Annotated in this window: 51 protein-coding genes, 4 tRNA genes, 2 pseudogenes and 1 riboswitch (1 of these 58 cut by a window edge); of the genes and pseudogenes, 27 read left to right on the forward strand and 30 right to left on the reverse strand. The window is 56.7% G+C overall.

The features are described 5' to 3' along the window. The first annotated feature begins 226 nt into the window (after positions 1-226). A complete protein-coding gene (locus tag ACMXYJ_RS26310; RefSeq protein WP_415757517.1) occupies positions 227-1,438 on the forward strand; it encodes a phage integrase in 1,212 nt (403 codons plus the stop codon). On the opposite strand, the gene ACMXYJ_RS26315 is transcribed toward ACMXYJ_RS26310, so the two are convergent. Beyond that, positions 1,435-1,971 (reverse strand): hypothetical protein, encoded by a 537-nt coding sequence (locus ACMXYJ_RS26315; RefSeq protein WP_415757518.1) that lies wholly within the window; start codon positions 1,969-1,971, stop codon positions 1,435-1,437. The genes ACMXYJ_RS26310 and ACMXYJ_RS26315 overlap by 4 nt on opposite strands. Positions 1,972-2,086: 115 nt before the next feature. On the opposite strand from ACMXYJ_RS26315, the gene ACMXYJ_RS26320 reads away from it, so the two are divergent. From ACMXYJ_RS26320 to ACMXYJ_RS26350, 7 genes are all read left to right on the forward strand, one after another. Further along, on the forward strand, positions 2,087-2,287 hold the full coding sequence (locus tag ACMXYJ_RS26320; protein ID WP_415757519.1) for a helix-turn-helix domain-containing protein: 201 nt from the start codon (positions 2,087-2,089) through the stop codon (positions 2,285-2,287). A gap of 252 nt (positions 2,288-2,539) precedes the next feature. After that, positions 2,540-2,674 carry a hypothetical protein gene (locus ACMXYJ_RS26325; protein WP_415757520.1) on the forward strand — a complete coding sequence of 45 codons (135 nt, stop codon included), beginning with the start codon at positions 2,540-2,542 and terminating at the stop codon, positions 2,672-2,674. Then, complete coding sequence (locus ACMXYJ_RS26330) at positions 2,671-2,877, forward strand: hypothetical protein (RefSeq protein ID WP_415757521.1); 207 nt, start codon at positions 2,671-2,673, stop codon at positions 2,875-2,877. Before ACMXYJ_RS26325 ends, ACMXYJ_RS26330 begins: the two co-directional genes overlap by 4 nt. A 145-nt stretch (positions 2,878-3,022) precedes the next feature. Continuing rightward, the gene (locus tag ACMXYJ_RS26335; RefSeq protein ID WP_415757522.1) at positions 3,023-3,190 is read left to right on the forward strand and encodes a hypothetical protein; all 168 of its coding nucleotides are present in this window, start codon (positions 3,023-3,025) and stop codon (positions 3,188-3,190) included. Between the two features lie 10 nt (positions 3,191-3,200). Next, positions 3,201-4,214 carry a toprim domain-containing protein gene (locus ACMXYJ_RS26340; RefSeq protein ID WP_415757523.1) on the forward strand — a complete coding sequence of 338 codons (1,014 nt, stop codon included), beginning with the start codon at positions 3,201-3,203 and terminating at the stop codon, positions 4,212-4,214. Then, entirely contained in the window at positions 4,211-5,995 is a 1,785-nt protein-coding gene (locus ACMXYJ_RS26345) for a DUF927 domain-containing protein (protein WP_415757524.1), read from the forward strand. The genes ACMXYJ_RS26340 and ACMXYJ_RS26345 overlap by 4 nt, the downstream gene beginning before the upstream one ends. A 602-nt stretch (positions 5,996-6,597) precedes the next feature. After that, a complete protein-coding gene (locus ACMXYJ_RS26350; protein ID WP_415757525.1) occupies positions 6,598-6,879 on the forward strand; it encodes a hypothetical protein in 282 nt (93 codons plus the stop codon). Positions 6,880-6,954: 75 nt separating this feature from the next. On the opposite strand, the gene ACMXYJ_RS26355 is transcribed toward ACMXYJ_RS26350, so the two are convergent. Continuing rightward, positions 6,955-7,167: a DUF4224 domain-containing protein gene (locus ACMXYJ_RS26355; RefSeq protein ID WP_415757526.1), complete on the reverse strand. Its 213-nt coding sequence runs from the start codon at positions 7,165-7,167 to the stop codon at positions 6,955-6,957. After that, on the reverse strand, positions 7,164-7,418 hold the full coding sequence (locus tag ACMXYJ_RS26360; protein WP_415757527.1) for an ogr/Delta-like zinc finger family protein: 255 nt from the start codon (positions 7,416-7,418) through the stop codon (positions 7,164-7,166). Before ACMXYJ_RS26360 ends, ACMXYJ_RS26355 begins: the two co-directional genes overlap by 4 nt. A gap of 130 nt (positions 7,419-7,548) precedes the next feature. Here ACMXYJ_RS26360 and ACMXYJ_RS26365 point away from each other — a divergent pair. The 3 genes and pseudogenes from ACMXYJ_RS26365 to ACMXYJ_RS26375 all read left to right on the forward strand — a co-directional run. After that, positions 7,549-8,001 (forward strand): annotated as a pseudogene (locus tag ACMXYJ_RS26365) (GPO family capsid scaffolding protein); the annotation flags it as partial. 189 nt (positions 8,002-8,190) lie between these two features. Continuing rightward, positions 8,191-8,916 (forward strand): hypothetical protein, encoded by a 726-nt coding sequence (locus ACMXYJ_RS26370; protein ID WP_415757528.1) that lies wholly within the window; start codon positions 8,191-8,193, stop codon positions 8,914-8,916. Between the two features lie 79 nt (positions 8,917-8,995). Next, positions 8,996-9,178, forward strand: coding sequence for a helix-turn-helix transcriptional regulator (locus ACMXYJ_RS26375; RefSeq protein WP_415760809.1), 183 nt, complete (start codon positions 8,996-8,998; stop codon positions 9,176-9,178). 687 nt (positions 9,179-9,865) lie between these two features. On the opposite strand, the gene mobV is transcribed toward ACMXYJ_RS26375, so the two are convergent. Continuing rightward, positions 9,866-10,879, reverse strand: a complete 1,014-nt coding sequence (gene mobV / locus ACMXYJ_RS26380; RefSeq protein WP_415757529.1) for a MobV family relaxase — start codon at positions 10,877-10,879, stop codon at positions 9,866-9,868. Between the two features lie 496 nt (positions 10,880-11,375). After that, positions 11,376-11,452: transfer RNA gene (locus ACMXYJ_RS26385), tRNA-Arg, on the reverse strand. A gap of 292 nt (positions 11,453-11,744) precedes the next feature. Here ACMXYJ_RS26385 and ACMXYJ_RS26390 point away from each other — a divergent pair. Continuing rightward, positions 11,745-11,978: a hypothetical protein gene (locus ACMXYJ_RS26390; RefSeq protein WP_415757530.1), complete on the forward strand. Its 234-nt coding sequence runs from the start codon at positions 11,745-11,747 to the stop codon at positions 11,976-11,978. Positions 11,979-12,001: 23 nt separating this feature from the next. Further along, on the forward strand, positions 12,002-12,181 hold the full coding sequence (locus ACMXYJ_RS26395; RefSeq protein WP_415757531.1) for a PA3371 family protein: 180 nt from the start codon (positions 12,002-12,004) through the stop codon (positions 12,179-12,181). Here ACMXYJ_RS26395 and phnN read toward each other — a convergent pair. Further along, a complete protein-coding gene (phnN, locus tag ACMXYJ_RS26400) occupies positions 12,156-12,728 on the reverse strand; it encodes a phosphonate metabolism protein/1,5-bisphosphokinase (PRPP-forming) PhnN (protein ID WP_415757532.1) in 573 nt (190 codons plus the stop codon). The genes ACMXYJ_RS26395 and phnN overlap by 26 nt on opposite strands. A 120-nt stretch (positions 12,729-12,848) precedes the next feature. Then, positions 12,849-13,004: a hypothetical protein gene (locus tag ACMXYJ_RS26405; RefSeq protein WP_415757533.1), complete on the reverse strand. Its 156-nt coding sequence runs from the start codon at positions 13,002-13,004 to the stop codon at positions 12,849-12,851. A gap of 110 nt (positions 13,005-13,114) precedes the next feature. Between ACMXYJ_RS26405 and ACMXYJ_RS26410 the strand changes: the two genes are divergently transcribed. Continuing rightward, on the forward strand, positions 13,115-13,441 hold the full coding sequence (locus tag ACMXYJ_RS26410) for an Arc family DNA-binding protein (protein ID WP_095130992.1): 327 nt from the start codon (positions 13,115-13,117) through the stop codon (positions 13,439-13,441). Between the two features lie 100 nt (positions 13,442-13,541). On the opposite strand, the gene mgtE is transcribed toward ACMXYJ_RS26410, so the two are convergent. After that, positions 13,542-14,984, reverse strand: coding sequence for a magnesium transporter (gene mgtE, locus ACMXYJ_RS26415; RefSeq protein WP_415757534.1), 1,443 nt, complete (start codon positions 14,982-14,984; stop codon positions 13,542-13,544). A gap of 319 nt (positions 14,985-15,303) precedes the next feature. Between mgtE and ACMXYJ_RS26420 the strand changes: the two genes are divergently transcribed. Next, complete coding sequence (locus ACMXYJ_RS26420; RefSeq protein WP_415757535.1) at positions 15,304-15,822, forward strand: cell envelope protein SmpA; 519 nt, start codon at positions 15,304-15,306, stop codon at positions 15,820-15,822. 19 nt (positions 15,823-15,841) lie between these two features. Here the strand turns inward: ACMXYJ_RS26420 and ACMXYJ_RS26425 are convergent. The 7 genes from ACMXYJ_RS26425 to ltaE all read right to left on the reverse strand — a co-directional run bounded on the left by ACMXYJ_RS26425 (position 15,842) and on the right by ltaE (position 21,811). Next, positions 15,842-15,918 (reverse strand) — tRNA-Arg (locus ACMXYJ_RS26425). A gap of 71 nt (positions 15,919-15,989) precedes the next feature. Continuing rightward, a tRNA-Arg gene (locus ACMXYJ_RS26430) sits at positions 15,990-16,066 on the reverse strand. A 107-nt stretch (positions 16,067-16,173) separates the two neighbouring features. Continuing rightward, positions 16,174-16,264, reverse strand: a tRNA-Ser gene (locus ACMXYJ_RS26435). Between the two features lie 62 nt (positions 16,265-16,326). Further along, positions 16,327-16,515 (reverse strand): carbon storage regulator CsrA, encoded by a 189-nt coding sequence (csrA, locus tag ACMXYJ_RS26440; RefSeq protein ID WP_002554426.1) that lies wholly within the window; start codon positions 16,513-16,515, stop codon positions 16,327-16,329. A gap of 187 nt (positions 16,516-16,702) precedes the next feature. Beyond that, positions 16,703-17,944, reverse strand: coding sequence for an aspartate kinase (locus ACMXYJ_RS26445; protein WP_046045479.1), 1,242 nt, complete (start codon positions 17,942-17,944; stop codon positions 16,703-16,705). A 91-nt stretch (positions 17,945-18,035) separates the two neighbouring features. Continuing rightward, entirely contained in the window at positions 18,036-20,660 is a 2,625-nt protein-coding gene (gene alaS / locus ACMXYJ_RS26450; protein ID WP_415757536.1) for an alanine--tRNA ligase, read from the reverse strand. A 146-nt stretch (positions 20,661-20,806) separates the two neighbouring features. Beyond that, a complete protein-coding gene (gene ltaE, locus ACMXYJ_RS26455) occupies positions 20,807-21,811 on the reverse strand; it encodes a low-specificity L-threonine aldolase (RefSeq protein WP_415757537.1) in 1,005 nt (334 codons plus the stop codon). A 195-nt stretch (positions 21,812-22,006) separates the two neighbouring features. Continuing rightward, positions 22,007-22,177, forward strand: a riboswitch (FMN riboswitch). Between the two features lie 114 nt (positions 22,178-22,291). Between ltaE and ACMXYJ_RS26460 the strand changes: the two genes are divergently transcribed. Next, complete coding sequence (locus tag ACMXYJ_RS26460; RefSeq protein ID WP_415757538.1) at positions 22,292-22,801, forward strand: 6,7-dimethyl-8-ribityllumazine synthase; 510 nt, start codon at positions 22,292-22,294, stop codon at positions 22,799-22,801. 151 nt (positions 22,802-22,952) lie between these two features. Here the strand turns inward: ACMXYJ_RS26460 and astE are convergent, their stop codons facing one another. The 7 genes from astE to ACMXYJ_RS26495 form a co-directional block, all read right to left on the reverse strand. Then, positions 22,953-23,963 carry a succinylglutamate desuccinylase gene (gene astE, locus ACMXYJ_RS26465; protein ID WP_415757539.1) on the reverse strand — a complete coding sequence of 337 codons (1,011 nt, stop codon included), beginning with the start codon at positions 23,961-23,963 and terminating at the stop codon, positions 22,953-22,955. 12 nt (positions 23,964-23,975) lie between these two features. Then, complete coding sequence (locus ACMXYJ_RS26470; protein WP_033056735.1) at positions 23,976-24,263, reverse strand: hypothetical protein; 288 nt, start codon at positions 24,261-24,263, stop codon at positions 23,976-23,978. Between the two features lie 20 nt (positions 24,264-24,283). Then, complete coding sequence (astB, locus tag ACMXYJ_RS26475; protein WP_415757540.1) at positions 24,284-25,630, reverse strand: N-succinylarginine dihydrolase; 1,347 nt, start codon at positions 25,628-25,630, stop codon at positions 24,284-24,286. A gap of 166 nt (positions 25,631-25,796) precedes the next feature. Then, positions 25,797-27,266: a succinylglutamate-semialdehyde dehydrogenase gene (gene astD / locus ACMXYJ_RS26480; protein ID WP_415760810.1), complete on the reverse strand. Its 1,470-nt coding sequence runs from the start codon at positions 27,264-27,266 to the stop codon at positions 25,797-25,799. After that, positions 27,263-28,288 carry an arginine N-succinyltransferase gene (gene astA / locus ACMXYJ_RS26485; RefSeq protein WP_008154313.1) on the reverse strand — a complete coding sequence of 342 codons (1,026 nt, stop codon included), beginning with the start codon at positions 28,286-28,288 and terminating at the stop codon, positions 27,263-27,265. The genes astD and astA overlap by 4 nt, the downstream gene beginning before the upstream one ends. Positions 28,289-28,383: 95 nt before the next feature. After that, positions 28,384-29,403: an arginine/ornithine succinyltransferase subunit alpha gene (gene aruF / locus ACMXYJ_RS26490; protein WP_056741423.1), complete on the reverse strand. Its 1,020-nt coding sequence runs from the start codon at positions 29,401-29,403 to the stop codon at positions 28,384-28,386. Positions 29,404-29,627: 224 nt separating this feature from the next. Beyond that, positions 29,628-30,848, reverse strand: coding sequence for an aspartate aminotransferase family protein (locus tag ACMXYJ_RS26495; protein WP_415757541.1), 1,221 nt, complete (start codon positions 30,846-30,848; stop codon positions 29,628-29,630). A gap of 287 nt (positions 30,849-31,135) precedes the next feature. Between ACMXYJ_RS26495 and ACMXYJ_RS26500 the strand changes: the two genes are divergently transcribed. Continuing rightward, positions 31,136-35,800 (forward strand): dermonecrotic toxin domain-containing protein, encoded by a 4,665-nt coding sequence (locus tag ACMXYJ_RS26500; protein ID WP_415757542.1) that lies wholly within the window; start codon positions 31,136-31,138, stop codon positions 35,798-35,800. Here ACMXYJ_RS26500 and argR read toward each other — a convergent pair whose 3' ends face one another. The 7 genes from argR to acs all read right to left on the reverse strand — a co-directional run bounded on the left by argR (position 35,801) and on the right by acs (position 43,704). After that, a complete protein-coding gene (argR, locus tag ACMXYJ_RS26505) occupies positions 35,801-36,781 on the reverse strand; it encodes a transcriptional regulator ArgR (RefSeq protein ID WP_033056741.1) in 981 nt (326 codons plus the stop codon). Positions 36,782-36,894: 113 nt separating this feature from the next. Beyond that, complete coding sequence (locus ACMXYJ_RS26510; RefSeq protein ID WP_223525871.1) at positions 36,895-37,659, reverse strand: ABC transporter ATP-binding protein; 765 nt, start codon at positions 37,657-37,659, stop codon at positions 36,895-36,897. Between the two features lie 27 nt (positions 37,660-37,686). After that, on the reverse strand, positions 37,687-38,799 hold the full coding sequence (locus tag ACMXYJ_RS26515) for a M14 family metallopeptidase (RefSeq protein ID WP_415757543.1): 1,113 nt from the start codon (positions 38,797-38,799) through the stop codon (positions 37,687-37,689). A 1-nt stretch (position 38,800) separates the two neighbouring features. Beyond that, positions 38,801-39,499, reverse strand: a complete 699-nt coding sequence (locus tag ACMXYJ_RS26520; protein WP_415757544.1) for an ABC transporter permease — start codon at positions 39,497-39,499, stop codon at positions 38,801-38,803. Continuing rightward, a complete protein-coding gene (locus ACMXYJ_RS26525; RefSeq protein ID WP_008154330.1) occupies positions 39,496-40,185 on the reverse strand; it encodes an ABC transporter permease in 690 nt (229 codons plus the stop codon). Before ACMXYJ_RS26525 ends, ACMXYJ_RS26520 begins: the two co-directional genes overlap by 4 nt. A 91-nt stretch (positions 40,186-40,276) precedes the next feature. Beyond that, positions 40,277-41,050, reverse strand: coding sequence for an ABC transporter substrate-binding protein (locus ACMXYJ_RS26530; protein WP_008154331.1), 774 nt, complete (start codon positions 41,048-41,050; stop codon positions 40,277-40,279). Between the two features lie 698 nt (positions 41,051-41,748). Further along, on the reverse strand, positions 41,749-43,704 hold the full coding sequence (acs, locus tag ACMXYJ_RS26535; protein ID WP_056741430.1) for an acetate--CoA ligase: 1,956 nt from the start codon (positions 43,702-43,704) through the stop codon (positions 41,749-41,751). A gap of 447 nt (positions 43,705-44,151) precedes the next feature. Here acs and ACMXYJ_RS26540 point away from each other — a divergent pair, with 447 nt between their 5' ends. The 8 genes from ACMXYJ_RS26540 (at position 44,152) to ACMXYJ_RS26575 (ending at position 53,550) form a co-directional block, all read left to right on the forward strand. After that, positions 44,152-44,415: a DUF2790 domain-containing protein gene (locus tag ACMXYJ_RS26540; protein WP_059404905.1), complete on the forward strand. Its 264-nt coding sequence runs from the start codon at positions 44,152-44,154 to the stop codon at positions 44,413-44,415. Between the two features lie 187 nt (positions 44,416-44,602). Continuing rightward, the gene (locus tag ACMXYJ_RS26545) at positions 44,603-44,878 is read left to right on the forward strand and encodes a hypothetical protein (RefSeq protein ID WP_415757545.1); all 276 of its coding nucleotides are present in this window, start codon (positions 44,603-44,605) and stop codon (positions 44,876-44,878) included. A gap of 517 nt (positions 44,879-45,395) precedes the next feature. Beyond that, a complete protein-coding gene (locus ACMXYJ_RS26550; RefSeq protein ID WP_008034875.1) occupies positions 45,396-46,646 on the forward strand; it encodes a ribonucleotide-diphosphate reductase subunit beta in 1,251 nt (416 codons plus the stop codon). A gap of 1,144 nt (positions 46,647-47,790) precedes the next feature. Continuing rightward, entirely contained in the window at positions 47,791-49,290 is a 1,500-nt protein-coding gene (gene istA / locus ACMXYJ_RS26555; protein WP_415756578.1) for an IS21 family transposase, read from the forward strand. Continuing rightward, a complete protein-coding gene (gene istB / locus ACMXYJ_RS26560) occupies positions 49,283-50,086 on the forward strand; it encodes an IS21-like element helper ATPase IstB (protein ID WP_415756579.1) in 804 nt (267 codons plus the stop codon). Before istA ends, istB begins: the two co-directional genes overlap by 8 nt. Continuing rightward, entirely contained in the window at positions 50,073-51,743 is a 1,671-nt protein-coding gene (locus ACMXYJ_RS26565; protein ID WP_415757546.1) for a hypothetical protein, read from the forward strand. The genes istB and ACMXYJ_RS26565 overlap by 14 nt, the downstream gene beginning before the upstream one ends. 611 nt (positions 51,744-52,354) lie before the next feature. Beyond that, positions 52,355-52,888 carry a BRO-N domain-containing protein gene (locus ACMXYJ_RS26570; RefSeq protein WP_415757547.1) on the forward strand — a complete coding sequence of 178 codons (534 nt, stop codon included), beginning with the start codon at positions 52,355-52,357 and terminating at the stop codon, positions 52,886-52,888. A gap of 110 nt (positions 52,889-52,998) precedes the next feature. Further along, a complete protein-coding gene (locus ACMXYJ_RS26575; protein ID WP_415757548.1) occupies positions 52,999-53,550 on the forward strand; it encodes an HNH endonuclease in 552 nt (183 codons plus the stop codon). Here the strand turns inward: ACMXYJ_RS26575 and ACMXYJ_RS26580 are convergent. Then, positions 53,547-54,766, reverse strand: a protein-coding gene (locus ACMXYJ_RS26580) for an IS3 family transposase (RefSeq protein WP_415757549.1) whose coding sequence is annotated in 2 segments (ribosomal slippage) — positions 53,547-54,421 and positions 54,421-54,766 — 1,221 coding nt in all. Because the reading frame shifts where the segments join, the coding sequence is not laid out codon by codon here. The two genes, ACMXYJ_RS26575 and ACMXYJ_RS26580, sit on opposite strands and share 4 nt — an antisense overlap. Positions 54,767-54,837: 71 nt before the next feature. Here ACMXYJ_RS26580 and ACMXYJ_RS26585 point away from each other — a divergent pair. Together ACMXYJ_RS26585 and ACMXYJ_RS26590 are read left to right on the forward strand one after the other, a co-directional pair. Next, positions 54,838-55,044 (forward strand): annotated as a pseudogene (locus tag ACMXYJ_RS26585) (HNH endonuclease); the annotation flags it as partial. A 190-nt stretch (positions 55,045-55,234) separates the two neighbouring features. Further along, on the forward strand, positions 55,235-56,146 hold the 5' portion of the coding sequence (locus ACMXYJ_RS26590) for a hypothetical protein (protein ID WP_415757550.1). Its footprint extends 75 nt past the window's final position; only the first 912 of its 987 coding nucleotides appear in the window; it begins with the start codon at positions 55,235-55,237; the stop codon falls past the right edge of the window.

Here is a 56,146-nt window from a genome sequence, read left to right on the forward strand (position 1 = left end):
ACCCATGAGGTTTTATCGGAGGGGTCATGAACTTCTAGAGGCCTTGAAATAAATGGTGTCCCAGGGCAGGTTCGAACTGCCAACCTTCCCCTTAGGAGGGCCATATTACGCCTAGCAAGACCGGGGCTAACCCTATGTACAATGGGCGTCATAGTCCGGTTGCGTCCGAAAAGACTGAGCCATATAGTGAGTTTTGCTGCCACAGCGCTGTCACGGATCGAAAACCTTGAAAACCAAAATAACTCAGCGACTAATCAACAGCCTCGTGACCGAGCAGAAGGCATACCGGGTTCACGACACGACCCAACCGGGCCTGTTCATACGCGTCCTACCCAGCGGCCATAAATCCTTCATGGTGACCTGGGGACGCAACAAGAACGCCACGCTCGGTCGCGTTGGTGTGCTGACGCTCGACCAAGCCAGAACTGAGGCAGCGCAGTACCTTGCGGATGCTCACGCCCATGGCGAACCCCTGGCCGTCACCCAAGGCCGCAAGGGCGCAGCCCTACCCTCGTTGAGAGAGTTTGTGGATCAGCACTACATGCCATGGTTCAAGGCCCACCATCGAGGACATAAAAAGACCCAACACACTCTGGACAACAACTTTACCAACATCATGGCGCAACGCATTGATGCGATTACCAATCGGGATCTCGAGCAGATTCGTACAGCCTGGCTGCAAGCAGGCAACGCTGCCTCCACCGTCAATCGGAAGATGGGAAGCATCAGCGGGGTATTCAGTCGAGCGGTAGAGTGGGAGTTCATCAGTGAGCACCCGTTGGCGAAGTTGAAAGCTCTCAAGGTCGATTCAAAGGGTCAAGTCCGCTATCTGACTTCCGATGAATCTAAGCGCCTAAGAGAAGCCCTCGACGCGCGACAGGATGAAGCCCGGGCCGAGCGGGAAAGAGCGAACAAGTGGCGAGCAGATCGTAAAAAGGAGCAGATGCTGGACTTCCAGTGCCTAACGTTTACCGACCATCTAAAGCCGATGGTAATAGTCTCGCTCAACACGGGAGTAAGGCGTGGCGAGCTTTTTGATCTCAAGTGGCCATCGGTCAACTTTACTACTAAGACGATAACGATCATTGGCGACACGACCAAAACAATCGAAACGCGGCATATACCTATGAACCAAGAGTCGCTGGCTACGCTAAAAGCATGGAAGGAACAGTCGAGCGAGGTAGGGTATGTTTTCCCAGGGCAAGGCGGCGAGCGCATGGACGACGTTAAAAGCGCTTGGCTAAGGTTGTTGGAACGCGCCCAGATCATCGGCTTTCGATGGCATGACATGCGTCATGACTTCGCTTCGCGCCTCGTGATGGCTGGCGTCCCCCTCAACACAGTGCGCGACCTACTGGGGCATTCAGACATCAAGATGACGCTTCGCTATGCGCACTTGGCACCAGGTACAAAAGCCGCAGCGGTTGAGCTCATCTAGTCACCATAGCCTTTCATTTTTTTGTAATAGTCATAGGGGAGATCGACTAGGTCATTGACTCTCATGAATGCCGCGAAGTCCTCTATGTAACGCCATTCCTTTCTGACCAACGCCAGATTCACGAACTGCTTTTCGATCTCCCCACCCCATATGGCGGTGTAGCCGTTCAGGTCGCCGAAGAGATCGTATTCACCCTTGAAGTAATCCGAGCCAATCACTACCTGCGCCTGGCGAGCCAATGTTTCGCCACAAAATTCGGGGCCGATTGTGCCCGCTCTCAGCTTGAAAAGTACCTCATCCTCATCCCATACCGCGTCAAAAACCTCCATAAAATTTATCTGGGAATTTGAGGGCATTAACCCTCCCCAGAATGGATTTTTTTCTACAAAAATCCCGTTCAGTCCCTCCTCTACAAAATCCTCCAAGACCTTGACGATCTTTTCATCCAGCTTGCTGGCGGCGATGTCCAAGGCTGCCTTGAGCCTCGGCTCGATCCGCGCTGAAATCACAACCTTTTTAGACCTGTTTACCATCCGCCCCCCAAAAAACTTACAAACAAAACAGCTTGCATAAAATGTTACTTACAAATAATCTGCTTACGTCCTAACCAGTATCGTACAGTCCCAACGGACACTCAAGGAGAAACAAATGACCCAAGCTGAAAGCGTCAACTCGCTGTCCGTAAGCGTCGAGGAAGCAGCACGCCTTACGAGCCATTCGAGGTCAGGTATTTACGAAGTGATTGCTTCGGGTGACCTCAAAGCATTCAAGCTTGGACGGCGACGCTTGATTCTTATGACCGAGCTGAAGGCATGGATTGAGCGGGTAGCGAAGGATGGCGCCAGGTGATCGCGGCAGCGCCAAAGGGAGCAAAACAAGAAGGGATTCAAATATCACAGCGGCCTGACGAAAACAGGCCTGAAAGAAAAAGTGCCGAGTCAGTGTTTCGACCACTGACCCGACCCACCGCACAGAACTCTTAGGAAAAACCATGCGACCACTGAATTCTACTCTTCTGCTGAAGAACGATGCCAGCACTACCCCCCATGCACCTAAACATTCGCCGGCTTCTGACCTCGCGACAGTTGAAGGAGCATCAGCATGAAAATCACCATCTGCCTGTTTGATCGTGCCGGCCAATCACTTGGACAGCTAACACTGGCATCGAACACTTTCGTGGTCGATCTCGAAGCTCTTCGCAGCATCGGTGCCTGGCGCGTGGGGATCAACAAATGAACCGTCCCTACAGCATGTCGGAGGCAGACTTTTACAAGCTAGAGGCCGTGCGCGATTCAATCGCACTGGTGCAAATACTGGCAGGGGAAGTACAGCGACCAACCACATATACCCCCCAGATGATTGCCGCCTTCCTGGTGCTGATCGAGGAGCACATTTCTGTGGTGATTAAGTCAGTGAGTGGCACATTTTCGACGCGCTGAACGATTCAGTGCAGCTCGGGGTGAAAAGGATTCGCTCAAAAAGCTGAATACTTCAGCCGCCAGGGAAGCAGACAAACATAAGTCCTTTACCCGGGATGCCAGGCAACAAAGTCCTGCGCCCTTCTCCTTTTAAGGAAAGTTAGTGATGAACACTTTTCTAAAGCGCCTTGATGCGTTGACGGGATCGGCTTGTCTGAAAAAAGCCATTCATACCCTGCACCAGGACAAACAAAACACTCATGACGGGTACGTGGAGCCCGTTCACACCTACTACCAAGTCGGTGACCAGCAAAGCGTCCAGGCAGGCGACTAGGAAGAAAATCATGATGAAGCCTAGCCCTGTTGATCTGATCCGACACGCAGCGCAGCACGCCCTGAGCGCAGCGGAAACGCTACTGCCTGAATGGTTTCCCAGTGGGTCGCGAAAAGGCCGCGAGTGGGTGGCTGCCAACATTGCTCGTGGGGATCGGCAAGCCGGTTCCTTCGGCGTTTCGCTCGACTCTGGTCGTTGGAACGACTTTGCCGACAGTGGTGCCCATGGCGGCGATCTGGTGTCGCTGCTGGCCTACCTGCGCGGATGTGGGCAGTTGGACGCAGCAAAGGAAATTGACGAACGCCTGCGCCTGGGCCTGTTCAATCTCACGGCTGCCGATGCTCAGCAGCTCCAGGAACGCCGCCGACAGGCCGAACGCGAGCGCGCATCGTGGCGTCTGCGTGAGCAGCAGCTCCAGGAGGAGAAAAACCTTGCGGCTGTCCGCCAGGCGTCGCAGCTCTGGAAGATGGCGAAACCCGCCGATCCACTGCACACCTACCTGGTCGCCAAAGGTGTGCAGCCGTATTTATTGCGCCAGTTGGGCCAGGGCCGTCTGTTGGTTCCGCTCTGCGATGACGGGCGCCTGGTCAATCTGCAAATCATCATGCCGGACGGCGGAAAACGCTTTTTAAAGGGTGGCCGTGTCCAGGGCTGCTACGCGCCACTGGGCAAGTTTTCCGAAGGTTGCCGCCTGTATGTCTGCGAAGGCTGGGCCACTGGCGCAACCCTGCACAAAGACACCGGGAGTCCGGTGGTTTGCGCAATGAACGCGGGCAACCTCAAGCCGGTGGCCGTGGCAATGCGTGAGCGCTACGGCGCAACGCTGGATCTGGTGATCGCCGGTGATGACGACCGCAAGACCATTGGAAACCCGGGAAAACGCGCTGCCAACCAAGCAGCTCGCGCAACCGATGCCCGTGTGGTTTTCCCCGAATGGCCCGCTGATGCCCCGTCCGATCTATCCGACTTCAACGACCTGTGCCTCTGGCTTACAGGTCAATCCAAAGAGAGCCGCAAGGTATGAGCACTCACGAAAAAACGTCCACCCTGAGCCTGGTTGGCGATCCAGTCATACCGGCACCTGAAAAGCTGGAGCGGCCACGTTATGCCGTCTACGAGCACCCTCGCACAATCGAGGGCAGGACATACAAGCCAGGCACCTGGTATCACGGCTTGAAGCAAAGCGGGCCGGATGAAAAGGCCATTCCCGTAGATCACTGGATCTGCACGCCGTTAAACGTCGAAGCCGAAACGGTTAACACGGAGGACGGCACGATTGGGCGGCTGCTCTCATTCAGTCACCGGGGAAAGCGTATCGAGTGGGTCATGCCCATGGAGGCGCTGGCCGGTAAGGGTGACGAGGTCATGAAGGTTCTGTTGGGCCGGGGCCTGGTCATCGAGCACCATCAACGACGCCAGATCATTCCTTACCTGGCTAGCCACCAATCGCCCGTTTTGGTGATTGCGACCACCACCAAGCCTGGCTGGCATGAGTCGGGGGCGTTTGTGCTGCCCTCTCGCGTCATTGGCGGCGATAACGTGCGTTTCCAGGACTCTGGCAAGGCAGCGAACATATTCACCTGCAAGGGCTCTATCAGCGGCTGGCAGGCCGAGATTGCAGCGCGTTGCCTGGGCAATCCCGTTTTGATCCTGTCGGTCTGCTGCGCCTTAGCAGGGCCTCTGCTCGCCAAGGTGGGGGTGAATGGGGGTGGTGTGCACCTGGTAGGGGATTCGTCGAGTGGCAAATCGCTGGCACAGCTCTTGGCTGCGTCTGTGTGGGGCAATCCAGGCAGTTTCGCGGCGTCATGGGACGTATCGAAAGGCGGTGTCGAAATTGAGGCCGCTTCGCGCAACGACACCATATTGATCCTGGATGAAATCAAACGAGCCGACCCCAAGCGTGTTCAGGAAATGGCCTACGCGATTGCCAACGGCATGGGTAAAGGCACCATGACCCGTGAACGCGAAGGGCGCGCCAAATTAACCTGGCGCGTGCTCGCTCTCTCCAGCGGCGAGCGGTCATTGTCAGACCATGCCGCTATCGGGGGCAGCAACGCACACGCTGGTGCCGAGCTACGCATGGTGGATGTGAATGCAGGAACTCGCACACACCGTGCCTTTGATGATGTGCACGGTCTGACCGGGCAAGAGTTCCACCGGACGCTTAACGATGCTGTCTCTCAGAACTACGGCCATGTAGGCCCAGCATTTGTGGAGTCTCTGATTCAACAACCCGAGGATTGGCACAGCGCCTTCCGACAGGAGCGGCAGGCCTTTGGTACAGAAAGCTCACAGGCTGGCCGGGTTGCGGATCGCTTTGCAATTATGGCGCTGGCAGGAGAACTGGCTATCCGTCGCAAGCTGGTCAACTGGCCGGAAGGTACAGCCACCAAAGCCTGTCGCCTCTTATTCAATGAATGGCTCTCAACAATGGGAGACGGCAACGCAGAGGATCGCCAAATCCTGCGTGGCATCGCTAACTTCATTGACTTGCACGGCGACAGTCGCTTTTCCGAGTTCCGTCACTCAGGCACCACGACTGTACATAACCGTGCCGGTTACTACGAAGTCGATGGTGGGTCTCGCCTCTACCTGTTCAACAATCCGGGACTGACAGAGGCTGCTATCGGTTTCAATCTGCAGAGGATTGTTCGTGCACTCCAGGGCGCGGACGCGCTTGCCAAGGTGGACACTGAGGCAGGCCAGAAACGCAGTAAAAAAAGCTTCACCATGCCGGGTGGAGGTAAGTCGCGTTTTTATGTGATCGATCCCGTAAAACTCGATCAGGAAGGCGCAGGACAATGAGCCGTCTGCACGCCAGACGGTCGCTCTCAGTTGTCGTAGTGAACCGCTTCCCTTTGTCGTAGTGAACCACTTCCCTTGAAACCTTAGAGCGAAGGCGCGCGCAGTTGCCAAGCTGCTTATGGACTAGCAACTGCCGGGAACGGTATTTTTTACAGGGAATGCAGGGAATGAGGGAATGAGCCAGTAAATACGGGGCTTACAGCATTCCCTTAATAGACTAGAGAATAGGGAATAGGGAATACAACTCTGTTTAATAAGGGCTTTCCCCTCTCAAAAATTCCCTTGAAAAAAAGGCAGGGAACGGAACTATGCTCTGAAAGCCCCGGTTTAGAGCGGTTATCCCTCAATTCCCGGAATCCCTGCACTTTTCGAAATCAGACACGGTAAAGGGGGGGGCGCGTGGTTTTTGTTGACGGAATGTCGGGAAGTTGATCTAGAAAAAAAATAGTGATGCAGACGGCGGACATTCAGGCACGACCAAGCCGGTGAACTCATCGCCACTTGGCGAGCGGTTCTGCCGTCGTCAGCGTCGAAAAATTGCTATCACTTTTCGCGCTCGATCTGCGTACCAGGTCAAAAATTGCTAGCAAGGAAAAAACGTAATGAAAGAACAGAAAAAAGTGCTCACCATCCGAGACCCATCGCCCTTTTTGATCCTGCAAGCCAAGGCCATTACAGGAAAGGCCACTGGCAGCCAAGCATTCATTGCAGGTATCGAATTGATGATCCGGCAATCCGAGCAAATCGCCGATATGAGAGACGACAACCGCAAGCTTCGGGAGCAGCTTCACATCGCGCAGGGCCTGCTCCGGCAGATCACACCGATGTGCGTTCAGGTCGCCGAGCTGGCGGGGCAGAAAGACTGGCTGTTCGACGACCAATAGGCTCGTTGGCAGGCCCTGTATGAAAGACCCCACCAGCTTTCCTTCGGCGTCTTTAGTTTTGCCCTCATGCACACGTCACAGGATGTCAGGCGGATACTTTTCATCTCTGGCTGGATTTATACCGCCAGCCTGATTAATTAGTTCAAGAGTCGTCCAAGGGCCAGTACGCCCACGAAATAGGCGCACACCCTGATCTATTAATGTCCGTTCAACATCCGAACGCCTTTGATATCCCGTGATGCACTGAAGATCTTCAAAGGTCAAAACCCCTGGTACAACTCTGCTCATGTCAACAGACCCAGCTGCTCAAATATTTGAAGTCTTTCATGACTAGGTAGCTCTTGAAGGCGCTCAAGCAAAGAATCATTAACTTCCTTAGCAGAAGAATTAACGCTGTGAGAAAACTGAAAACTCATCACAAAAGAATGCCCACACCTAGGATTCAAACATAAACAGTAAAGTTTCTTTAACTCTAAAGACACCTCCTCGACCTGAGAAATCAATGCTTTCCCCTCGCACTCACGACAAATAACTCTCATTAATCTCACTCAACTTTGTTAAATCGACAATTGTATTGTGTTAAAATCAACATGTAAACACGGCATGTTGCGCAACTTCATGTCGAACGCATTTAAAGAAAGTTATCACTACTACTCATGGAGGCGCTTAATGCCCCGATCACTTGTTTCTTCTTGGAAGCGTGTCGCCATCAGTGGCCCGACTGCCGACGGCCGAGAAATCAAACCTCAGGAACTACGCGACTGCGCAGAAACCTACAAATCATCGACGTACACCGCTGTGATTTGGGTTGAACATCAGCGCTGTAATGGTGCCCACGGGACTGTCTTCGCGGCGCGCCTGATTGACGACGACCCCTCATTTGGGAAAGGCCAAGTGGCCTTGGAAGTACAGATGAAACCAAATTCCCGACTACTCAAGTTAAACAGTGACGGGGAGAAGTTATTTTCCAGCGTGGAGATTACGCCTAACTTTGCGGGCTCGGGGAAGGCCTATATGACCGGCCTGGCCGTCACTGATGAACCTGCCAGTCTTGGCACTCAGGAACTTTACTTTTCCAAACAAGCCAACAAGACCACCTACCGCACTGCGTCCGCGCCACTGCAATCAGCGCCAATCAATAAGGCACTGGCAGTCAGCCTGGAGCGTATTAAGCGGGATATGAGATTGCACACTTATGCAATTAAAGAGCGTCGAGAGCTAGCCAGCAAATCCAAGTCGGGCCGACGAGTGCTTTAGCGTGCCCCCACCTTGGCGCACGCAACATTGATTAAATTACTAAGGAATATCGACATGAAACTCACCACTATTGATCGCGAAAGCCTTGCACCAGAACTACTGGAGCGCGTGGCTTGTTTCGACGCAAATAAGGATGTTTACGTTAGCTTGCAAAAGCAGCTAACGGAAGTTACCCAAGAAAGCCAGCGGCTCAAGCAGAAAGCCTCTGAGCTTGAAGGGCAAGCCAATCGCACCGATGCGGCTTGGAATGCCTTGGCCAAATCAGCCACCATCGACCAAGACAAAATCAATGAAGAAATTGAACGCAGCGCCCAACTCAGGAAAGAGGCTCAAGCGTTACGTGTCACCGCCGAAGCGAGAGCCGGCATTGAAAACAACTTGATTGTTCGAGTGGCTGAGGCTCGTCTGAAGCTGGTAAGTGATCCTAGTGTGATTAATAAGGCGCACTGGCAAGCTCAGCTTGAAAAAATGTTTGCCCAGGAAGGCATGCGAGAAAGCCTGATGGAGATGTTCGCTTTGTCCCGCGCCTTGTTCCTCGGAAGCCTTAAAGAGCACGATGGTTTATTGCGTGGCTGTAATAGCATGAGAGAGCGACAAGCAAAGACGAACGAACTCACCTGGAGGGCTTTCGGTAAAGACCTTGAGAAACTGTTTGGCGATGATGGGGAACATGCACAGGCACCATCATTGGTAACCATGCCGCCCGCAGTATTGAAAGAAGTGTTAGTGAACACTCCTGGTGAGTTGCGAAAACTTCAGGTCGTACACGCCGCGTCCTGAGATTCAACAGTCAGTCAGTTTAGGAGTCTCGCATAGGCTCAGATCGTAGGAGCCCAACGTGAGTAAGCTGGATCGTTTCATGCGGGAAAGGGAAGTGCTCGATGTCACCTCCTTTTCTCGAACCACCCTCTGGCGAGTTATCAAAAGCGGGCAGTTTCCCAGACCTGTCCGAATCTCACCAGGGCGTGTCGGATGGCGTGAGTCAGCAATCATTGCCTGGCAGGAAAGTCCTGCTGAGTGGTGCCAAGTCAAGGCCGTGTAAGCGGCCTCAATTCCCACCTTCGCTTTGCCGCCCCACCCGTAAGGCCTGTTGGTTTCGGCGACGCTCAAAAAAGCTGTTTTCAGCCCCGCCCCGAATGGGCGAAAGCTGTGTTTTCGATTGCACCACCGCAAGCGCTCGCACGAAGAGAAATGCAATCGACACCCCCCGAAAGCAGGGCTGAAAGCCTTGCTCCATATGGCCGGCACGCTTTCCATTCGCTTCCGCCTCTTCACGAATACAACCAAAAAAACAAGCCATTCACTTTGAGAAAACTCCGCCGCCCCCCTATTGCCGTTGGGTTTGGTGTCTTGAAACGTAGTCAGGAACGACACGCTGCCTGTGCAAGGTTTTTGCATTTCTTTGCAAAACTTTGCACAAAATGAAAAGGCCAATCGCCTGCCAAGGCCCGCAGCCAGTCTAGGCTGGCGCCCCGATTGCATTACCTTGAGATTTGCACAAAAAAATCACACAGAGCGCGTCGGCGGGAGGGGGATAAGTGCTTTTTCAAGAAGATTTATTTTCGCTGCCGTTTTTTTTCGCTATTGGCCTATGTGACTAGATTTACTCGTCTCACGCTGCCTGGCGCTGTTGAGCTGTCTCAGTGGAGCAACGCTAGCCAGGCTGCAAACGACCGAACCCGCCCAGTGGGGGGTTGTCGTTTTCAGCGTTAGAGATTAGGCGATGCGCTCAGCCAAGCGTGAACTCCTGATCGTGGCGAGCTTCTCGCGCCAGGGCTTTGTCATTGGCCAGACTGCTCTCAAGCATTTTTAGACGATGCTCCAGGGCGAACTTTTCAGCGGCGAGCACCACCGCTTTCTGCTCCGCCTCACTGGCGTGGCTCACCAGGTCGTCAATGCTCCTGGAGCGCCGATCCAGATCCACCTCTCTGCTGCGCAGCTGGTGCTCCCGCCGTTCTATTTCTCGCTGCCGATCTTCCACCAGTGACGCTGCTTTTTTCACAGCACGCGCACGTGAGAGCACTGCCTGTTTTGAACGTGCGTGACGAGCTGCGCCCTGGGCATTGGCGCTGGCCACGGCTTCGGCTCGTTGCCAGGCTTCAGTCTTCACGCCGACAACCGCGGCTGCATAGTCGCGAGGCTTCAGCGCCGGCGCTTCGCCTACTGCTGCCATGGTCGAATAGAACGCCGACACCGCTTCATGTTTCGCCTTCGAACCCTCCACGCCGCGCTCCAACCCACGCTGCGCACCAACCTTGGCATGGAAGCTGGTTTGCATCGCTCTGAGCTTCTCAGGCCCTCCGAGGAAGTCACGGCACGACAGCCTCCTGTCTGCTGTCATAGGCACAACGTAAACGACCATATGCGGCGTTGATTCATCCAGGTGGATGGTCGCACTGAGGACATTCGCTGCACCGTGGCGCGCCTTCAGCCACTTCAACGCATCGGCAAAGTAACCGTCCCCCATATCATCCAGACGTCCGCCGTGACGCTTGAAAGCTTCAGGGGACGCGGTGACCAGGTACTCAATCGCGAGCACCGCATCCTTGCGCCTTTTCGTCGGCAACGTGCGCACCAGGGCAGCGAGTATCTGCTCCGATCCTTTGGCCCCCACCGTTCGGTTTCGCCCTGTGAGTGCGGGATCTGCATTCGGGGTGGGCTGCATCCTGAACGTGTGCTGTGCCGACCTCGACACCGCTCCCATGGTCTTGAGTTTCTTCGCCCTGATGATTGCGTAAGCCATAGCGCTTCTCCGTCGCTTTTAACTGCCTTATCAGTCAGTTAAGCGCTTGGAGCATCACCCAATGCAACCCCCAGTTTGAACAAACTGAAGGCGGCAATGTGTAACCCACTACACATCACTTCGTGATGGTGGGCCCTGCTTCGCATGGAGTGAAGCAACAACAACGCCGGACTCAGTCCCAGCTCAGCATTTGAAAGCGAGCGCGTCGCTACGTGAATTCTGAGAAACCAACAGGGTTATTCCCCGATGGTTTTCACTGTTAGATGCCTCCGCCACAGGCTGCATCAGATATCAGCATGAGCATGAGCATTTCGGAGCACCCAATCTTGAACACATCACAATACTCAGGAAACGGGTTTGGCCATGGCCTGAGGTCAGGAACAAAAAAGCCCCACCGAGCATCTCCCGGTGGGGCTTTCTTTGGCCTGCTGCTGCCACCCTGCTGTCACGAAGAAATTCAGCTGTCAGGAGAATGGCTTGAGAGGCCCGGATTATATGGTGTCCCAGGGCAGGTTCGAACTGCCAACCTTCCCCTTAGGAGGGGGATGCTCTATCCAATTGAGCTACTGAGACACAGATCGACCACGAAGAAACGCGATGCAATGGACGGCGTGCATGTTAACGGGCAGGCCTGCTTTTGTCATGTCGTCCGTTGGGCTTTTTAAGTGTAGGCAGACGCCTCGCAGGAGCGTGGCTTTGTTTACCGTGCAAATTGCATCACCGCAAAAGGCCATCATTGCAAAATGCAATGCAGGCATCTCGATGAAATATCTTAATTCATTGTTTTTAAAGGATTTAATTCCCGTTAGACTCTTGGCATGCGGGCTGCTTGAGCTGTTCTCGGAGAACAACGGAGGCAAGCCTCATGAACAGCGCCCTTTTACTCTCGATCGCAATCGCTTTGGCGATTCTGCTGGGCTTCCATTTTGTCCCAGAGAGCGGTGTAGATCCGGTTGCTCAACGAATGCCTCATTACCTTCAGGTACAAAGAGCGCCTCAACTGGCGGTAATGAGCGACCAGCGCAGCTTTGTCAGCCAAGAGGTGAGCCAGGAGGGCATTTTACTGCCGGCTCAGTCTTCAGAACGCTTGGTATTTTGAATCACCCCCATCAGGAGCACCGCATGTCCAAATCAGCCGCAGGGTTTTTCATCCTGGCCTTACTGAGCGGCATTCTTCATCTGTTAGTGGTCCAGGATACGGTCCTTACCCTGCCTTTGATCGCCAGCGGCGTGTTCGGGGCGCTGTTTGTGCTGGCGCTGATTGCGGGGCGCAAGATCAAGTTCGACCCGGTACTGCGTTAATCCTCAACAGATCCATTAAATTGGCAACTGTGGCGGACAGCTCCCCTGAATTGTCGAGTCGATGGATCCGCGCGTCTCCGCTTGAACTCTCCGCCGTGAATAACCCGTTGCGGTACAGCCTCGCTTCAATCTCCGCATAACTCTCGCGACCACGGCGCAGCAGACGCTCTCGCAGGACTTCATCCTTGACCGTCAAAAGAACCGGCAACAGCGTTGGATACTGGTGCAGCGCCTGAGCCAGATGGCCACGAGAACCGTTGACCAAGACATGCCGACCGTCATTGAGCCATTGATCTATGTCGACCGGAATACCGTAATCCAGGCCATTGGCGCTCCAGTACAGCGCGAAATCGCCCTCGACTCTGTGTTGCTCGAACTCTTCCCGGGAAACGCCAATCGCATCCTCGCCCACTGATTCAGCCGAACGCGTAATGACCCGACGCACCACTTCACAATTGAGCGCCTGCAACGGCTCGCGCGCGGCTTCGATGAGGCTGTCCTTGCCGGACCCAGAAGGCCCCATCAAGTAAATCAACCTGCCATCCATCCTGAAATCACCTCCCACCGCACGTCCTCCCCTAGTAAATCGGCCAATTGCCACTATCCTGTACAAGTAAGGAACACTGATCGAATCTGCACAGCATGCGCCTTCAGGCGTCCTAGGACATCACCTGCCGGGCAAGAGGATGCGGTCAGTAATACGGACCTGAGCAAACTTTTCAAACCAGTCCGCATTTCTGATAATTGGTGCTGGCATAACGCCTTTATCCAGTTCAATATTTGTCACAGAATTGACGCCAATGAACTGGCTACTTTGAGGCATGATGCGAGTCTCTATCAATTCAGGTTGAACATTTGGCCAGACCGCTTGTCCTATCAGACATCCTGCGGCCAATCCCGAGAACCGCTCCCCTGAACTAACCGGTTAAATATATGCGCCCATTGAAACAGGCAATTTATTCCAGCCGTACGGCTGACAAGTTCGTCGTACGTCTGCCAGACGGAATGCGTGAACGCATTGCCGAGGTGGCTCGCAATCATCATCGCAGCATGAACTCCGAAATCATCGCACGCCTTGAGCAGAGCCTTATTCAGGAAGGCGCGCTGGGCGAAGAATTGAGCATGCGCCTGGACAGCCCGGAGCTGTCATTGCACGAACGCGAACTGCTGCAACGCTTCCGCCAACTCTCCCACCGTCAGCAGAATGCTCTAGTTTCGCTGATTGCGCATGATGCCGAAATTGCCGCAGACGCTTCCTGATTTCATCGTAAAGTTCAAGCCAGCTTAATCGCTGGCTTTTTTTTACCTGAAATTCGGGCAAAAAAAACCCGCCGATTGGCGGGTTTTTTACGTTTGTAAGTCAGAGCAGGAAGATCGTCGCCAGCCCGAGAAAGATGAAGAATCCGCCGCTGTCTGTCATGGCGGTAATCATCACGCTGGCGCCCATTGCAGGATCGCGCCCAAGCCGCGCCAGGGTCATGGGAATCAACACCCCCGCCAATGCCGCCAGCAACAGGTTGAGCGTCATGGCAGCGGTCATCACCACACCCAGAGACCAACTGCCATATAGCAGATAGGCGACAATGCCGATCACACCGCCCCACACCAGGCCATTGATCAGCCCGACCGCCAATTCCTTGCGCATCAGGCGCGAAGTATTGCCGGTACTGACCTGATCCAGCGCCATGGCCCGAACGATCATGGTGATCGTCTGGTTACCCGAGTTACCGCCGATACCCGCCACGATCGGCATCAGTGCCGCCAATGCCACCAATTTCTCGATGGAGCCTTCGAAAAGACCGATCACTCGGGATGCGATGAACGCGGTGATCAGGTTAACTGCCAGCCAGGCCCAACGGTTACGCAGGGATTTCCAGACTGACGCAAAAATATCTTCCTCTTCACGCAGACCCGCCATGTTGAGAACTTCGTTTTCGCTCTCTTCACGGATCAGGTCGACCATTTCATCGATGGTCAGACGGCCGATCAGCTTGCCGTTTTTGTCGACTACAGGCGCCGAGATCAAGTCGTAACGTTCGAACGCTTGAGCTGCGTCATAGGCGTCTTCATCCGGATGAAAACTCACCGGATCGCTGGCCATGACTTCAGAAACCTGTTTTTCCGGGTCGTTGACCAGCAAACGCTTGATTGGCAGCACGCCCTTGAGCACGCCGTCGTAATCAACCACAAACAGTTTGTCCGTGTGGCTAGGCAGCTCCTTGAGGCGCCGCAGGTAACGCAAAACCACTTCGAGACTGACATCCTCACGGATCGTCACCATCTCGAAGTCCATCAGTGCACCGACCTGCTCCTCGTCGTAGGACAACGCAGAGCGCACGCGCTCACGCTGCTGACCATCGAGGGTTTCCATCAGCTCGTGGACGACATCTCGCGGCAGCTCGGAGGCCAGGTCAGCAAGCTCGTCGGCGTCCATGTCCTTGGCCGCAGCCAGGAGCTCGTGATCGTCCATGTCGGCGATCAGCGTTTCACGAACCGAATCGGATACTTCGAGCAGAATGTCGCCGTCGCGATCGGCCTTGACCAATTGCCAGAGCGTCAGACGATCGCCCAGCGGCAAGGCTTCAAGGATGTAGGCGACGTCGGCGGAGTGCAGATCATCGAGCTTGCGTTGCAACTCGACGAGGTTTTGCCGGTGAACCAGGTTCTCGACCCGGTCGTGATGCGGACCTTCCTGGCGGTGAGTCAGGTCTTCGACCACTCGCTGGCGCTGCAGCAGCTCAACAACTTGAGCGAGGCGGTCCTGCAAGCTTTCCTGCGTTTTCTTTACTTCAACTTCAGACATAGGCGAACTCCACTCCCAGCAGCGGGGCACGCCGGAAGGATCAATCAGTCAATTCATGATTGGAAAAACGGGGTACTGAGTAACTACTGGGTAAGTCCATGGAGGTATTCCACAAGCCCCGGCGGGGCTGACGGGCGCAATGATACACCGCCCGACGGTTTAAAACGTTAAAAAATCGTGGCTGAAACAAGCGCTTGCAAGACAAACCTGAGCGCTGCGTGATCCATCAAACTGCGACGACTCATCCTGAAAAGAAAACACACCACAGCCGAAAAATGTAACGACTACCCTTGAGTTGGACCGTCACGGAGGACGTTTAATGCCATCCAATGCATTTTGTTTTTTGTTGATCACCCTGCTCTGCCCGTCGCCCTGGGCGCTTGCCACGACCGTTCACCGCTGCGAGGCGGCCGACGGACGCGTTACCTTCACTACGCTGAGCTGTAAGGCCGGAGACAGCCTTTCGCTACAGGATGTCCGCACCTTCACACCGGGCAGCGTGACCGCTCTCATGCCGGAAGCCGGAAATCGCGAAACATCAGGTATGAAAGTCAAAAGGAGAGATCCGACCGTCGTCGGCAAGACCGAGGACAAATGTGGAAATCTCATCAGCGCTAAAGAACGCCGCGAAGCGATCATCAATCAGCGGGTTGTTGCCGGCATGAGTCAGCAGGATGTCGATAGCGCCCTTGGCAAGCCAGACAAGATCAGTATTCGCAATTCGGCCACGAGCTACCGTTACGACACCCAGCGAGGTCGTAGCGCACACGTCGAGTTCGATGAGAAAGGATGCACCAAAGGAAAAGCCAAATCCCAGACGGCAAAAAGCCCGCGTTAAACGCGGGCTTTTTGGTGTTTGGTGCACTCGACAGGATTCGAACCTGTGACCGCTCGGTTCGTAGCCGAGTACTCTATCCAGCTGAGCTACGAGTGCATTTGTGTTTTTAAACCAGACCACAACTGGCTGAAGCAAAGTCGCTCGCATTACTGCAAACAACTCTTAAATGGTGCACTCGACAGGATTCGAACCTGTGACCGCTCGGTTCGTAGCCGAGTACTCTATCCAGCTGAGCTACGAGTGCATTTGTTGCCGCGCATTATAGGCCGTCTAATCTCTATGTCAAACACTTTTTCTAGTAATTTCAACAACTTACCGAAAAAGCCAGATTACAACGTACTACGCAAATAATGGCGGAGAACGGGGGATTCGAACCCCCGACACCCTTTTGAGGTGTACTCCCTTAGCAGGGGAGCGCCTTCGGCCACTCGGCCAGCTCTCCGCAACACGGGGCGTATATTAACCAGCTTCTTCCCCGTTTGCAAACATAAAAAACGATAAAAATTAATGGCTTGGTTCTTCGTCCTTCTCTTTCTTTATACGCAGGTAAATTTCCTCACGGTGGACCGCAACCTCTTTCGGGGCGTTGACACCGATACGCACTTGATTTCCTTTGACGCCGAGCACGGTCACGGTGATTTCGCCATCACCAATAATCAGGCTTTCTGCGCACCGACGAGTCAGAATCAGCATACCTTTCTCCTCACGCATTTCATTTCAGGGACAACAGTCTGCAAAAAAAAGGCACTCGACCTACAACCGGAGCGATCGCAGCCCTACATGCCTGAGTATTGACTAGCGCGAGCAAAAGAACAGCTTCGGGTCGCACCATTCAAAAAAACAAAAGGGCGCGGTCAGACCGCGCCCTTCGGTTAACGCATCACTCGCCCTGACGGACCGGTGCGTCCAGTTCGAAAGCCGTGTGCAGAGCGCGCACAGCCAGTTCCAGGTACTTCTCTTCGATCACTACGGAGACTTTGATCTCCGAGGTCGAGATCATCTGGATGTTGATGCTTTCTTTCGCCAACGATTCGAACATGCGGCTGGCCACGCCTGCGTGGGAGCGCATGCCGACACCGACGATCGACACCTTGGCAATCTTGATGTCGCCAACGACTTCACGGGCACCGATCTCGCGAGCGGTGTTTTCCAGCACGGTTTGCGCTGCCTGGAAGTCATTGCGATGCACGGTGAAGGTGAAGTCGGTGGTGTTATCGTGCGCAACGTTCTGCACGATCATGTCGACTTCGATGTTCGCGGCGCTGATCGGGCCGAGAATCTTGAATGCAACGCCCGGGGTGTCTGGCACGCCACGGATGGTCAGCTTGGCTTCATCGCGATTGAAAGCGATGCCGGAAATGATCGGCTGTTCCATGGTTTCCTCTTCATCAATAGTAATGAGGGTGCCCGGACCCTCCTTGAAGCTGTGCAGTACGCGCAGCGGAACGTTGTACTTGCCGGCGAATTCCACCGCACGGATCTGCAACACCTTGGAACCGAGGCTGGCCATTTCCAGCATCTCTTCGAAGGTAATCTTGTCCAGGCGCTGAGCCACGGACACCACACGCGGGTCGGTGGTGTAGACGCCGTCGACATCGGTGTAGATCTGGCACTCGTCAGCCTTCAAGGCTGCCGCCAGCGCCACGCCGGTGGTGTCGGAACCGCCACGACCGAGGGTGGTGATGTTGCCGTGCTCGTCGACGCCCTGGAAGCCGGCGACAACCACCACACGACCAGCCTTCAGATCGCCACGAATCTTCTGGTCATCAATCTGCAAGATACGCGCTTTATTGTGCGCACTGTCCGTCAGAATCCGCACCTGGTTGCCGGTGTAGGACACCGCTGGCACGCCACGCTTGATCAGCGCCATGGCCAACAGCGCAATCGTCACCTGCTCACCGGTGGAGACGATCACGTCCAGCTCACGAGGAACCGGTTGGCCGTCGCCACTGATTTTCTTGGCCAGATCGATCAGACGGTTGGTTTCGCCGCTCATTGCAGACAGCACAACCACCAGGTCATCGCCGGCTTCGCGGAATTTCTTAACCTTGTCGGCGACCTGCTCGATTCTCTCGACAGTGCCGACCGAGGTGCCTCCAAATTTCTGTACGATCAAAGCCATTTCAAAGCCGCCTCTGCCCATGAAGGGCGCCCAAATAATCACTCAAACAGCGTTCGGGCCCGCCACTAGACTGCGGGCCGGACACACTGCCTTATAAACCCTGCTCTACAAATGGAACAGTCAGGGCCAATGCCGCATCCAGTGCGCCAGCGTCAGTACCACCGCCTTGCGCCATGTCTGGACGACCACCGCCCTTCCCGCCCACTGCCGCAGCGGCTTGCTTCATCAAATCACCGGCTTTGAGTTGGCCAGTCAGGTCTTTGGTTACGCCTGCAACCAGAACGACCTTTTCCTCATGGACACTGCCGAGCAGGATCACTGCGCGGCCGAGTTTGTTTTTCAGTTGATCGACCAGCGCCAGCAGCGCCTTGCCGTCCTGACCGTCCAGACGCACGGCCAGCACTTTCACGCCTTTGACATCCAGGGCAGAAGCCGACAGATCGTCGCCCGCCGCGCTGGCAGCCTTGGCCTGCAACTGCTCGAGTTGCTTCTCCAGCAGACGGTTGCGCTCCAGCACAGCCGACAGCTTGTCGATCAGGTTGTCGCGGCTACCCTTGACCAGGTTGGCCGCTTCCTTGAGTTGTTCTTCTGCAGCGTTCAAGTATGCCAGCGCCGCGGCGCCGGTGACCGCTTCGATACGACGCACACCGGAAGCCACACCGCCTTCGCTGATAATCTTCAGCAGGCCAATGTCGCCGGTACGGTTAGCGTGGATACCGCCGCACAGCTCGACGGAGAAACTACCACCCATGCTCAGTACGCGCACATTGTCGCCGTACTTCTCGCCGAACAGCGCCATGGCGCCCTTCTGCTTGGCGGTTTCGATATCGGTTTCTTCGGTTTCAACTTCGGAGTTCTTGCGAATCTCGGCGTTGACGATGTCTTCGAGCGCCTTCAACTGCTCAGGTTTGATGGCTTCGAAGTGGCTGAAGTCAAAGCGCAGGCGCTGACTGTCGACCAACGAGCCTTTCTGCTGAACGTGGTCGCCCAGCACCTGGCGCAATGCCGCGTGCAGCAAGTGAGTCGCCGAGTGGTTCAGCGAAGTCGCGTGACGCACTTCGGCATCAACATGAGTTTCTACCGGCGCGCCGATGGTCAGGCTGCCCGACGCCAGCACGCCGTGATGCAAGAAGGCGCCACCGGTTTTGGTGGTATCGCGTACGTCAAAGCGTGCGTTGCCGACCTGAAGGAAACCGCAGTCGCCAATCTGACCGCCGGATTCAGCGTAGAACGGCGTCTGGTTCAGTACGACCACACCCTCTTCGCCTTCGCTGAGTACGTCGACCGACTGGCCATCTTTATAGAGACCAACGATTTTCGCCGAACCTTTGGTCGCTTCATAACCGGTGAATTCGGTAGCCACATCAACCTTGACCAGGCTGTTGTAGTCCATGCCGAAGGAGCTGGCGGAACGGGCACGGACGCGCTGGGCTTCCATTTCGCGCTCGAAGCCTTCTTCGTCGATGGTCAGGCTGCGTTCGCGAGCGATGTCGCCGGTCAGGTCCATCGGGAAACCGTAGGTGTCGTAGAGTTTGAACACTACGTCGCCCGGCACTACGTCGCCTTTGAGCTCGGCCAGATCCTGTTCCAGGATTTTCAGGCCCTGCTCCAGGGTCTTGGCGAACTGCTCTTCTTCAGCCTTCAGTACGCGCTCGATGTGCGCTTGCTGGGATTTCAGCTCAGGGAAGGCTTCGCCCATCTCGGCGACCAGTGCCGCAACGATCTGGTAGAAGAAGCTGCCCTTGGCGCCCAGCTTGTTGCCGTGACGGCAAGCGCGACGAATGATCCGGCGCAGCACGTAGCCGCGACCTTCGTTGGACGGCAGCACGCCGTCAGCAATCAGGAAACCGCACGAACGAATGTGGTCGGCAACGACTTTCAGCGAAGCCTGAGCGTCGTTGGTGCAGCCGATGGCCTTGGCCGATGCAATCAGCAGGCTCTGGAACAGGTCGATTTCATAGTTCGAGTGAACGTGCTGCAGCACGGCACTGATCCGCTCCAGGCCCATGCCGGTATCGACCGACGGCGCTGGCAGCGGGTGCAACACGCCATCGGCGGTGCGGTTGAACTGCATGAACACGTTGTTCCAGATTTCAATGTAACGGTCGCCGTCTTCTTCCGGTGAGCCCGGTGGGCCGCCCCAGATGTCGGCGCCGTGATCGTAGAAAATCTCGGTGCAAGGACCGCACGGGCCGGTATCGCCCATGGTCCAGAAGTTGTCGGACGCGTACGGCGCGCCTTTATTGTCGCCGATACGAACCATGCGCTCGGCCGGAACGCCGATTTCCTTGGTCCAGATGTCGTACGCCTCGTCATCGCTGGCGTAGACGGTAACCCAGAGCTTTTCTTTCGGCAGGTTCAGCCACTTGTCGGACGTCAGGAAGTTCCAGGCGTAGGTGATCGCGTCGCGCTTGAAGTAATCACCGAAGCTGAAGTTACCCAGCATTTCGAAGAATGTGTGGTGACGGGCGGTATAACCGACGTTTTCCAGGTCGTTGTGCTTGCCGCCGGCGCGCACGCATTTCTGGCTGCTGACTGCGCGGGTGTACGCGCGCTTTTCCTGGCCCAGGAAACAGTCCTTGAACTGGTTCATCCCCGCGTTAGTGAACAGCAGGGTTGGGTCGTTGCCCGGAATCAAAGAGCTGGAGGCTACACGGGTGTGGCCTTGCTCTTCGAAGAAGCGAAGGAAGGCTTCACGGATTTCTGCGCTTTTCATTATGTTCTTCCACGGAGGCTGCGGCCAAAGGCCTGTGCGAAACGTCAACAGACGAAGCGACGGCAAAGGGCCGCATTATATCGGCCCTGCGCGCGGGGTACAGCGTGTTTATACGATAGAAACGGTCAATTGGACCGCTAACGCTATCAGTTGCGCGAAAACTCGACGAATGTCGCGACGACCTGCTCGATTTGAGCGCGGCTGACGTCCATGTGCGTGACCATGCGCAGACGTCCGGCAGCGCTGAGCTTGATCCCGCGTTCGGCGGCAAACGCCTTGATGGCCTCGGCCTTGTCGCCCATCTGCACGTAAACCATGTTGGTCTGCACCGGCTCGACCTCATAACCCGCGGCTCGCAAGCCTTCGGCCAGCAACTGGGCATTGGCGTGGTCGTCAGCCAGACGCTGAACATTGTTATCCAGCGCGTACAAACCTGCTGCCGCCAGAATCCCGGCCTGGCGCATGCCGCCGCCGACCATCTTACGCAGGCGTCGCGCCTTAGCGATCAATTCGACCGAGCCGCACAGCACCGAACCGATCGGCGCGCCCAGGCCTTTGGACAGGCAGACCGAGACGGAATCAAAGTGTTGAGTGATTTCCCGGGCATCGACACCCAATTTGACCGCCGCGTTGTACAGCCGCGCGCCGTCCAGGTGCAGCTGCAACCCATGTTCACGGGTAAAGCTTCGAGCCCGCTCCAGATACTCCAGCGGCAAAACTTTGCCCTGCATGGTGTTTTCCAGCGCCAGCAAACGGGTACGGGCGAAGTGGAAGTCATCCGGTTTGATCGCCGCCGCGACGTGCGCCAGGTCCAGCGAGCCGTCGGCCTGCACTTCCAGCGGTTGCGGCTGGATCGAACCGAGCACCGCCGCGCCGCCACCTTCGTACTTATAGGTGTGAGCCTGCTGGCCGACGATGTATTCATCACCGCGTTCGCAGTGGGCCATCAAGCCCAGCAGATTGCTCATGGTGCCCGTCGGGACAAACAGCGCCGCAGCAAAACCCAACCGATTCGCAAGCTCGGCTTCCAGTCGATTGACCGTTGGATCTTCGCCGTAAACGTCGTCTCCGGTGGCCGCGCTGGCCATCGCGTCGAGCATCCCGGCGGACGGTTGGGTGACGGTGTCGCTGCGAAGATCGATAACGCTCATGAATCTGGCCTCGGTAAGCAGGGGAAATCCCTTTCAGTCAGGAGTTACTGCGGTCATGCCGACGAATAATCAACCCTTGGGCAGGAAAAGGCTTCCTGAACCGACGAAAAAGTCGATAGCAATCATCAAATAGCAGCAATGCACAGGTGAGAAATATGTGTTAAAAACGCTTCGCCGCCAAACAATCTGGCGGCAAAACGTTCTCAGGGCGGGGTGCAACTCCCCACCGGCGGTAATTGCGCGCAATGCGCATAGCCCGCGAGCGCTTGGCGACAGGCACGGCAATGGCTGTGATGGCGGCAAGGTCAGCAGACCCGGTGTGATCCCGGGGCCGACGGTCATAGTCCGGATGAAGAGAGAACGGGATTGGCGCCGCCTAGGCTCTGTACCAAAGCGCCGTCCGTAGGCATTTGTGCCCGCGTACCCTTAAATCCCATTCGATTCATATGCCCTGTTTTTTACATAAACAGGAGTCAGAACATGCAACCCACCGCAATCGATAGCAAAAGCAAAAACCATCAGGGCGAGCGCGTTGCGTTCATCCAGGCCTGCTGGCACAAGGAAATCGTCGATCAGAGCCGTAAGGGCTTTGTGGCCGAAATGATTGCTCAGGGTTATCAGGAATCGGAGATCGATTTCTTCGAAGTCGGCGGCGCCTTTGAAATTCCGCTGCACGCCAAGCTGCTGGCCAAATCCGGTCGTTATGCCGGCATTGTCGCGGCGGGCCTGGTGGTCGACGGCGGGATCTACCGCCACGAATTCGTCGCCCAGTCGGTGATCAGCGGCTTGATGCAGGTCCAACTGGAAACCGAAGTGCCGGTGTTCTCGGTGGTTTTGACCCCGCATCACTTCCATGCTGGCGAAGAACACCAGAAATTCTTCTTCGAGCACTTTGTGCATAAAGGCCAGGAAGCGGCGAAGACGTGCGCGGATACGCTGCACAAGCTGCGTGCGTTGCGTCGTAGCGAGCCTCGCGCGGTAGCTGTCTAAAACACCTCTGGCCTGAGTGAAGTCTCTGGCGTCACTCAAATCAATGTGGGAGCGGGCTTGCTCGCGAAAGCGGTTTAACATTCAACGCATTTGTTGACTGTCAGTCCGCTTTCGCGAGCAAGCCCGCTCCCACATTTGTTATGCGTTGCTCTCAGGCGAGGTTTTCGTCGGTAGTCGGCACAATCAGGATGCCGGCGCGCAGGCCGTTCTTGACCTTGGGGTTCGGGAAGATGATCCGGGCCCCCTCCTCCTCAATGATCCACCGGGTCTGGGCGATGTCTTCGGCCAGCAGGTAACCCACCGCCAACTCCGAAAAGTTCTCGATGTCTGCTGGCAGGTTCAAGCGGAAGCTATCACTGTGCTTGATAATTTCTCGCGCCACGCTAAACAGCTGCAAACCGTCCAGCGCTTCTTCAGTCTGAACTGGTTCGTTGCCTTCGATTATCTGTTTGAGGCGGGTTTCCAACAGATCGACGTTGACCCCATCGTTCTGCCCGAATGGCCGCGCCTTACCCAGCTCGAGGGTAAAGGACTCCGCACCGAGCTTGTCGTAGGTATAGGAGCTGAAAACGATGGACGGCTTGTTTTGCAGCAGCACCGCTTCCATGCCGGCAGCGCGCAGGCGCGCCAGTTCCAGGCGTGAATGCTGACGGCCTTCTTTCCAGGGATACAGCGCGAACTGCTCGATTTTTGAACCGCGAATGGCCGTGTGCAGGTCGTAGTGCAGACGGTTACGATCCGGCAGGCTGAAGAAACTCGCCGCCAGCCGCTCCAGTTCACACGCGCGCAGGGCTTCGGAGCCGCTGCTTTGTTCGTGACGGCCGTTGAACAGCCGATTGACGTCCTGCTCGATGAAACGCTCGCCTTTGCGAATCGCTTCCGGATTGCCGAACAAGAACAGAATACGTGTACGCGGCTTCAAGTCGCCGCGGGCGATGTCGTGCAACAGGCGATCGAGCAACTCGATCGGGGCTGTTTCGTTGCCGTGGATGCCGGCCGATAGCAGCAGGTCCAGGCCATTGTCGCGAACTTCAGGTGGCCGGACTTCCAGCGCACCTTCGCTCAACCAGCGCATGCGCACGCCTTCGACAGTCAGTTGAGTCTTCTCCGCCGGTTCGCGGCCGGCGAGGGTCAGTTCAAGCAGTTTGCCGAGGGCGAGCATAGAGCGGTTTCCTTAGTGGTCGTGTGCGCAATCCGGGCCGTGCACGTGGTCTTCGTCACCGACTTCAGCCGGCTCCATTTCCAGTTGCAGACTTACCAGATTAGTCGCCAATGGGCGCAGCAGCAGGTTTGCGTATTCAGCGTCACCTTCTTCGACGTCCACGCCGATCAGCAATTGGCCGCGGCCGTCCTGCTGGATCCACAGCTCTTTGCCTTGCCACATGACCGCAACGCGGGTGCAGGAAGTTTCCAGTTGCGTGCCGTCGGTGTCTTCAAGGATCAGCTGCAGGGTATCGCTCATGTTTTTTACGCTCTCGACGTTCAATTGATCTGGAATGGATAAACCGCGCCCAGTTTAAGGATTTGCGTCAGTTCATCCAGTGCCGTCCGGCACTCAAGCAGCAATTGCGGGTCCGCGAGATCGTTTTCGGTCATGCGGTCGCGGTAGTGCTTGTCGACCCATTCGGTCAGGGTGCCGTACAACGGTGCCGTCATGATAACCCCTGGGTTGACGGCCGCCAGTTCGGTTTCGTTGAGCGCGACGCGCAGTCGCAGGCAAGCCGGGCCACCGCCGTTCTGCATGCTCTGCTTCAAATCGAACACTTTCACTTCGCGGATCAGGCCGCCGGTGCTGGTCAACCCTTGCAGGTACTGCCAGACACGCTCGTTGCCACGGCATTCTTCCGGCACGATCAACAGCATCGAGCCGTCAGGACGTGAAAGCAGTTGGCTATTGAACAGGTAGGAACGAACGGCGTCTTCCACGGTGACCGCGGAACGCGGTACGCAGATCGACTGAAATTTCCCACCGACTTTGGCGAGTTTGCTCTGCAATTCGGCCAGCATCTGTTCGGTGTCGAGGAACGCGTCCTCGTGATAGAACAGCACCTCGCCATTACCCACCGCGATCACATCGTTGTGGAACACGCCCTGATCGATCACCGAAGGGTTCTGCTGAGCGTAGACCACGCCGTCATCGCTCAAGCCGTGCAAGCGGGCAACCGCCTGGGAGGCTTCGAGGGTCTGGCGGGCCGGGTATTTCTGCGGTGCAGGGTAACGGGTGTCGAACGCGCTGCGACCGAACACGAAGAACTCGACGCCGGCTTCGCCATATTCACGGCAGAAACGGGTGTGGTTGGCTGCGCCTTCGTCTCCGAACTGCGCCACGGCTGGCAATGCAGCGTGGTGAGCGAAGTGTTTCTGGTCAGCGAACATTGCCCCCAGCACGCGACTGGTGGTCGGGTGTTCAATGCTGCGGTGATATTTGCAGTTCAGGTTGGCCGCGGTGAAATGCACACGGCCATCCGCAGTGTCGGCACTCGGGCTGACAGTGGCGGCGTTGGCTACCCACATGCTCGACGCCGAGCAACTGGCGACCAGCAACGGCATCGCATCTTTGGCCGCTTGCTCGATCACCTGAGCGTCGGTGCCGCCGAAACCCAAACGACGCAGGGCTGCCACGTCCGGGCGTTCCTGGGGTGCCAGCACGCCCTGTTGAAAGCCCATTTCCATCAGCGATTTCATTTTCGCCAGGCCTTGCAGCGCGGCTTCCTTCGGGTTCGAAGACTGCTGGCTGTTGCTCTGGGACGCGACGTTGCCGTAGGACAAACCGCCGTAGTTATGGGTCGGCCCCACTAGACCGTCAAAATTGACTTCATAGGATTTCATCAGCGAGGCTCCACGAGAATCTGTTGTTATAGGCATCAGTAACTAACTGTTCAGTGCGACCGAGTCGCGGCCATCGCGAGCAAGCTCGCTCCCACAGTGATTGCGTCGTACACAAAATGTGTGAACACCACCGAACCTGTGGGAGCCAGCCTGCTGGCGATGGGCATCACGCCATTTTCACGCCAGGCGTGAGAGTCGCCGGCAAGGTCAGGCTCGGCGTTTCCAGCGAAGCAACCGGGTACGCGCAGTAATCTGCCGCGTAGTAGGCGCTGGCGCGGTGGTTGCCCGAAGCGCCGACACCGCCGAATGGCGCGCTGCTCGCAGCACCGGTCAGCTGTTTGTTCCAGTTGACGATGCCCGCACGGCTTTCCAGCCAGAACTGCTGATAACGTGCTTCGGAATCCGAAAGCAGACCGGCCGCCAGGCCATAGTCGGTGTCGTTGGCTTCAGCGATCGCCGCCTCAAAATCAGCGTAGCGGATCACTTGCAGCAGCGGGCCGAACAGCTCTTCGTCAGGGCGATCAGCCACTGCCGTGACGTCCAGAATACCTGGGGTCAACAAGGCGGCTTGAGCTTGAGGTTGAGTCATTTCCAGCAGCGCGACTGCGCCGTTACCCAGCAGATGTTCCTGCGCATCCATCAGTGCTTTCGCAGCGCCGAGGGAAATCACCGAGCCCATGAACGGTGCCGGTTGCTGATCAAACGCGCCGACTTCAATCGTACGGCTGACCGCCACCAGACGCGCCAGCAGTGTGTCGCCCCAGGCGCCCTGCGGCACCAGCAAGCGGCGCGCACAGGTGCAACGCTGACCGGCGGAAATGAACGCCGACTGGATGATGGTGTAAACGGCAGCATCGAGGTCTGCGACCTGATCAACGACCAGCGGGTTGTTACCCCCCATTTCCAGCGCGAGGATCTTGTCCGGACGACCGGCAAACTGTTGGTGCAGGTGATTGCCGGTGCGGCTGGAGCCGGTGAAGAACAAGCCATCGATGCCCGGGTTCGCCGCCAGGGCGATACCGGTTTCGCGAGCGCCTTGCAGCAGGTTCAACACGCCTGCCGGCAGACCGGCTTCGATCCAGCACTTGACCGTCAGTTCGGCGACTTTGGGCGTCAGCTCGCTGGGTTTGAACAGCACGCTATTACCGGCCAGCAGCGCCGGCACGATGTGACCGTTCGGCAGGTGACCCGGGAAGTTGTAAGGCCCGAACACAGCAACCACACCGTGTGGCTTGTGGCGCAACACGGCGGTGGCGTCGCCCAACGGGCCGCTCTTCTCGCCGGTACGTTCGCGGTAGCTCTGCACCGAGATCGCAATCTTGTTGACCATGCTGGTGACTTCGGTCGCCGCTTCCCACAAAGGTTTGCCGGTTTCCTCGCCGATAGTGCGAGCCAGTTCGTCAGCATTGTTCTTCAGCGCGGCGGCAAAGGCCTCCAGCACGGTGATGCGTTCTTCCAGGGTACGTCGGGCCCAGCTCGGGAATGCCTGGCGCGCAGCTTGCACGGCCGATTCAACCTGAGCCGTGGTAGCGCCTTCGCCGGCCCACAGCACTTGTTGGGTGACCGGGTTCAGCGACTGAAAGGCGTCACCCTGGCCAGCCAGCCATTCACCTGCGATGTATAGCGAATTCATTATTTCGACTCCCTGGCAGCGGACAACGGAACGGCGCGCACTTGATCGCCGGCGTTGAGTTGAAGACGTTTGGCGGTCAGCGGATCGACCACCAGCGTACCGGCGGCGAAACGTGCAGGAGCAGCAGTGATCCGGCAGTCTTCGCGCTTGCGGTTATGAATCAGGAACGGAGTGGCGTCGTCACCCGGTGTGCCGATGGCCAGCACCAGCGCCTGGCTGTCGCGCACTGCGCGGATCTTGCCGGTTTCGCACTCAACGGCAGGACCGGCGTCGAAGATGTCGACGTAGCCTTGATAGCTGAAACCTTCGCTTTTGAGCATGGCCAACGCCGGCTCGGTGTCCGGATGAACCTGGCCGATCACGTTGCGCGCATCTTCCGACAGGAAGCAGGTGTACAACGGGAATTTCGGCATCAGTTCGGCGATGAACGCCTTGTTGCCCACACCGGTCAGGTAGTCAGCCTGGCTGAATTCCATCTTGAAGAAGTGACGCCCCAGGCTTTCCCAGAACGGCGAACGCCCGGCTTCGTCGGACATGCCGCGCATCTCGGCGATGATCTTGTTGCCGAACAGTTGCGGGAACTCGGCGATGAACAGCATCCGCGCCTTGGCCAGCATGCGACCGTTGAGGCCAGTGCGGTAGTCGGCGTGCAGGAACAGCGAGCACAGCTCGGAGTTACCGGTCAGGTCGTTGGCCAGGAACAGCGTCGGGATTTCGCGGTAGATGTTCAACTCTTGCGAAGCGCTGACGGTCAAGCCAACCCGGAAGTTGTACCAAGGCTCACGCAGACCGACAGCACCGGCGATGGCGGAAATACCCACCACGCGGCCGTCATCGTCTTCGAGCACGAACAGGTAGTCCGCATCGCCCCGCCCGGCTTCGCCGCGAAAGGTCTTCTCGGCCCAGCCGACCCGATGGGCCAGACGTTCTTCGTTGGCCGGCAAGGTGGTCAGGCCCGTGCCGGTGCTGCGGGCCAGGTCGATCAGAGCGGGTAAATCGCTGCTGCGTACGGGACGAACGATCATGCTATCTCCTCAAACGGGCCGCTTGCGCCACCCGTGAAACTCGCTGCTTTTTAGGCATTCTTTCCAAGCATTCTTTCCAGGCGTAGCGGCGGGTGTTAAACCGCCACCAGGCGCACGCTGGCACCTTCACCGACGCCCAAAGCTTCGGCCGCTTCAAGATCCAGGGTCACGGGTTTGCCCGGCGCGTAATCGAGCTCAAGCAAAACGGCGCGGTAATCCTGCAACTGGGCGTTGGCCACCAGGTACTGACGACCGGCGCCTTTGACCGGCTCGCCGATTTTCACCGGGACTACTCGGCTCTGGGCGATCGAACGGATCCCCGAGACGCGGGCGTGCAGGGTCGGCCCGCCGTCGAAAATGTCGATGTAATGATCGGTTTCGAAGCCTTCGCGCATCAGGATGTCGAAGGTGATCTGCGCCCGTGGGTGCACCTGGCCCATCGCCTCTTGAGCGGAGTCCGGCAGCAGCGGCACATAGATCGGGTAATGCGGCATCAGCTCGGCCAGGAACGTCCGGCTCTTCAGACCGCACAGACGCTCGGCAGCGGCGTAGTTGAGGTCGAAGAAATTACGGCCGATGGCATCCCAGAACGGCGAATCACCATTTTCGTCGCTGTAACCGACGATCTCGGTCACCACGGAATCGGCGAAACGCTCCGGATGGCTCGCCACGAACAACAAGCGACCACGGGAGTTGAGTTCCGACCAGGCCGACCCCACCAGCTCCGGCAGCACGTAGAAACTGGTCAGCAAACTGTTGCCGGTCAGGTCGTGGCACTGGGAGAGCACGTGGATCTTGTTGTGAATCTTCAGCTCGCGGGAGGCGTGCACAAAGGTTTCATTACGGAAGCTGTAGAACGGCTCGGAATAACCGGCCGACGCAACGATGGCTGAGCAGCCCACCAGTTTGCCGGTGGCGGTGTCTTCGAGGACGAAGAAATAGCTCTCTTCACCGTTGAAGCTGACTTCGGCGGAGAACGAGGCTTCGCTTGCCGCGATCTTGTCGCTCAGGCGTTCAACGTCATCCGGCAAGGAAGTGACACCAATCGGGCTGTCCGCAGCCAGACGCTGTACCTCGCCCAGATCAGCCATTTGCGCGGGGCGCATCACCAGCATGGTGTCACTCCTTTCTCGAAAAACTCTTTGAGGAAAAATAACCGGGCCAGTCCTGAAACCACTCGGAATAATGTGGGAGCGGGCTTGCTCGCGAAAGCGGTGTATCAGTCGACATTGCTGCTGTCTGACCCACCGCTTTCGCGAGCAAGCCCGCTCCCACATTGAATCTGGTCCGGCATAAAAATTTGCATCGACGCCTGATTGTTCAGGCGTCGAAGGGCCTATCAGGCTTGAGTCAGTTTCGCCGCGGCGCGTTCGAAACGGTCCAGACCGGCATCGATATCGGCGTCTTCAACCACCAGGCTTGGCGCGAAACGAACCACGTCGGGGCCGGCTTGCAGAATCATCAGGCCTTCTTTTTCAGCGGCGTTGAAGATGTCCTTGGCCTTGCCTTTCCAGGCATCGCTCAGCACGCAACCGATCAACAGGCCCATACCACGGACCTTAGTGAACAGGCCGTACTTCTCACCGATCTGTTCCAGGCGAGCCTTGAACTTGTCGTGCTTGGCGTTAACGCCGGCCAGCACTTCAGGGGTATTCACCACGTCGATCACGGCTTCAGCGACAGCGCACGCCAGCGGGTTGCCGCCATACGTGGTGCCGTGAGTGCCGACGACCAGGTGTTTGGCCAGGTCTTCGGTGGTCAGCATCGCGGCGATCGGGAAACCACCGCCCAGGCTCTTGGCGCTGGTCAGGATGTCCGGGGTCACGCCGTAATGCTGGTAGGCGAACAGCTTGCCGCTACGGCCCATGCCGGTTTGCACTTCGTCGAAAATCAGCAGCGCGTTGTGTGCGGTGCACAGTTCACGGGCGCCTTGCAGGTACTCGAGTTCGGCGGGGATGACACCGCTCTCGCCCTGGATCGGTTCCAGAACCACAGCGCACGTCTTGTCGGAAATGGCGGCTTTGAGCGCGGCCAGATCGTTGAACGGCACGTGTGTGATACCGGTGATCTTCGGACCGAAGCCATCGGAATACTTCGACTGGCCACCGACGTTCACGGTGAACAGGGTACGACCGTGGAAGCTGTTGAGCGCAGCGATGATTTCGTACTTCTCGCTGCCGAAACGATCGAAACCGACGCGACGGGCCAGCTTGAAAGCGGCCTCGTTAGCTTCGGCGCCGGAGTTGCAGAAGAACGCACGCTCGGCAAAAGTAGCGTCGATCAGCTTATGGGCCAGGCGCAAGGCCGGCTCATTGGTAAACACGTTGGACACGTGCCACAGCTTGTTCGCCTGCTCGGTCAATGCAGCGACCAGCGCCGGGTGCGCATGGCCCAATACGTTAACGGCAATCCCGCCGGCGAAGTCGATCAGCTCGCGGCCAGACTGGTCCCAGACGCGGGAGCCGGCGCCACGAACAGGAATGAAAGCGGCAGGCGCGTAGTTGGGAACCATTACCTGGTCGAAATCGGCGCGTTGTACCGCAGCGTGCTCAACGGACATCGGAGTCTCCTGATGAGGAACACTCGCCTGAAACTGGCGAGCGATGGGGGGATTGTAAGGACAGTTTTCAGCCCGGCCTTGCCGCCAAGCGACAACTTCTTATAGCGCAAACCCCGGTTTCAGCCGGGTTTACGGCAATGCGACATATAGCGTCGCAAAGGCGCAGTTTAAACTGCCGGCACAGGTTATAGGCAGGGTTGACGAGCGGTGCGGTAAATATGTACCGCACGCCCTCCTTCATCGTTTGTTTTGCTTGGGTTCAATCCAAACGCTAAGGGACTGGCGCAATGATTCAACATGACCCCGAGCTTATCGCTCAACCGGACGCGCATTTTCATCACGCGTTCAACAACCTGCCCGACTGGGCATTAAAAGCATCGCCCGCTACGCGCAACGCGCTGAAAAGCGCCCGACTGGAACTGCCGGAGTGGCACGCCACAGCGACCCGCCAGCAACATATGTCATTGAAATCCTCCAGCGTGGATCACTGGACCCAGCGCAATCGGCTGGAGGCGATGCTCGGCAAACTGAAAAACGCCCAGGACTTTGCCGAACCGCTCTTGAGTGACGCGCTGAAAACCCGGTTCGGCCTGGACCTGGACGTCAGAACGACCTTCCTGCGTCTGTACATTCCTCAGACCATCCCCTGGTTCCCGATCAAGTCAGGTGCCGCCCGCGCCTGGACGGTGTCGCTGCTCGACGCCGCCCTGCACAACTTTCAGCAATCGGAAACGGAGGCGGACGCTTATGAATCCGCCTCGACATTCATCACCCAACCTTCGGCCTCCGGTCAGTTCAATACGTTGCCGGCGATCAAACGCAAACTCTCTGTTCAGGACTTCACCCGATTGTGCCGGGAACTGGATATCGGCGGTCAGTACGAGGCTTATCTCAACGACAATCTGGGGCTGACCAATCCGGTGGCGGGCACTGTGCTGAAGTCGCAGGTCATCCCGACGCACAAGGCAGCGCTTCGGTCCGCACTGGAACTGGCCCACGCCCGAGGGGATCTGCCTGCCGATGCGTATCTTTCGATTCTCGGCATGACCGTGAGCAACGCCGCCCCGCGCCTGGACGACCAGCCGTTGTATTGTCACGACCTGACGATCATGTCCTCCTTGCTGACCGGCATCGTCATTTTCGCGCCAAGGCTTAAACGTGCACGCGAGGCCAAACGGATCATCGCGTACATCCCCGATGATCCGGAGCACCCGCTAAAACAGTATCCCGACACGCTGACGTTCATGATGGAGCTGACCCGCAAACTGCGCTCGGCCGCTTACCAGGCATTCTTCAGCCGATTCGTCGATCACAGTGAAAGAGGCTACTTTTTCGCCAACCTCAACCACCGCCTCAGCAACGTGACCTGGCATCAACACGCACGCGGCGACTCGCTGCCCAGTTGGCGAGAAACACCCATCGACAAGCCCAACCTGCGGTTTGCGGTGAGCCCGCCCCACACCGATCTCTGGTCGCACCTCTATCAGCAGCAACTGAACAAGATCCTCAACGACGCGCGCACCCTCGCCGTCTCCACCGCCAGCGCCGACCGTGCCGCGCGATGGGCGCTGTGGGACGCGCTGAGCAAAATAGCCACGACGATTATTGAAGTGGCATCGTTCGTGGCCATACCCTTTGTGCCGTTTCTGGGTGAGATGATGCTGGCCTACATGGCCTATCAGGTACTCGATGAAACCTTCGAAGGCATCATCAACTGGGCGCAAGGACTGAAAGAAGAAGCATTCGGCCACTTGATGGCGTTGGTTGATACGGTGGTTCAAGTCGGCGCCTTCGCGGTAGGTGGCGCCCTTGTTGCCGGGGCGTTCAGCCGCCTGCTGTCGGGCGAAGCGGTGGCGCTGTTATCGCCACTCAAAGCTGTCGAAACGGGCGCAGGTAAAACCCGATACTGGAAGCAGGACCTCACGCCTTACGAGCAACCCATCGACTTGCCGACGCAAGCCAACCCCGATCAGCTCGGCTTGTATCAGCATCAAGGAAAAACGCTGCTACGCCTCGAGGACAAGCTCTACGCGGTGAAACCCGATCGCGAAACCGGTCGGTTTCAGATTCAGCATCCAGACCGGACCGATGCCTATCAGCCTCCGTTGCGCCACAACCAACATGGCGCGTGGCAGACATCACTTGATCAACCCCTGACATGGGACCGGGACACCGTGCTGCGCCGTCTCGGCCCCAGCGTGGAGTCATTCAGCAGCGCCGAGCGCGAGCAAATCCTGCAGATCAGCGGCTTCCACGACAATGTGTTGCGCGAGATGCATGTCGAGAAACAACGCCCGCCCTCACTGCTTACCGACACGATCAAACGATTCAAGATCGATCGCGACATTCAGTCATTAATCGAACAGGGCAGCAGCGATCACCCCGAACACTTTGACGCCCTGCACCATCGCAAATTGCTGTTTGAAACCCGTTACCGGGCGCTTGAAAAAACCAGCGACCCGCAGGTTCAGCGACTGCTTGGCGATGTACCGGGATTACCGACTGACATCGCGCAAGAACTGGTGAGCAACGCGACCGGCACGGAGCTGACGCAGTTGCACAACGGCCAAGTACCGCCACGCCTCAAAGAAGCGGCAGTCAAAGCCTTGGAAGCCGTGCGTGTCGCCAGAGCGTATGAAGGGTTTTATCTGGCCGACATGGAAACAGCGGACACCCACCGACTGGCATTGCATAGCCTCGAAACGCTGCCCGGTTGGCCCACCGACCTGCGCATCGAGGTCAGGGAATTTTCCCCTGACGGCACCTTGCGCGACGGCATCGGCCAGCCCGACGCGCCGATCATCAGGACGCTGGTGCAGGCTGAGGATGCTACTTATCAGGTGCATGGAATCAGCGAACAGCCCGGCGACTTTTATCAAGCCATTCTGCGAGCACTGCCGGATGCACAGCGCAAGGCGTTGAACCTCTCCTCCGAAGATGGCCCGGCCTTCAAGCAGCGTATTGCCGAGCACGCGGTGACTCAACCGCAATTGCGCACGCTGTTCACAAAGCACCCGTTGCGTAAACCCTTCTACGACCCGAGGCTGATGCGCCTTCCTGGCGGCACGGCGGGTTACCCCCGCATTGGACGCCCGACACCGACACTCAACGAGCGGGTTCTGGAAGTGTATCCAAGCCTGAATCCGGAGGAACTGCAGGCTTTCGTCGCCGATTTACAGCGTCACCCCAGTGGTGCGCGTATCGAACTTACTCGCCTGAGCAACGAACTTGAACAGCTGCATCTGGACTTGGACAACTGGATAAGAAACACCCCTGACGTCCACCCCGAAAGCCGACTTCCGCTGAGCGAACTGGAACGCCAGGGGGAACAGCACAATCGCCGGTTACTGGCTCAGGAAATCCAGCGCAGTTGGCGCCGACAATCGGACCGCGACCTCGAGGCACCAGGCGACAGTCACCGTTATGTACTGCAGTTCCCGGAGCCGATCCTGGGTGACCTGCCGGGGCTGACGGCCAATTTCAGTCACGTCTCACACCTGGCCCTGAAAGGCCGTCATGCGGAGCAAGGCATCCACGGTTTCTTGCGAGGTTTCAATGGGCTACGTCGCCTCGATTTGCGCCGTTTCTCCCTCAGCACCCTGCCCGACACGATTCCACAAATGACAGACCTCGATGAGCTCGTGCTCAGCGACTGCGGCATCCGGTTCGACGCCGCTACCTGGTCAAAGCTGTCTTCATCAAAAAAACTGGTGATGCTGGACCTGTTCCGCAATTCATTTGATGTGATACCCAACATCGAATCCCTGCCTGAGCTGGTGCACCTGGACCTGAGTGGTACAGGCCTGACCGAAGTGCCCGGCAGCGCCATGAAACACAGAAAGCTCGACACCCTCATGCTGATGAATAACCAGATCACCGAGCTGCCGACGGGTTTGCTCGACAGTGTGGTTTACGAGAACCGCGGTATACATCTCTCGAACAATCCACTCACTAACCAGGCTCGTGAGTTCATCAAGCAGCAGTACTTTGAAACCTCTTACGATTTAGGTGTCTTGGCCCCCGAGGCGGATATCGCACGGGTCAGCGCGCTCTACCCGACCCTGGAAATCGAGCAGGCCAGCGACTTCGTCTACGAATTGCCCGGCACACTGGTCAATGGCCGAGTCGAGCTGACTAACCTGGAAGCGGAGTTCACTCAACTGAGCAATGATCTGTCTGCCTGGACAGCCAACCTGCCAGCCCAACATCCACTGACTGGCGAACCCTTCAATGCGCAACAGCAGTTCATCGAGCATGCCAATCGCGATGAATTCAAAGAAGCACTGGAGCAATGCTGGCGGCATGAAAGCGAACTGGACGATTTCAATGTCGCCCTTGAGCCCTCCTTCGAGCTCAACATCCGCCCCGTTATCAGCGGTGATCTGCCAACCCTCAGCGCTGACTTCAGTCATGTCTCGGCGCTGGTGCTGCAAAGCGTCGAGGGCGTGACGCGTGTCGGGCGCTTTCTGGAGTCATTCCCCAACCTGAAACGCCTGAAGTTGCGCGATTGCAATCTGGGCAACATTCCCGATGCGGTATTCAAGATGGGCCAATTGAAATCACTGTCATTGCCCGGCTGCCGAATCACTTTGTCAGCAGAATCGGTAAACGCCTTGGCGGCGATGGAGCAGGTCGACTATCTGGATCTGAATTTCAACTCACTGGGGCAAACGCCCGACCTGAGTCAAATGAACGGGCTCGCCACCGTCCTGCTCCATGACACCGGGATCACCGAAATCCCCCGGGGCCTGTTCCAGCTGGAAGCATTGGACTGGGCAGACCTGAGCGCAAACGCCATCAGCGAAATACCCGACGAACTGCTGGAATCGCAGGTGGAAACTGCAGAAAACATCAGCTTGAGGGGCAATCGGTTTTCCGAGGAAAGCCTGGCGCGCATCACCCTTTACTTCCAGCGTACCGGTAACAATCTGGGCATGGACCTGCTCGTGTAGTCAGCCCCGTTCGGAGGGCACCGACGACAGTTCGAACGGGCTGCTGCTGCGCCGCTGGTTGCGATCTTCCCGCGGCGTGGCACCGAAGAAGTTGCGGTAGGCGCTGGAGAAATGCGGCCCCGAGGAGAAGCCACACGACAGGCCGATCTGGATGATCGACTTGCTGGTTTGCATCAACATCTGCCGGGCCTTGTTCAGGCGCAGTTCCAGGTAATACTGGCTCGGCACACGGTTGAGGTATTGCTTGAAGATCCGCTCCAGCTGCCGACGGGACACGCACACATGCTGGGCGATTTCGTCGGTGGTCAGCGGCTCTTCGATGTTGGCTTCCATCAGCAACACGGCTTGCGTGAGCTTCGGATGGCTGGAACCGAGACGGTTCTGCAGCGGAATGCGTTGGCGCTCACCGCCCTCGCGGATGCGCTCGACCACCAGTTCTTCGGATACCGCACCGGCCAGTTCGGCGCCATGGTCACGGGCCAGCACGGCCAGCAACAAGTCGAGCACCGACAGGCCGCCGCACGCGGTCAGGCGATCGCGATCCCAGTCGAACAGATGGCTGGTAGCAATGACTTTCGGGAAACGTTCGGTGAAATCGTCCTGCCAGCGCCAATGCACGGCAGCGCGGTAACCGTCGAGCAAACCCAGTTGTGCCAACGGGTAAACACCGGCAGACAAACCACCGATCACGCAGCCAGCACGCACCAGTTGTTTCAGCGAACTACTGAGCGCCGGCGCGAGCGTGGTCGGCGGCTCATCGGCGAGCAGGAACAGTTTCTGGAAGTTTTCGAGCTTGCCGGCCCATGGCTCACCCGGCAATTGCCAGGCACCTTCGGTCGGCGGTTCGGCCTGCAAAAACGACAGTTCGTAGACAACGTCCGGATGCACACGCTGGGCAACACGTAAGGCCTCCTCAGCCAGCGCAAGCGTCAGTGCTTTAGTGCTGGGCCAAATCAGGAAACCAATTCGATGGGCAGTCATGGCGGGCAATCCGAAACGAAAACACTGTTAGAAGCCGAAAGCGGCTGCAACCAAATTAGACCATCTGGCGCGCGGTGCGCAGCATGACCTAATTTGGTGCGTAACGGGAGCGATTACTTAAGGCTACCCGAGAGGAATTGTTGCAGACGTTCGGACTGTGGATTGACCAGCACCTCACGCGGGTTGCCGCTTTCTTCGACGACACCTTTATGCAGGAACACCAGCTGGTTCGACACTTCACGGGCGAAGCCCATTTCGTGCGTCACCACCACCATGGTCCGGCCTTCCAGCGCCAGGGCCTGCATGACTTTCAGCACGTCGCCAACCAGTTCCGGGTCAAGCGCCGACGTCGGTTCGTCGAACAGCATCACCTCAGGCTCCATCGCCAGCGCACGGGCGATCGCCACACGCTGCTGCTCGCCGCCGGACATGTGGCCCGGGTACGCATCCTTACGATGGGCTACGCCGACCTTGTTCAGGTAGTGCTCAGCCTTCTCGCGGGCTTCGGCCTTGGACATGCCGAGCACGTGGACCGGCGCTTCCATGATGTTTTCCAGCGCGGTCATGTGCGACCACAGGTTGAAATGCTGGAACACCATCGACAGGCGCGAACGCATGCGTTGCAGCTGTTTCGGGTCGGCCGCCTTCAGCGCGCCTTCCTTGTTGGCGACCAGTTTCAGCTCTTCGTTGTTGAGCAGAATCTTGCCCGCGTGCGGCTGCTCCAGCAGGTTGATGCAACGCAGGAAGGTACTTTTGCCGGAGCCACTGGAGCCGATGATGCTGATCACATCGCCAGCCGCCGCTTTCAGGGACACGCCCTTGAGCACTTCGTGACTGCCATAGCGTTTATGCAGGTCTTGGACTTCAAGTTTGTACATGCGGTCGGTTCTCACAAAAACAGTCAGTCAGTCGTTGAGCAAGCGCCCGTGACGCAGCGCTTCGCGCCCCGCCACCTTGGCCAGCCAGAAACCGGGTTGGGCATAACGCAGCCGTTCAATGGCAAACAGCACCCCGGACGTACCAGCACACACCGTGCTGACCCGATCCGATAACGGATCGATCACTTCGAAAATCTCATCGCCGGCTTCAATCCATTCGCCGGGTTTACGCAAGAAACTGATCACGCCAGGGTGTGGCGCAAACAGTAATTCGGTGCCTTCGAACGGCATACCTTCGCAAGCGTCCTGCGCAGGTTTTGGCCATTCGCCGCTGATCAAGCCTTGTTCGGCGAGGAACGCCAGAATGCCTTCGGCGTAAGCGCAGGCTTCAGCGCGACCGGTATCGGCCTGACCACCTAATTCAATGGTAGTCGCCAGGCAGGCCAGGGGAATCTGCGCATCAGGAAACAGACGCGACAGACGCAACCACGGCAGCGAACAGGCTTCGTCGAAGGAGCTGCCACCGGAATCTTCCGCCAGCAAACCCACCTTCACGTCCAGGTGCGCGGCGAGCGAACGCCATTGCGGCCAGTGTTGCGGCAAGGCGTACATGTGCAGCGCCGCTTCGGCATCGCAATGCAGATCCAGCACCACGTCAGCGGTGCAGGCATGACTGAGCAAAATGCGCTGCATGCCTTGCAACTGACTGGCGGCTGGCGGCAATGCGGCAAGCACATCGCTCATGGTCTGACGGATCAGCTGAATATTGGCGTGCGGATCATCACCCAGGCGCCCTTCCAGCTCGGCGGCCACTGGCGCGCTCAGCTCGACAAAATCCCGGTTGAAGTTCTTGCCGCTGCCCGCCTCGAAACGCCCTTGATGATTGCCTTGCAGCAGTTGACCGAGGCCCAGTGGATTGGCCACCGGCACCAGTTCGATCACACCGTTGAGCAAGCCTTGGGCTTCGAGTTCGGTCAGGCGCTTTTTCAGCTCCCAGGCCGTGCGCATGCCCGGCAGTTCATCGGCGTGCAGGCTGGCCTGGATGTAGGCCTTGCGCTCGCCGCTACCGAAGCGGAACACCGAAATCTGGCGTTCGCTGCCCAAGTGGCTCCACGGCAATGAATGATCGATGCGTTCCATATCAGTGCTTCCGCGGGGCCATATAGCCCAGCCAGCGGCGCTCGGCCAGTTTGAACATCTTTACCAGAATGAAAGTCAGGCACAGGTAGAACACGCCGGCGGTGATGTAGGCTTCGAACGGCAGGTAAAACTGCGCGTTGACCGTGCGTGCGGCACCGGTGATGTCGATCAGGGTCACGATGGACGCCAGACTGGTGGTCTGCAGCATCATGATCACTTCGTTGCTGTACTGCGGCAGCGCCCGGCGCAGGGCCGACGGCAGCAGGATGCGCTTGTACATTTTGTAGCGCGACATGCCCATTGCCTTGGCCGCCTCGATCTCGCCGTTCGGCGTGGCCCGCAGGCTGCCGGCGATGATTTCGGCGGTGTAGGCGCTGGTGTTGATCGCGAAGGCCAGGCACGCACAGAACGTCGCGCTGGACAGCCACGGCCAGAGGAAGCTTTCACGTACCGCTTCGAACTGCGCCAGACCGTAGTAGATCAAGAACAGCTGCACCAGCATCGGTGTGCCGCGAATCACGTAGGTGAAGAGCCAGGCCGACATGTTGACGGCTGCGTTCTTCGAGACGCGCATCAGCCCCAGCGGCAAGGCCGCCAACAGACCGAAAAACAGCGACAGCGCGAGCAATTTGAGGGTGGTCACCAGGCCGCCGAAGTACAGCGGCAGGGCCTCCCAAATGACGTTGTAGTCGAAGATCATAGATCAGCCGCCCTTACGCCTACCGAGTAGCGCTTCTCAAGGTGACGCAATGCCAGCAACGAGACGCTGGTGATCACCAGGTACATCGCCGCCACTGCGAGGAAGAAGGTGAAAGGCTCGCGGGTGGCATCTGCCGCCTGCTTGGCCTTGAACATCATGTCTTGCAGACCCACCACCGAAATCAGCGCGGTGGCCTTGGTCAGGACCAGCCAGTTGTTGGTGAAACCCGGAATTGCCAGACGAATCATCTGCGGCACCAACACCCGGAAGAACACCTGAAAACTGCTCATGCCATACGCCATGCCGGCTTCTGCCTGACCTTTCGGGATCGCCATGAAGGCACCACGGAAGGTTTCCGACAGGTATGCACCGAAGATGAAGCCCAGGGTGCCGATACCGGCGGCCAACGGGTTCAGGTCGATGTAATCGTCAAAACCGAGCATCGGCGCGACGCGGTTGAGCAGGTCCTGACCACCGTAGAAAATCAGCAGGATCAGCACCAGGTCGGGAATCCCGCGGATCACCGTGGAGTACAGGTCGCCCAGCCAGGCCAGCCAGCGAATCGGGGACAGACGCAGCGCAACGCCGATCAGACCCAGAACAATGGCCAAGACCATGGACGACAAGGCGAGCTGAAGCGTCAGCCATGCGCCATCGAGGATGACAGCCCCGTAGCCTTTCAACATGATTCAGGTCCTCGAAAAGGGGGATGAAAAAATGGCGCAAACCTCAGAGATCCTGCTGCTTGCGCCATTTCGGACTTGTCGCCGGGACGTGTTACTTGCCGTAGATATCGAAGGCGAAGTACTTGTCCTGGATCTGCTTGTACTTGCCGTTCTCGCGAATGGCGGTGATCGCGGTGTTGATCTTGTCTTTCAGCGCGTCACCCTTGCGAACTGCGATACCTACGCCGTCGCCGAAGTATTTGACGTCGGTGAAGGCCGGGCCAACGAAGGCGAAACCTTTGCCGGCGTCGGTTTTCAGGAAACCGTCATCCAGCAGCGTAGCGTCTGCCACGGTGCCGTCGAGGCGGCCAGCGGCCACGTCGAGGTAAATTTCGTTTTGCGAGCCGTATGGCTTGATCTCGGCACCCAGCGGGGCCAGCACTTCACGGGCGAAACGCTCGTGGATCGAACCACGTTGCACGCCGATGTTCTTGCCCTTGAGCTCAGCCAGGCTGTCGCTGACTGGAGTGCCGGCCTTCATGACCAGGCGAGCCGGGGTGTTGTAGTACTTGTTGGTGAAGTCCACGGACTTCTTGCGGTCTTCAGTGATCGACATGGACGACAGGATCGCGTCGATCTTGCGCACTTTGAGTGCCGGGATCAGACCGTCGAACTCTTGCTCGACCCAAACGCACTTGACCTTCATCTCTTCGCACAGAGCGTTGCCGATGTCGTAGTCGAAACCAACGATGCTGCCGTCCGGCGCTTTGGAAGCGAACGGAGGGTAAGCCGCTTCGATACCAATTTTCAGAGGCTTTTCATCAGCGAAAGTCGGCAGGGACAGCACGGACAGTGCCAGGGCGCCAAGCAGCACGAGTTTCTTCATCTTGGGACTCCATCGGTAAAGGGCTAAAACGGCAGAGTGAGCGACAGCCCAATATGCGAATGAGTGGAACCGCAAAGCGGTGCTGCGTCGTAGGAGTCGCGCGCTTTTTTCAACGCGAGCCACAACGAGCGAGTGATCGGCATTCTAACGACAGGCCCGAAGCCGATATTTCTTCAATGCGACAACTAATTACAGAAGCACCGAGAAAGCCGCTTGAGCGCGTTGACAGCCCTGCAAATTCATGCAAGAGCAAAAGACAGTAAACCGATCTATGCTGCAAATTGCGGGCCTATTATTGGCAAACCCTTCTAATCCGGCAAGCATAGCGTTGTGTCTTATTTTTTATGGGGACTGGAACGGCCCGATGACGGGGCTTTGCGTTTCCCAATGCCCCGTATCCGTGCGCGCGGTTACACATTCAGTTACTTGAAGGCTTGCAGGTAACAGTGGGAAATCACCTACAGACGAAGCCGATAATTATTGGCCGTTGTTGATGTGGTGTCTGACAGGACGCCTTCGCGAGCAAGCCCGCTCCCACAGTTGATCTCCAGTGAGCATAAGATTTGTGCCAGGCGCAGATCCCCTGTGGGAGCGAGCTTGCTCGCGAAGAGGCCCGCACTGCCAACACAAAAACACCAGACAATAAAAAGCCCCGCCAGACGCAATGCCGGGCGGGGCTTTGGTGACTCAAGAACCGCTTACGCGACGTTCATGATCTTGTGTTCATCAATCAAATGCTGCACCACACCCGGATCCGCCAGAGTGGAGATATCCCCCAACCCATCGTATTCGGCCGTAGCAATCTTGCGCAGGATACGGCGCATGATTTTACCCGAACGGGTTTTCGGCAGGCCCGGCGCCCACTGGATGACATCCGGCGAAGCAATCGGGCCGATCTCTTTACGGACCCAGTTTTTCAGCTCCAGACGCAGCTGCTCGCTCGGCTCTTCGCCACCGATCAACGTGACATAGACATAGATGCCCTGCCCTTTGATGTCGTGCGGCACACCGACCACGGCCGCTTCGGCGACTTTCGGGTGGGCGACCATCGCGCTTTCAATCTCGGCGGTCCCCATGCGGTGGCCGGACACGTTGAGTACGTCATCCACACGACCGGTGATCCAGTAGTAACCGTCTTCGTCACGACGCGCACCGTCACCGGTGAAGTACATGCCGCGGAACGTCTTGAAGTAGGTATCGACGAAGCGGTCATGGTCGCCATACAGCGTGCGTGCCTGGCCTGGCCACGAATCGAGAATCACCAGGTTGCCCTCGGCAACGCCCTCGATGATGTTGCCCAGGTTGTCCACCAACGCCGGCACCACACCGAAGAACGGACGTGCCGCAGAACCCGGCTTGAGCGCATGCGCACCCGGCAGCGGGCTCATCATGTTGCCGCCCGTTTCGGTCTGCCACCAGGTGTCGACGATCGGGCAGCGGGATTGGCCGACGTTCTTGTAGTACCAATCCCACGCTTCCGGGTTGATCGGCTCACCGACCGACCCCAACAGACGCAGGCTGCTGCCATCAGCGCCTTCAACGGCGGCCTTGCCCGACGCCATCATCGCGCGGATGGCGGTCGGGGCGGTGTAGAGGATGTTGACCTTGTGCTTGTCGACGATCTTCGCCACCCGGGTGATGTCCGGATAGTTCGGCACGCCTTCGAACAGCAGCGTGGTCGCGCCATTGGCCAGCGGGCCATAAACGATGTAACTGTGGCCGGTGACCCAGCCGACGTCGGCGGTGCACCAGTAGACTTCACCCGGACGGTAGTCGAACACGCGCTCGTGGGTCATCGCCGCGTACAACAGATAACCGGCGGTGGTGTGCTGCACACCCTTCGGCTTACCGGTCGAACCGGAGGTATAAAGGATGAACAGTGCTTCTTCAGCGCCCATCTCTTTCGGCGCGCAGACACTGCCCGCCACTTTCATCAGGTCTTCGTACCAGATGTCGCGATGCTGGTTCCACTTGATGTTGCCACCGGTGCGCTTGCACACGATGACTTTCTGGATGCTGCTGGTTTCCGGGTTGGTCAGCGCATCGTCGACGTTGGTCTTGAGCGGGATCTTCTTGCCGGCACGAACGCCTTCATCAGCCGTGATCACCACTTTGGATTTGCAGTCGATGATCCGGCCCGCCAAGGCTTCCGGCGAGAAACCACCGAACACCACCGAGTGAATCGCGCCGATCCGGGTACACGCCAGCATGGCGACCACGGCTTCGGGGATCATCGGCATATAGATAGTCACCACGTCGCCGCGGTGCACATCCTGGCCACGCAGGGCGTTGGCGAACTTGCAGACTTGTTCGTGCAGCTCGCGATAGGTGATGTTGCGGCTTTCGGCAGGGTCATCCCCTTCCCAAATAATCGCGACTTGATCGCCGCGCTCGGCCAGATGACGGTCGAGGCAGTTGTAGGAAACGTTCAGGGTGCCGTCGGCGAACCACTTGATGTCGACATGGTGATCGTCGAAGGAAGTCTGTTTCACGGTGGTGAAAGGCTTGATCCAGTCGAGGCGCTTGGCTTGCTCGCGCCAGAAGCCGTCCGGGTTAACGACGGACTGCTGATACATGGCCTTGTAGGTCGCCTCGTCAGTCAGCGTGTTAGCCAGAACCTCGGGACGAACGGGATACAGAGAAGCCGCACTCATCTTTGTTACCTCGGTGGAATAGTTGTTTTTGTATGACCCAGTTGTAGCCGGGCCGGGCCTATAGAACCATTCGACGATGGTAGTAACAAGCCCCTACAAAATGTGGCTATACCCCGTCGAGGCGCTCAAGGCCGGCTATTTAGGGCCCCCGTAGGAGCTGCCGAAGGCTGCGATCTTTTGATCTTGGCGGTCCTCGAAGATCAAAAGATCGCAGCCTCCGGCGGCTCCTACAGGGATTGTTACGAAATTCGCCAAAGGTGTTTATCAAAAGCACGGCTATATGAATGTAAACCCCACGCCTAAAATCAGCCTCGCCAACCAGGCAACGTGATTAACCAAGTTGCAGCCCCCACGAAGGCAGTTAATCCAAAACCTAGTACTTAAGTTCTACACGCAACCCCAAAAAGGTTGCGTGACCCCATTCGACCTCTAAAAGGTAAATCTGAAATGAAAGCTTTATTAGTTCTGGCCCTCAGCAGCCTGTGCGCAACCGCCATGGCAGACGAGGCCCCGACTGATGTCGCGCAGCAGCAACCCGCCGTTGAGGAATACACTTACTCTACTCACCTGGACATCGCCAAAGTTATCTCCATGAGCGAAATCCCGAACGTTTGCGAAGTTGTTCCGGCGAAAATGGAATACGACGACTCCAAAGGCCAACGCCACATTCTGCGTTACAGCGTTATGGGTAACGGCTGCTCTAACGGCTAATCACCCGCTCTCACCCTCCCAAGGTTCGACCCACCCGCCCGCTACTTAAGGCAGATGAAGCGCCGAACCTTATATCTATTTATTCGATTAGTTTAAGCATTTATTTGCGCTTTTTAATCAAATTAGTTGGCGTAGTATCAATTCCACACCCAAGGCACAAAACGCCAACGAACCTGGAGCCACTACCATGAAAACCAAACTGATCCTCGCCCTGACCCTCTCTGTCCTGGCCGCTAACACCTTCGCCGCTGACGGCTACGACCGTTCCGGCTCGGCTACTTACACCACTCAATCGGCTGTCGCTTCTGACGGTTACAACCATACCGGTTCGGCGTCTTTCGCCTCCGATGGCTCCGACCACACGGGCGCTGCCAAACTCGCTTCTGACGGTTTTGATCACACAGGTGCTGCCAAAGTCGCTGCCGATGGCGCAGATCACGTGGGCGCCGCTCGCCTCAGCTGATCATCAAGCGTGACTTTACAGCCCGGCTTCGGCCGGGCTTAGTTGTGTCTGGGGGCATCGAAAAGTGACTCAAAACACAACATGTAGTGAAAAACGCAGTTTTCTGGCTATTTTTTGAACAAAAAAATTGCCCACCAAAATTTATGAAAAAAAATCTGCACCCGCGACATCCAGCCAAAGCCCTGTAAACCCTCGCTCCAACCGAAAAACCCTCCTTCTCGACCGCTCCATGCGCGGATTCGCCCCACCACGGCCGCAAAAATTTCCCTATAATGCCGCCTTAACGGGCCTGCAATATTCCCTTACAGGGATAACAGCCAGTCTGAAGCCCACGCCGAAGTCTTCACCGATTTCTGCGCCCCTCAGAGGCTCTCGGAACCCCGTACAAAATTATGTTTATTTGCCTGCGTGTACCGCTGCAAAAAACGCTATCCAACGCGGCCAGTACGGTCGTGTGAAAAACCAACCAATCAGTTTTCACACGGGCATCTGGCCCTCACGCAGGAGACGACACGTCATGCTGAGCTGGGACGAATTCGACAAAGAAGACAGCGGCGAAACCGTTGTAAAAGGCGCCAACGCCGGGCACGCAACTGAAGCCAACATGGACCGCCTCGACACCGCTGGTGGCGTTGCTGCGCAAGAAGCCCGCGCTGTAACCGCGTCCGACTCCGCCGCAATCGCCCGTGCAAAAGCTGCCCTGGACAACCTCGACATCGCCGAAGGCCTCGCCGAACTCGAAGGCGCCTCCGCCCGTGTGGCGGTCGACGAAAAGCGCATGATCAACTGCCGCGCCGACCTCAACCAGCTCGTCCCGTTCAAGTACGACTGGGCCTGGCAGAAGTACCTGGACGGTTGCGCAAACCACTGGATGCCGCAAGAAGTCAACATGACCGCCGACATCGCCCTCTGGAAAGACCCGGAAGGCCTGACCGACGACGAGCGCCGCATCGTCATGCGCAACCTCGGCTTCTTCTCCACCGCCGACTCCCTGGTTGCCAACAACCTGGTCCTGGCCGTGTACCGCCTGATCACCAACCCGGAATGCCGCCAGTACATCCTGCGCCAGGCGTTCGAAGAGGCGATCCACACCCACGCCTACCAGTACTGCATCGAATCGTTGGCCATGGATGAAGGCGAGATCTTCAACATGTACCACGAGATCCCATCGGTCGCGAAAAAAGCCACCTGGGGCCTCAAATACACCCGTTCGATCTCCGATCCAAAGTTCGAAACCGGCACCGTCGAAACCGACAAAGAGCTGCTGCGCAACCTGATCGCCTACTACTGCGTTCTGGAAGGCATCTTCTTCTACTGCGGCTTCACCCAGATCCTCTCCATGGGCCGCCGCAACAAAATGACCGGCGTCGCCGAGCAGTTCCAATACATCCTGCGCGACGAATCCATGCACCTGAACTTCGGCATCGACGTGATCAACCAGATCAAAATCGAAAACCCGCACTTGTGGGATGCCGAAATGAAGGAAGAAGCTTCGCAGATGATTCTGCAAGGCACTCAGCTGGAAATCGAATACGCGCGTGACACCATGCCTCGCGGCGTGTTGGGCATGAACGCGGCGATGATGGAGGACTACCTGAAGTTCATCGCTAACCGTCGTTTGAGCCAGATTGGTTTGAAAGAAGAGTATCCAGGGACGACTAACCCGTTCCCTTGGATGAGCGAGATTATGGACTTGAAGAAAGAGAAGAACTTCTTTGAGACTCGGGTTATTGAGTATCAGACTGGTGGGGCGTTGAGCTGGGATTGATTCCCGAGCTAGCGCTCAGAATCACTAGATCGCGAAACCTTCTCACTAAATGTGAAATGGATTCACCCAAAAGGCTGCCAAATGGCAGCCTTTTTGTTTGTCACCCGCATATACCTAAGCGCACCCAGCCCCTCAGAAACTGTAGCCCCCCTCCAATTGGTAGACCGCTGAGATTTGGTGCCTATATTGCCTCCTATAAGTGAGGCATCTGTCACTGCTGACTTGCCTGTTCGTGAGAGGGAGGCGGAGCAGCGTCGCCTCGATAGTCAACGCTTGAATGTATTTGAGAAAGAAAATGCTGCTTTGCATACGAGTTGTTTAAACCTAAAGCCATGCTTGATCGCTTCAAATTATTGGCTCAGTTCATGGACTATACTTGGCGGTTGCCCCGATGAATGTCCAACTCCCCAATCGGCTTAACGCCACTGTCAGAATCACGCCTACTCGTTCGATTGGCCGAAAGCGCTGCCTTGTGTTGGTCATCGTATTGACCTAGTTGAGGGTAAAAACGACCGAGCCAGTGCGCTGGAAATCAGCGTATCCACATCTGTAGCAGACCCGATGAACATAGTGTGTCGACGGAATTTTCGAGGTATACGGCGAAGCTAACTCAATTGGGCGTGAACATGGCTTGTCTCTGTATCTGAAAGCCCGATTGACGTTTAGCAATTCAGCTTGTTCGTCCATTGGGTAAGCTTTGTTGCTCAGTGCTATCTGAACAAAAAACCTGCGCTTGAATTTTCTGATTTAGTGCGAATGATTTTCAGTTATCGATTGATCTTGCGAAGCGATAGTTTTGGTTTCGAACGTGCGGCTAGTTTGTTCGATGAAAGCTTGTTTCCGAAGCGGCTAGAGGGCTGCTAATTAGGCCATGTTGTGTCGGTCTCTAACGATCAAAACTGGCCACTATGTGGGAGTAGCGGCCGGTCCATCCGGAGCCGAGCAGTATCAGCCTGTGGCTACACAGGTCGAACCGGCCAAAGCAAGCCCTCATCACGAGGGGCGACTCATTTCTCGGGCAGCAATGGTTGTTGCCGCTGACCGAAAACTGACCCAGTAAAGGCTGTTCTGCCGACTGAAAACTGACCCAGGTGTTCAATTGCTTCTGCTCACTTTTCGAGCAGGAGAACACAGGGTGATCAGCATGGAAATGTTGGGAAAAATCCGGCGGATGTACTTCCGCGACAAGCTCTCGCTGCATCAGATAGCCAAGCGTACCGGGCTGTCGAGAAACACCATTCGAAAATGGGTCAGAGCACCCGAAGCCACTCAGCCGGCGTACCAACGGTGCGCAACCTTCAACAAACTCAGTCCATTTCACGAGACGCTTGAGCAGGCGCTCAAGGCCGATTCGTTTCGGGCAAAGCACAACCGCAGAAGTGCCAAAGCACTCTTCGAACAGATCAAGGCCGAGGGGTACGACGGCGGCTACAGCCAGCTCACCGCCTTCATACGCACGTGGCGCGGCCAGCAAGGCAAGTCTTTACGGGCCTTTGTGCCGCTGACCTTTGCACTCGGCGAGGCCTTTCAATTCGACTGGAGCGAAGAAGGTCTGCTGATCGGCGGCCTGTTCCGACGCATCCAGGTCTCCCATATGAAGCTGTGCGCCAGTCGCGCATTTTGGTTGGTTGCGTATCCCAGCCAAGGCCACGAGATGTTGTTCGATGCCCATACCCGCTCTTTTGGCGCGTTAGGTGGGGTGCCGCGTCGTGGCATCTACGACAACATGAAAACGGCTGTCGACAAGGTCAACAAGGGTAAAGGCCGCACGGTCAATGCCCGGTTTGCGGTCATGTGTGCGCACTACCTATTCGATCCGGACTTCTGCAACGTGGCCTCCGGCTGGGAAAAAGGCATCGTTGAAAAGAACGTCCAAGACAGCCGACGGCGCATCTGGCTCGATGCTCAAAACTGCATGTTCCACACCTTCGAGGAATTGAATGCCTGGCTCGGCCAACGCTGCCGTGCGCTCTGGGACGAACTGGTGCACCCGCAGTACAACGGGCTGACAGTGGCGGACGTCCTGGCGCTGGAACGCGCCGAATTGATGCCGATGCCGACTGCCTTTGATGGCTACGTCGAGCGCACCGTACGGGTCTCCAGCACATGCCTGATCAGCGTGGCGCGAAATCGCTACTCGGTGCCGTGTGAGCGGGTCGGTCAGTGGGTCAGCAGCCGTTTGTATCCCACGCGGGTGGTGGTCATCGCCGATGAAACGATGATTGCCAGTCACGAGCGCCTGTTTGATCGAGATCAGGTCAGTTTTGACTGGCAGCATTACATCCCGCTCATCGAACGCAAGCCCGGTGCGCTGCGCAATGGCGCTCCGTTTGCCGATCTGCCGAAGCCGTTGCAACTGCTAAAACGCGGTCTGAGGCGGCACACCAATGGTGATCGAGTCATGACGCAGGTACTGGCGGCTGTTCCCATCGCCGGGCTCGACGCCGTATTGGTGGCTGTGGAGTTGGTACTGGAATCAGGCAGCTTGAGTGCTGACCACATCCTGAATGTCCTGGCTCGACTGACATCGACAGCAGCCCCTCCGTCCGCCGAAACCAGCCTGCAACTCAAGATAGCGCCTGTCGCCAATACGGCACGCTACGACCGGCTCCGTACCACCGATGAGGAGACTCGCAATGCGTGATCTTAAGGCGGAACTCAAAGAACTGCGTCTGCATGGCATGGCCAGCGCCTGGGAAGAACTGGCCTCGCAAGGCGAAGCCTCAACGACCTCGTCGAAATGGCTGCTTGAGCATCTTCTCCAACAAGAACATGCGGATCGAGCGGTGCGCTCAGTGAACCACCAGATGAACATGGCCAAACTCCCCATGCATCGTGATTTGGCCGGTTTCGACTTCAGCGCTTCCAGCGCAGACGCCCGCCTGGTCAGGGATTTGTCCAGCCTGGAATTCACCGATACCGCGCAGAATGTCGTGTTCATCGGCGGGCCTGGTACAGGCAAAACACACCTCGCCACCGCCTTAGCCGTGTCCGGGATCACGACGCATCACAAACGCGTGCGCTTCTACTCCACGGTGGATCTGGTCAATCTGCTGGAGCGCGAAAAGTACGACGGCAAGACGGGCCGCATAGCTCAAGGGCTGTTACGAACAGACCTGGTGATACTCGATGAACTGGGGTATTTGCCCTTCAGTCAGAGCGGTGGTGCCCTGTTATTTCACTTGCTATCCAAGCTATACGAGCACACCAGCGTGGTGATCACCACCAACCTCAGCTTCTCGGAATGGTCGAGTGTATTTGGTGACGCCAAGATGACCACAGCGTTGCTGGATCGGCTGACACACCACTGCCACATCGTCGAAACGGGCAACGAGTCCTACCGCCTGCAACACAGCACTCTGGCCGCGCAGACAAAGATCAAATCACGTGAACGAAAGCGCAAGGACGAAGATGGTATCGAGGACGATGAGCTATTCTGATCAGCACCGAAAATACCCTGCCGCATGCCCACATGCGGTGGGGCTTAATGCCTCTTCCACCGGGACACGACTGCTAAGCTTATCCACAATTGCTGATGCAAAAATCAGCAATCCGCCCTGGGTCAATTTTCAATCGGCAGGGTGGGTCAGTTTTCAATCAGCGCCGACAGCTAATTGCCAGTGCGGGTTTGATCTACGCAACATCCCGAAAATAAACTGGCACTCGCAGAGTTCGCATTGTCTGCTGAAGATCTTTAGGACGAAGGATCAGGCTGCGCTGGGTCGATTCATTTTTGCGCTGAAGGCGCTCAGATATACGAAGCACCCAAACCAAACTCTGGAAATCCTAGAAACAGCTGCTCGTGTCGCCGATTGTGACACTAAGATATTTGGGGAGCTGCTGGAGACATCCAAGCGGCTGTACCCGTGCCTTACGCTGAGGCCACTACTTGCTCCTTGGATGGCTTCGGAAGATTCATGGATCAAAAGCCAAGTGCAACATTTGCTCCAATCCAAATCCGATATCGCAGATGCTAAAGGAACGTGTAAATGCTCAGCGCTTCGGCTTTATCAGGACGAGATGATTCACGCGCTGAAAATTTCACAGACCAAGCTTCGCTCATTTCTGACTCGTGATTTGGTTCAACGCGAAAAGGGTGATGACACTCGGTGGACATACTCCGCCAAAAAGCTATGCATGCTGTTTGAGCAACCGACGGGACTTCTCCTGCCAACCGGACAGTCTTCTATCTCGGAACCTTCAACTCAAGATTGCAGCACGCACCTTACCATCGAAGAGACCGCTATCCGCTTGGGCGTATATCCGCAGGCGATTCGTAGCGCCCACTCGCGGGGTTTCATGCAGACTGGTGTCAGGAAAGGCCCCCATGGCAGGACCTTGCTCCAGGTGGCTGCGATAGATCACTTCTCGGAAAATTTCGTGTTCATAGGTCAACTTGCTACGGATCTGGGTCTTCCCAGAACGACCCTTTCAGCAAAACTCCTCCATCTAGGGGTAACACCGATTTCTGGACCAGATCTTGATGGAGGGCTAATAACGGTTTACCGCCGCGATGACATCAATGGAGAAGTCCAAGCCTCACTACAAAACGTTGCTCACTACAAATCCAACGCAGGTAGAAAACCCAAATGCACCTCAAGCTTGATCGGAGAGGAATCGACATCAAGCACCGATACTGCGCGCGATCTTGGGTTTGTACTGCACGATTTGAAGCATCTCGAACGACAAGGCTTGATCAGCCGAGCAAAAAACATGAAGACCGGCCGCCATTACACAAGCAGCTCGGTCGCAAATGCCAAAGCAAAGCTTGAGAACATGATCTCACTCAAGCGTTTTTCAGCTCAGCTCGGCATGACTCCACAGACGTTCTCCAGGCGATTTATCCAAAGCGACTTTCTGGAGTACTTCCGCGTAGGGAGTAAAACCCTAATATCCACAGAGCAAATCCGTAGAGTGCAAGAGCACCGGGAGCTATACATGAGCTTCTGCGAAGCGGATGAAATTCTAGGCGCCTCAATCGGACATACCGCCAACCTTGTAAGACAGAAAAGGCTTAATCCCGTACACCCGTATGAAACCGGCTACGTTTCTACCGTTCGGCTTCTGCGCCGACATGATGTTAACGAAATAAAATAACCCCCCATCTACGCAAAAACCAGTGGTGTTCTGCCACTGGAAACCTCCCGAAAAAAACGACCAGAATCCATTTCATAAATAAGCGCAAAAGAAGTTTATAAATTCGCGAAATAACGAAAAAAGAATTTCGCCTCTAGTGGAAAAATTCTCTACAGGCCTTGGTTTTCGGGACCACCGTTTCGTAGGCCAATGACGATGAGCGGCTAGCCGTGATTTGACGATTGTTATCTGAATCGACAAATCGGAAAAGCAAAAGCCCCGATCTGATCGGGGCTTTTTTATTGGGTAATGGAAATGCTTTTTTCATCCCTACGCTATAACGCTAAAACTCCTACAGCACTTACAGCTCCGTCCGCATTGATGCCCTTTCAAAGCACCTCTAAGCTCCATTGCAGGTGCCTAAGAAACGCCCAACGTAGAAAGCTTGGCCAATCATTCAGATCCGCAATCACTTTTAGGTGTTTGTCGTTCAGGTGTGTGATGGCTTTGCTCGTTGGGATTTCTTAAGTCCACTCTACGTTGGGTTCAGGCCCTCCAAAATCTAAACGTAGAGGTAATGGATATGCCTAAACATGATCGACCCCACACTCTTGAAACTCTGGAGATCAGCTATGTCTGATCCCTTCTCGGTAATGGCCTTCTCCCGCCACAACCTTGTCCTCCACGCCCTTCTCCTGGAAAACCAAGCTTGGTTCTGCGCCCGCGATTTTGGTCGATTGATGGGTTTTCATCTGAGTGATCGGGTGGTCAATAAACTCGACGAAGATCAACGGCACACGTTACTGATCGACTACCACGGCCAACCGGAAAAGCGGCTGATGCTCAGCGAGTCAGGCGTGTATGCGTTGCTGGTCTATCACTACGCTCCGGGGAATCGGTTGTTGCGTGAATGGTTGACTCATCAAGTGGTGCCAGCCTTGCGCGATGCGGGGCAGTCGAAGAATGCAGATCGGCCGATGTTGAGTTTGTTGGACTGGCCGGAGATGTCGCTGAGTTTGTTGCATTGGCAGGATGAAGGCTGGATTCGGCTGCGGGATATGCCTTATCTGTTGCTGAATCGCACACGGCGGCGAGTGCCGGTGGTTAAACCTTGGTGGCGGAAGGCTTTGGAGGCGTTTCAGTCTTCAAAGCATTCAGTTGGTTAGCCTTTGTAGGACCGACCGAAAGAAGCGTCGGTATTTTCTGTAGGAATTTTCGTAGACAGTCGTAACGGCCACTCAGTATCGTCCGAGGGATTCCAACCCTCGGCGATTTTATGAGCGTAAAGAAAAAAGAAAGCGATTGGAGCGTTCCCGAGATTAGGGCTGCGGTTGATGCGTATTTGAAGATGCTCGCGCTAGAGCTAAGCGGTCAGAAATTCGTGAAGACTGTAGAAAATCTTGCGCTCCGCGAAGCGGCCTTACCCACTCGCACCGAAGGCTCTGTTGAATTCCGTATGCAGAACATCTCCGCTGTACTGATGAAAATGGAGCGGGAGTTCATCAGAGGATACAAACCTGCCAGAAACGTCGGTTCGAACGTCGAAGAGGCAATCCGGGCGGTGCTCATTGAAAAAGGCGTTAAACCCGGCGATCCCACGGCTCCGACAGCTGATGAAGAAACGCTGGAACGAAGAGCGGCAGCGCTGGAGAAACTACCTATTGAAGATGAGCCTGAAGGCATTTTGAAGCCGAAGCGAGCACCTGCCCAAGGCACTTCCTTCATACGTGACCCGAAAGTTAGAGCCTGGGTTCGTAAGAAAGCCAAAGGTATATGTGAAGGATGCCTGGATTTGCTCCTACAAAACCGGACACCAACTCCCCGTTAAATTGATGCCGCTGCCAAACGCCTGAACTCCCTCGGAGAGCGATAGTTCAAAGCGCTGTGCGGATGCTGCTCGTTGTAATGCTCAAAGGCAATTGCCAGGTTACGCAGCGCCGTTTCCCGATCCGGCTTGGGCATGTGCGCCACGTAATCACGCTTGATCGTCTTCACAAAGCTCTCTGCCATGCCATTGCTCTGCGGGCTGCGCACAGGTGTGGTCACCGGTTGCAAACCGATCTGTCGAGCAAACAGGCGTGTCTGTTCGGCGGTGTAGGCCGAGCCGTTATCGCTGAGCCACTGCACCGGCGTTGTCGGCAGTTGATCACCGAAGCGCTTCTCCACGCTTTCCAGCATCAAGTCGCGGATATCATCGCCGCTGTACCCGGTCGGGCTTGCCACCCAGCCGATGGCTTCGCGATCACAACAGTCCAAGGCGAAGGTCACGCTCAGTTTGGCGCCATCCCCGCAGCGGAACTCAAAGCCGTCCGAGCACCAACGCGTATCGCTGGTTTCCACGGCAATACGGCCTTCGTGCCGACGCGGTACGCCGGGTTGTTTGATCCGGCGTTCAAGCAGCAGATTGTGATCACGCATCACCCGGTAAACCCGCTTCACGTTGATCGCGGGTAGCAACTGGGTTTCGCGGGCGCGACGCAGCAATCCCCAGACCCGACGGTAGCCATAGCTCGGCAGCTCGCTGACCTGTTGCTGGATTTCGACCACCAGCGCAGCATCGTTCACAGGCCTGCTTCGCCGTACTTTGGGCGATGCCGATTGCTTGATTCGAACCGTTAGTTGCGAGCGCGCCACACCGAGACATTCACTGACCAGCTTCACTGGTCGTCCCCCGGCAACAAGGGTGAGTGCGCAATCCATTTTCGCGACCGGGCGATCTCCACGGCCTCTTTGAGGATTTCTGCTTCCATCGTTTTCTTGCCCAGCATCCGTTGCAGCTCACGGATCTGCTTGAGCGCATCGCTCAGCTCGGAGGCAGGCACCACGGCTTCGCCCGCGCTGACCGCCGACAGGCTGCCGTCCTGATACAGCTTGCGCCACAGGAATAGCTGGTTGGCATTGATGCCGTTACGCCGAGCCACCACCGACACACTTTGCCCTGGCTCAAGACTCTCGCGAACCATGGCCAGTTTTTGCTCTGGGCTCCAGCGGCGCCGCCGCTCCTGGCCCAAAAGCTCCCCACTCTTATCGTTGCTGTTAGTCATAAACATAACCGTTTGCCTATCCCTTATCGTAAGGGGGAAACGGTGTCCTGTCTTTCATGGGGCTCATTCAATGCCGTCAACCGGCACCCTTCACCAAAAATGACTCGCCCTATCTTGAAGTCCACCATGTTAAGCACTTGGCGAATAAGGGCTCTGATCGAACACGCAACGCTGTGGCGCTTTGTCCGAACTGTCATCGACGCTGTCACCACTCGAATGACAGCGAGGAATTCACTGAGTCGCTTTATCAGACAGTGAAGCGGTTGAAGCGTGAGTAATTGGCGTTGATGCTCGAGCTCATTGTTCATGATGAAGCTGTTGTTGAATGGAAAATCGCCTTCGCGAGCAGGCTCGCTCCCACAGGTTTGGTGTGTTGCCGTTGATTTTGCGCTGTGTTGAAAACATTCAGTGCAACCCGCCCCACCTCCCGCTATTAATACCCTTCCCCCCTCAAGGACCCGAGCCCCCATGAAATTCGACCTCGCCTACTGCCTCAGCCTCGACGACAAGCTGTCGATCTATGACGTGCGCGATTTGAATTTCGACGAGACCATGGAGTTCGATTCCGCCAAGGAGCACTTCCAGTGCCCCAACGATGCCTGTCGTTTGGCCTTCGATGCGGCGAATGTGCTGACGACGTTCAACGCCAAAAACGTGAATTACGTTCGCACCCCGCACTTCAAGAACACGCCCAGCACCCGGCATGTTGCAGATTGCCCTTATGTCAGTCTCAAGGCGTCGGAGTCCGGTGTGGACGCGGACGGTTCGGAAACGGATGACAGTCGCGAGGAGCATTTCCCGTCTGAGTTGTTGCTGACGCGGCGTGAGTATGTGCGTAAGCCGTCGAACGCTGCGGTGGTGGCGGATGTTGTGCGGGACGATCCGAAACCGCCTTCAGCGGCTAGTGACGTCGAACACCCGAGCCGCGAATCAGCACCGGACAAGACCAGTGTCTTCGCCCATCCGGTGGAGTGTTTTGTGTCGAACTTCGAGGACAAGGAGTTGCTCAAGCGCATGCCGCTGAAGATTGGCGAGCACACGGCGCCTTATGGATCGTTCTTCAAGAAGATCGAGTATCTGCAGGACAACAAAGGGCTGATTTACTGGGGCAAGATCAAGGAGATCAAGGATTACACGCAGAGCTTTCGCATCGATTTCGAACAGAAGGTCTGGTTCAGGCAACCGGACGAGGCGAAGAAGAAGCCTTATTCAGTCAACGTTTACTTGAGCAAAAAGCTGATCGACAACTACCGCAAGCGCAAAGCGTTTCTGGAAGAGATCAAGCACGCGAGTGAGAGCGGGAAAGAGTTGTATTGCTTCTTTTATGGTGTGACGCCGGAGTTGAAGCAGGTGCCAAGCAAGAAAAACCCCGAGCAGACG

Origin of the sequence: Pseudomonas arabinosi, from assembly GCF_047758675.1 — a bacterium.
Lineage (GTDB): Bacteria > Pseudomonadota > Gammaproteobacteria > Pseudomonadales > Pseudomonadaceae > Aquipseudomonas > Aquipseudomonas arabinosi.

Excerpts from the sequence above, each read along its gene's own strand:
- ACMXYJ_RS26340 (WP_415757523.1), top strand. The coding sequence starts at position 3,201 with ATGATGAAGCCTAGCCCTGTTGATCTGATCCGACACGCAGCGCAGCAC.
- ACMXYJ_RS26390 (WP_415757530.1), top strand. The coding sequence starts at position 11,745 with ATGAACAGCGCCCTTTTACTCTCGATCGCAATCGCTTTGGCGATTCTG.
- ACMXYJ_RS26405 (WP_415757533.1), bottom strand. The coding sequence starts at position 13,004 with ATGCCTCAAAGTAGCCAGTTCATTGGCGTCAATTCTGTGACAAATATT.
- ACMXYJ_RS26370 (WP_415757528.1), top strand. The coding sequence starts at position 8,191 with ATGAAACTCACCACTATTGATCGCGAAAGCCTTGCACCAGAACTACTG.
- csrA (WP_002554426.1), bottom strand. The coding sequence starts at position 16,515 with ATGCTGATTCTGACTCGTCGGTGCGCAGAAAGCCTGATTATTGGTGAT.
- istB (WP_415756579.1), top strand. The coding sequence starts at position 49,283 with ATGCGTGATCTTAAGGCGGAACTCAAAGAACTGCGTCTGCATGGCATG.
- astB (WP_415757540.1), bottom strand. The coding sequence starts at position 25,630 with ATGAAATCCTATGAAGTCAATTTTGACGGTCTAGTGGGGCCGACCCAT.
- mgtE (WP_415757534.1), bottom strand. The coding sequence starts at position 14,984 with ATGTCTGAAGTTGAAGTAAAGAAAACGCAGGAAAGCTTGCAGGACCGC.
- ACMXYJ_RS26410 (WP_095130992.1), top strand. The coding sequence starts at position 13,115 with ATGCGCCCATTGAAACAGGCAATTTATTCCAGCCGTACGGCTGACAAG.
- ACMXYJ_RS26320 (WP_415757519.1), top strand. The coding sequence starts at position 2,087 with ATGACCCAAGCTGAAAGCGTCAACTCGCTGTCCGTAAGCGTCGAGGAA.
- ACMXYJ_RS26395 (WP_415757531.1), top strand. The coding sequence starts at position 12,002 with ATGTCCAAATCAGCCGCAGGGTTTTTCATCCTGGCCTTACTGAGCGGC.
- argR (WP_033056741.1), bottom strand. The coding sequence starts at position 36,781 with ATGACTGCCCATCGAATTGGTTTCCTGATTTGGCCCAGCACTAAAGCA.
- ACMXYJ_RS26345 (WP_415757524.1), top strand. The coding sequence starts at position 4,211 with ATGAGCACTCACGAAAAAACGTCCACCCTGAGCCTGGTTGGCGATCCA.
- astA (WP_008154313.1), bottom strand. The coding sequence starts at position 28,288 with ATGATCGTTCGTCCCGTACGCAGCAGCGATTTACCCGCTCTGATCGAC.
- ACMXYJ_RS26330 (WP_415757521.1), top strand. The coding sequence starts at position 2,671 with ATGAACCGTCCCTACAGCATGTCGGAGGCAGACTTTTACAAGCTAGAG.
- ACMXYJ_RS26500 (WP_415757542.1), top strand. The coding sequence starts at position 31,136 with ATGATTCAACATGACCCCGAGCTTATCGCTCAACCGGACGCGCATTTT.
- ACMXYJ_RS26525 (WP_008154330.1), bottom strand. The coding sequence starts at position 40,185 with ATGTTGAAAGGCTACGGGGCTGTCATCCTCGATGGCGCATGGCTGACG.
- ACMXYJ_RS26445 (WP_046045479.1), bottom strand. The coding sequence starts at position 17,944 with ATGGCTTTGATCGTACAGAAATTTGGAGGCACCTCGGTCGGCACTGTC.
- ACMXYJ_RS26460 (WP_415757538.1), top strand. The coding sequence starts at position 22,292 with ATGCAACCCACCGCAATCGATAGCAAAAGCAAAAACCATCAGGGCGAG.
- ACMXYJ_RS26550 (WP_008034875.1), top strand. The coding sequence starts at position 45,396 with ATGCTGAGCTGGGACGAATTCGACAAAGAAGACAGCGGCGAAACCGTT.
- ACMXYJ_RS26335 (WP_415757522.1), top strand. The coding sequence starts at position 3,023 with ATGAACACTTTTCTAAAGCGCCTTGATGCGTTGACGGGATCGGCTTGT.
- ACMXYJ_RS26375 (WP_415760809.1), top strand. The coding sequence starts at position 8,996 with ATGCGGGAAAGGGAAGTGCTCGATGTCACCTCCTTTTCTCGAACCACC.
- ACMXYJ_RS26495 (WP_415757541.1), bottom strand. The coding sequence starts at position 30,848 with ATGTCCGTTGAGCACGCTGCGGTACAACGCGCCGATTTCGACCAGGTA.
- ACMXYJ_RS26315 (WP_415757518.1), bottom strand. The coding sequence starts at position 1,971 with ATGGTAAACAGGTCTAAAAAGGTTGTGATTTCAGCGCGGATCGAGCCG.
- istA (WP_415756578.1), top strand. The coding sequence starts at position 47,791 with ATGGAAATGTTGGGAAAAATCCGGCGGATGTACTTCCGCGACAAGCTC.
- ACMXYJ_RS26520 (WP_415757544.1), bottom strand. The coding sequence starts at position 39,499 with ATGATCTTCGACTACAACGTCATTTGGGAGGCCCTGCCGCTGTACTTC.
- ACMXYJ_RS26360 (WP_415757527.1), bottom strand. The coding sequence starts at position 7,418 with ATGAGAGTTATTTGTCGTGAGTGCGAGGGGAAAGCATTGATTTCTCAG.
- ACMXYJ_RS26570 (WP_415757547.1), top strand. The coding sequence starts at position 52,355 with ATGTCTGATCCCTTCTCGGTAATGGCCTTCTCCCGCCACAACCTTGTC.
- ACMXYJ_RS26530 (WP_008154331.1), bottom strand. The coding sequence starts at position 41,050 with ATGAAGAAACTCGTGCTGCTTGGCGCCCTGGCACTGTCCGTGCTGTCC.
- ACMXYJ_RS26515 (WP_415757543.1), bottom strand. The coding sequence starts at position 38,799 with ATGGAACGCATCGATCATTCATTGCCGTGGAGCCACTTGGGCAGCGAA.
- acs (WP_056741430.1), bottom strand. The coding sequence starts at position 43,704 with ATGAGTGCGGCTTCTCTGTATCCCGTTCGTCCCGAGGTTCTGGCTAAC.
- ACMXYJ_RS26350 (WP_415757525.1), top strand. The coding sequence starts at position 6,598 with ATGAAAGAACAGAAAAAAGTGCTCACCATCCGAGACCCATCGCCCTTT.
- astE (WP_415757539.1), bottom strand. The coding sequence starts at position 23,963 with ATGCTCGCCCTCGGCAAACTGCTTGAACTGACCCTCGCCGGCCGCGAA.
- phnN (WP_415757532.1), bottom strand. The coding sequence starts at position 12,728 with ATGGATGGCAGGTTGATTTACTTGATGGGGCCTTCTGGGTCCGGCAAG.
- aruF (WP_056741423.1), bottom strand. The coding sequence starts at position 29,403 with ATGCTGGTGATGCGCCCCGCGCAAATGGCTGATCTGGGCGAGGTACAG.
- ACMXYJ_RS26420 (WP_415757535.1), top strand. The coding sequence starts at position 15,304 with ATGCCATCCAATGCATTTTGTTTTTTGTTGATCACCCTGCTCTGCCCG.
- ACMXYJ_RS26575 (WP_415757548.1), top strand. The coding sequence starts at position 52,999 with ATGAGCGTAAAGAAAAAAGAAAGCGATTGGAGCGTTCCCGAGATTAGG.
- mobV (WP_415757529.1), bottom strand. The coding sequence starts at position 10,879 with ATGGCTTACGCAATCATCAGGGCGAAGAAACTCAAGACCATGGGAGCG.
- ACMXYJ_RS26540 (WP_059404905.1), top strand. The coding sequence starts at position 44,152 with ATGAAAGCTTTATTAGTTCTGGCCCTCAGCAGCCTGTGCGCAACCGCC.
- ACMXYJ_RS26470 (WP_033056735.1), bottom strand. The coding sequence starts at position 24,263 with ATGAGCGATACCCTGCAGCTGATCCTTGAAGACACCGACGGCACGCAA.
- alaS (WP_415757536.1), bottom strand. The coding sequence starts at position 20,660 with ATGAAAAGCGCAGAAATCCGTGAAGCCTTCCTTCGCTTCTTCGAAGAG.
- ACMXYJ_RS26510 (WP_223525871.1), bottom strand. The coding sequence starts at position 37,659 with ATGTACAAACTTGAAGTCCAAGACCTGCATAAACGCTATGGCAGTCAC.
- ACMXYJ_RS26565 (WP_415757546.1), top strand. The coding sequence starts at position 50,073 with ATGAGCTATTCTGATCAGCACCGAAAATACCCTGCCGCATGCCCACAT.
- ACMXYJ_RS26545 (WP_415757545.1), top strand. The coding sequence starts at position 44,603 with ATGAAAACCAAACTGATCCTCGCCCTGACCCTCTCTGTCCTGGCCGCT.
- ACMXYJ_RS26355 (WP_415757526.1), bottom strand. The coding sequence starts at position 7,167 with ATGAGCAGAGTTGTACCAGGGGTTTTGACCTTTGAAGATCTTCAGTGC.
- ACMXYJ_RS26325 (WP_415757520.1), top strand. The coding sequence starts at position 2,540 with ATGAAAATCACCATCTGCCTGTTTGATCGTGCCGGCCAATCACTTGGA.
- ltaE (WP_415757537.1), bottom strand. The coding sequence starts at position 21,811 with ATGAGCGTTATCGATCTTCGCAGCGACACCGTCACCCAACCGTCCGCC.